Origin of the sequence: Caballeronia sp. LZ065 (assembly GCF_031450975.1) — a bacterium.
Classification (GTDB): Bacteria; Pseudomonadota; Gammaproteobacteria; order Burkholderiales; family Burkholderiaceae; genus Caballeronia.
In genome coordinates this window covers 2800204-2856875 of sequence record NZ_JARUXV010000001.1, presented here as the reverse complement: position 1 = coordinate 2856875, position 56672 = coordinate 2800204, and the positions used below count along the sequence as shown (strand labels likewise).

Sequence of the window (56672 nt, the reverse complement as noted above, 5' to 3'; positions counted from 1 at the left end):
CGAAGTGCTCAACGCGAAGCAGCACGCGCGGGAAGCGGCCATCGTCGCGGAAGCGGGACGTCCGGGCGTCGTCACCATCGCGACGAACATGGCCGGCCGCGGTACCGACATCGTGCTCGGCGGCAATGTCGAGAAGCAGGCGTCGTTCATCGAGGCGGATCTTTCGATTCCCGAAGACGAGAAAGCCGCGCGCATCCAGAAGCTGCACGACGAATGGCAGACGCTGCACGACAACGTGAAGGCCGCGGGCGGCCTGCATATCATCGGCACCGAGCGTCACGAGTCGCGCCGTATCGACAACCAGCTGCGCGGCCGCGCGGGCCGTCAGGGCGATCCGGGTTCGTCGCGCTTCTATCTGTCGCTGGACGATCCGCTGCTGCGCATTTTCGCGGGCGACCGCGTGCGCGCCATCATGGATCGCCTGAAAATGCCGGAAGGCGAGCCGATCGAAGCGGGCATGGTCACGCGGTCCATCGAGGGCGCGCAGCGCAAGGTCGAAGCGCGCAACTTCGACATCCGCAAGCAGCTGCTCGAATACGACGATGTCTCCAACGACCAGCGCAAGGTGATCTACCAGCAGCGCAACGAACTGCTCGAAGCGAACGACGTGCAGGAAACCATCGCGGCAATGCGCCAGAGCGTGATCGGCGACGTGGTGCGCACGTTCGTGCCGGCAGGCAGCATCGAGGAACAGTGGGAAGCGCCCGAGCTGGAAGAGGTGCTGCGCAACGAATGGTCGCTGGATCTCGCGGTGCAGGAGATGATCAACGAGTCGAATTCGATCGACGCCGAGGAAATCTCCGAAGCCGTGCTCGCCGCCGCCGACGAAGCGTACGAAGCGAAGGTGACGCTGGTGGGCCGCGAGTCGTTCAGTGCGTTCGAGCGTTCGATCATGCTGCAGACGCTCGACAGCCGCTGGCGCGAGCATCTGGCCGCGCTCGATCACCTGCGTCAGGGTATCCATCTGCGCGGCTATGCGCAGAAGAATCCGAAGCAGGAATACAAGCGCGAGGCGTTCGAACTCTTCGCCGCGATGCTCGATTCCGTGAAGCAGGAAGTCACGCGGGTCGTGATGAACGTGCAGATCCAGTCGCCGGAACAGCTGGAAGAAGCGGCCGAGCAGTACGAGGAGAAGGGCAGCCATCTGGAGAACGTGTCGTTCCAGCACGCTGACTTCAATGCGCCGGCGGCCGAACCCACGCCGGCCGCCAGCGCCGCGAACGCCGCTGCGCAGATGGTCAGTCAGGCCATGGCCGGCGCGGGCGGCGAGGACGTCAGCGTCGTGACGCGCGGTGTCGACGACGTGCCGAAGGTCGGCCGCAACGATCCCTGCCCATGCGGCAGCGGGAAGAAGTACAAAAACTGTCACGGCAAGCTGGCTTAATCACTGCTGACACAGAACAGGCGACGCAGCGATGCGTCGTTTGTTTTTGCAGATTCGCTTATTCACGGCGCCGGTCCGGCTCAGCCGGTCCGCGTCAGTCTTTCATCCCGTGCCGGTGCACCTTCCGGCACGCGCCACCCTCAGTGAGACGCGAACATGGCCGTCAACTTTCCCTCGATCGATCCCGCAGCGCTTCATCCCGTCGCCGGCGTCACGCTAGGCTGGGCCGAGGCGAATATCCGCAAGCCCAATCGCAAGGATGTGCTCGTCATTCGCGTCGATGAAGGCGCGAGCGTCGCCGGCGTGTTCACCACGAATCGCTTCTGTGCCGCGCCGGTCATCGTGTGCCGCGAGCATCTCACGGCGGCGGGTCAGGGCGGCAAGGGCATTCGCGCGCTCGTCGTGAATACCGGCAATGCGAACGCGGGCACGGGCGAGCCGGGCATGGTGATCGCGCGCGAAACCTGCGCGGAACTGGCGCGCCTGGCCGGCCTCGACGCGCAACAGATCCTGCCGTTCTCGACCGGCGTGATTCTCGAGCCGCTGCCGCTCGACCGCCTGAAGGCCGGGCTGCCCGCCGCGCTTGAGAACCAGCAGGCGGCGCACTGGTTCGACGCGGCGCAAGCCATCATGACGACCGACACGCTGCCGAAGGCCGCGTCGCGTCAGGTCACCATCGACGGGCACGTGGTCACGTTGTCGGGCATCAGCAAGGGCGCGGGCATGATCAAGCCGAACATGGCGACGATGCTCGGCTTCCTCGCCTTCGACGCCAACGTCGCGCAGCCGGTGCTCGACGCGCTCGTCAAGCACGTGGCGGATCGCTCGTTCAACTGCATCACGATCGACGGCGATACCTCGACGAACGATTCGTTCATCCTGATCGCGTCGGGCAAGTCGAGCTTGCCCGCCATCACCTCCACCGATTCCCCGGCCTACGCCGCCCTGCGCGATGTCGTGACCGAAGTGGCGCAGGAACTGGCGCAGCTGATCGTGCGCGACGGCGAAGGCGCGACCAAGTTCATGACCGTGACCGTCGAAGGCGGGCGCGACGCGGCGGAATGTCGTCAGATTGGCTACGCAATCGGTCATTCGCCGCTCGTGAAGACGGCGTTTTACGCGTCGGATCCGAACCTCGGCCGCATTCTCGCGGCGATCGGCTATGCCGGCGTGACCGACCTCGATGTCGGCAAGGTCGATCTCTATCTCGACGACGTGCTCGTCGCGAAGGCCGGCGGGCGCAATCCGGATTACAAGGAAGAAGACGGCCAGCGCGTGATGAAGAAGAGCGAGATCGCGATTCGCGTACTGCTGGGTCGCGGCGACGCGCAGGCCACCATCTGGACGTGCGATCTCTCGCACGATTACGTGAGCATCAACGCCGACTATCGCTCCTGATCGGACGGCGCGCAACGATACCGACAATGGACAAGCTCGAACAATTTCTCACGCGCGCCGAGGCGGTGCTCGCGCGCATCGAAGGCATGTTGCCGCCCGCGGCGCCGGACATCGACTGGGAATCCGCGATCGCGTTCCGCTGGCGCAAGCGTCAAGGCCGCGGCTTCCTGCAGCCGGTGCCGGCCATTTCGCTCATCTCGCTCGACGACCTGCAGAACATCGATCGCCAGAAAGGGCTGATCCAGCAGAACACGTTGCAATTCGTGAAGAAGCTGCCCGCGAACAATGTGTTGCTGACGGGCGCGCGGGGCACGGGCAAGTCGTCGCTGATCAAGGCGTGTCTCAATGCCTACGCGAAGGACGGGCTGCGACTGATCGAAGTGGACAAGGACGATCTGCACGATCTCGGCGATATCGTCGATCTGATTGCGGCGCGGCCCGAGCGCTTCATCGTGTTCTGCGACGACCTCTCGTTCGAGGAAGGCGAGTCGGGCTACAAGGCGCTGAAGGTGGCGCTCGACGGTTCGGTCGCCGCGCAGTCCGACAACGTGCTGATCTACGCAACGTCGAACCGCCGCCATCTGCTGCCCGAGTACATGAGCGACAACGAGACGTACAAGCACACGTCCGATGGCGAAATTCATCCGGGCGAAGTGGTCGAAGAAAAGATCTCGCTGTCCGAGCGCTTCGGCCTGTGGGTCAGCTTCTACCCGTTCAAGCAGGATGATTACCTGGCGATCGTCGGCCACTGGCTGAAGCACTTCGGCTGCGCCGACACGGAGATCGAAGGCGCGCGCGGCGATGCGCTGGTGTGGGCGCTCGAACGCGGCTCGCGCTCGGGACGCGTGGCGTGGCAGTTCGCGCGCGACTGGTCGGGACGCAAGCAGTGAGCGGCGCACAGAGCGATCTCGCGCCCGACGGCCGCAAGGTGACGGAAGTGGCCGTCGGCGTGATGGTGGAGCACGACGGCCGCTATCTGCTCGCGCAACGGCCCGCCGGCAAGCCGTATGAGGGTTACTGGGAGTTTCCGGGCGGCAAGCTGGAGGCGGGCGAGAGCATCGAGGCGGCGCTCGGGCGCGAACTGCACGAGGAACTGGGCATCGACGTCACTGCATGTCAGCTGTGGCGCACGCTCGAGCACGATTATCCGCATGCCTACGTGCGCTTGTTCTTCTGCAAGGTGACGGAGTGGAAGGGCGAGCCGCTTGGCCGCGAGGGACAGGCGATTGCGTGGCAGACGCTGCCTGTCGAGGTCGCGCCACTACTTCCGGCGGCCATCCCCATTCTGGAATGGCTCGAAGAGGAAGAGCGGGAATAGGCTGCGGAGCTTCGTCTAGTTAAGACCGCCGTGCTGGTCGTCGTCCGGCGGTGTTTCCTGCGCATTACCCGCGATCTTGTACTTCTCGGCCGCCCACGCGCCGAGATCAATCTGCCTGCAGCGCTCCGAGCAGAACGGGCGAAAGCGGTTTTCAGGGACCCAGCGGACTTCCTTGCTGCAGGTCGGGCATTTGACGACAGTGGTCATGACGTGTGCGATTCGAGCCGGTTACAGACGGTATTTGACCATATGAGGCCAGACCGCTCCGGATTCAAAGGCTGCAAAGCGTCAGATGAAACGGCACGTCGACGTCGACTGCGCGCGGCTTGAGGTCGCCGTCCTGCACCGTGAAGCGCACCCACAGCATGTACTTGTTCGCGCTCGCTTCAGGAATGACGCGCGTATCAGGCGAAACGCGCACCTGCATCAGCTGATAGGTGCGCCCGGACAACATCTGCTGATAGCTACCCTGCATGGCCATCACTTTCGACGCCTGACCGGACTCGCGCGCGAGGCGCAGGACGATGGCGGCCGCGTCGCGCAGCGCGAGCATCGGCATGACCCATTTGGCGATGTCCTGGCGACGTTCCTCCACGGGCAACTGCTGCCACGCGTAATACGACGGAAGATCGAACTTGCAGGTGCCGCCGGGAATGATGGTGCGGCTGCGGATGCTCGCGAGCCATTCGTTGTCCGCGAGGTGCTGGCCCGTCTTGCCGTGCATGTCGGTGAGGCCGGCGAGCGTCTGCTCGATTTCACCGAGCACCGCTTCCAGGGCTTCCTGTTCGATGCCCGGGTTGCCGCGGAACGGCGCGAGCGTTTGCCGCTGCCGCTCGAGTTCCTTCATGAGGTCGGCTTTCAGATCCGTACGGCCCGCCACTTCGGCGATTTCGAAGAGCGTCGTGAGCGCGACGTGATGTTCGCGCGCGTCTTCCTGAGTCAGAAAGAACGTGAAGCGCTCGAACAGGTCTTCGAGCCGCAACAGCGTCCGGATGCGCTCGTTGAAGGGGTACTCGTAAAGGATCAAGCGCGCTCGCCTCGGCGTGGGTCGGTTGCTTCCATGAGCGGAAGTGAGCACATTCTAATGCCGCATCCTCACCCTAGCAAATCAGGGCAAAATCGGGCTTCTCGTTGCGTCTTTCGACACAAAAGCGGGAACTTTTGGGACGTTCGGGCAACTCAGGCGCTGCCGTTTGCGAGTGCCAGATAGCGCGCGTGAAGCGTGTTCACCTGGTCGGCAAGTTGATCGAGGGTGGCGGCATCGTCGTTAAGGACGATGTCGTCGGCGGCGGCGAGCCGGGTTTCGCGCGACGCCTGCTTCGCCATGATCGCGAGTACCTGTTCGCGCGCGAAGCCGTTGCGGCGCATGACGCGCGCGATCTGCGTCTCGACCGGACAGTCGACCACGAGGACGCGCGACACGCGCTCCGACCACGAGCCGGATTCCACCAGCAAGGGCACGACCACGATGTGATACGGACCCGTTGCCGTGTGACGCTGCCGTTCGGTCTCGGCGCGGATGAGCGGATGCACGATGGCTTCGAGACGTGCTTTCGCGGTGTCGTCGGAGAAGACGAGCGTGCGCATTTTCGCGCGGTCCAGCGCGCCGTCCGCCGCCACGAAGTCCTGGCCGAACTCGGCGGCGATCAGCGGCATGGCGACGCCGCCCGGCGCCGTGATCCGGTGTGCGATGAGGTCGGTGTCGATCAGCGGTAAGCCGCGCGCCGCGAACAGATCCGCGACCGTGCTTTTGCCGCTGCCGATTCCTCCGGTGAGTCCGATACTGAACATGCGTGCGGGTTCTCCTTTGATGCCGAAGCGTTCATCCGAACATGGCGTACAGCGGGGTACCGACGAACAGCGTGATCGCTCCGCCGGCCGCAAGAAACGGTCCGAACGGCAAGGGCTCTTCGAAGCGCATGCGCTTGCGCATCGTCGCGACGATGCCGAATGCCGCGCCCGCGATGGCCGCGATCAGAACGACTTGCGCGAGCGGCGCCCAGCCGAGCCACGCCCCTATTGCGGCGAACAGCTTGAAGTCGCCGTAGCCCATGCCTTCCACGCCGCGCGCGAGCTTGAAGAGCCAGTACACGGACCACAGGAACAGATAGCCGACGATCGCGCCGGTCACCGCGTCCTGCAAGCTGGCGAAGCCGGTGTCGCCCAGGTTGACGATGAGGCCCGCCCACAGCAGCGGCAGCGTCAGCACGTCGGGGAGATAGCGCGTGTCGTAGTCGATGAGGGCCGCGACGAGCAGCGTCGCGCAGAGGCCAAACGCAGCGACCGAGTTCCATCCCGGACCGTACGCGTACAGCGCAAGCGCGGCGAGCGCGCCGGTTGCGAGTTCGGTCAGCGGATAGCGCGGGCTCACGCGGGCGCCGCATGCCGAGCAACGCCCGCGCTGCGCGAGATAGCTGACGACGGGAATGTTCTCCCAGGCGCGCAACACATGCTTGCAATGCGGACACGCGCTGCGCGGCACGGCGAGGTTGTAACGCGCGGGGTAGGGGTCGGTTTCGGCAGGGCTTGAGGCTTTCGACGCATCCGCAGCAGCGGCTTCGACTTCCGCCCGCCAGGCGCGCTCCAGCATGACCGGGAGGCGATGCACGACCACCGTCAGGAAGCTGCCGATCACGAGACCGAACACGATGGCGAATCCGTACTGCGCGGCGACGGGCAGCATCGCGAAGGCTTCCGCATAGCGGCCGGCGACATGCGCGGCGGACGGATCGAACGAGGGTTGCATGATGAACGATGGATGGCTTTGGCCCGCGATGCTACACCACGTTGCCGAGCTGAATGATGGGAAGATACATCGCGATGACGAGACCGCCCACGAGCGCGCCCAGCACCGCAATGACGATGGGTTCGCACAGGCTGGCAAAGCCGCCGATGCGCTCGTCGACCTGACGATCGGCCAACGTGGCGAGATCGAGCAACATGGCGTCGAGCGAACCGGATTCCTCGGCGACGGCGATGGGCTGCACCACGTCCGGCGGGAAGCAGCCCGGTGCACGCATGGCGACAGCGAGCCGCTCGCCGTTGCGCAGGCGCGCTGCGATCTCGACGGTTGCACGGTCGAAGACGCGGTTTCCGGTGGCGTGCGTGAGCGAGTCGAAGGCATCGGACAGCGGCGTGCCGGCGGACAGCAAGGTGCCGAGCGCACGGCTCCAGCGCGCCACCGCCAGCGCGCGCAACAGCGAGCCGACCAGCGGCAAGCGCAAGCTCAGACGATCCGCCGCTTCGCGCGCATCGGGCGAACGCTTCAGCCAGCGCCACGCGGCCAGCGCGAGACAGCCCGACGCCGCGACGAAGGGCACGCCGAAGCGGGCGACGCCGTCGGAAAGCGCGAGCACGAAGCGCGTGGGCGCGGGAAGCGCGGCGCCGAAGCCGTCGAAGATCGTCTTGAAGGTGGGCACCACGCCGATCAGCAATCCCGCCGTGATGGCCAGTGACAGCAGCAGCACCATCACCGGATAGGCCAGCGCGGCACGCAGCCGGGCGCGTTGCGACGCGGCGCGTTCGCGATCGTCCGCGAGACGCCCGAGCACCGCGGGCAGCGCGCCAGCCACTTCGCCGACCGAGATCAATTGGCAATAGAGCGTGCCGAACGCGTCTGGATGATGCGCGAGCGCAGCCGAGAACGGCAGGCCGCGCGTGATGCCGCGAGATAGCGCGCGCACGATGCGCGGCAGTCCGCTGCGCGTCGTGCTGTTTCCGATCAGGTCGAGCGCGCCGGCGAGCGGCAGGCCCGCGCGCAGGAGGCTGGCCAGCTGGCGCGTGAAAAGGGTGATTTCGGCAGCGGTGGCTTTCGGCGGCGGAGCGACCCCCGTCATGTCGAGCGTGGTGACGATGACGCCGTCGCGCCGGAGCGACGCGCGAGCGGACGGTGCATCGACGGCGATGATCCGCCCGCGCTGTTCGCGGCCGTCCGCATCCAGCCCGCGCCAGGCGTAGCGCAGCTCGGTTTCTTCCTGGATGGCGGCGCGCATCATTCGAGCTCCGTGGCTTCGGCGGCCTCGGCGACGCTCGTCACGCCTTCGCGCACCCGGGCGAAGGCCGCGTCGCGCAGGGCGGGCATGCCCTGCGACTGGGCGGCGCGCGCAATGGCATGCGTGGCGGCACGCGCCACGATCAGTTCGCGAAGTTGATCCGATACGGGCATCAGTTGATGCACGCCGATCCGCCCGCGATAGCCGATGCCGTGACACGTCGGGCACCCGCGCGGCTCGAAGGGATGAAACCCGCTGTCCAGCGCCAGCGCCGAAGCTGCGCGGCACGCCGTGCAGAGCTTGCGCACGAGTCGCTGGGCGGTGACGAGCCGCAACGCCGACGCGAGGTTATAAGGCGCGATGCCGATGTCGATGAGCCGGGCGATGGCGGCGGGCGCGTCGTTGGTATGCAGCGTCGAGAGCACGAGATGGCCGGTCTGCGCGGCCTTCACGGCGACATCGGCGGTTTCGGCGTCGCGAATCTCGCCCACCATGATGACGTCCGGATCCTGCCGCATGAACGCCCGCAGCGCGACGGCGAAGGTCAGCCCCGCCTTCTCGCGCACGCTCACCTGATTGATGCCGGCCAGCTGGATCTCGACCGGATCTTCCACCGAACATAGGTTGCGCGCTTCGGCGTTCAGCAATTGCAGGAAGCAATAGAGCGAAAGCGTCTTGCCGCTGCCGGTGGGCCCCGTCACGAGCACGAGCCCGTGCGGCGCGCGGATCGCCCCTTCGACGACGCGGCTCTGCGAACCATCCAGTCCGAGCGCGCCGAGCGACAGATCGGGCGGCAGCGCGTCGAGTCGCCGCAGCACGAGTTTTTCGCCGAACAGCGTGGGCAGCGAGTTCACGCGATAGTCGCCGACCTGCCCGCCCGTCAGATGCAGACGCAGCCGGCCGTCCTGCGGCACGCGCCGCTCGGCGATGTCCATGCGCGCCAGCACCTTGATGCGCGTGACGAACGCGTCGCGCAGATGCGGCGGCGGACGCCTCAGCACATGCAGCACGCCGTCGACGCGCATACGGATGCGCCAGTCATGCTCGGCAGGTTCGACGTGAATGTCGGATGCGCCGCGCGCAGCTGCTTCGCGCAGCGTTTCGGCAAGCAGTGAGACGGCCGGCGCCTCGTTGTCCGGGGCGGGGTCGGCGATGCGGGGCGGGCGCGTGAAGGCTTCGCGCGAAGGTTGTGTCATGGCGTGAGGTCGTCGCAGTCGGAATGAATTGATCATCCCGCTTGCGCGCCAGCACGCCCAGTCGTCCGAACGGCTAGCGCGCGCTGCGCCGGGCCGGCGGCGTCGGCTGGAAAATCTTCACCGTGCGGATGGCCTGATCGTCGCTGCGCATCACTTCGAAGGTCACGCCGGCGATGCGCACCGAGACGTCGCCGTCCGGAATGTCTTCGAGGGTTTCGAGGATGAGTCCGTTGAGCGTCTTCGGGCCGTCGGTCGGCAGGGTCAGGTGCAGCCAGCGGTTCAGTTCGCGCAGCGGCATGCTGCCCGCCACGATGCATTCACCGTTGGCGTCCCAGCCGCCGCGCGAGCCGGCGCCGCGTGGAATCGTCGTGGTGAATTCGCCGATCAGTTCCTCGATGATGTCCTCGGGCGTCACGAGTCCCTGCAATTCGCCGTACTCGTCGACCACGATGGCAATCCGCTGGCCGCTTTCCTGGAAGTACTGCAATTGCTGGAAAACGGGCGTTCCAATGGGGACGAAGTAAGGTTCGGAAAGCAGTTCGCGCAGCGTCTCGCGTTCCAGCTCCTGGTTATGCAGCGCCGACAGCGTCTTGCGCACGTGCAGGATGCCCATCACGCGGTCGATGTCGCCCTGATAGACCAGCAGCTTGTTGTGATAGCAGGTTTCGAGCTGATGCAGGATCTGGTCGAACGGCGCGTCGAAGTCCAGCGCCTCGATGCGACGGCGCGGAATCATCACGTCATCGACGGAGATGTTCTCGAGATCGAACAGATTCAACAGGATGCTGCGGTGCTTGGTCGGCATGAAGCTGCCGGTTTCGAGCACGATGGTGCGCAGTTCCTCGGGCGAGATGCGCTGGTCGCGCTTGTTCTTCGTGTTGATGTGCAGCGCTGCGAGGATCGCGTTGGCGAACAGGTTCACGAACCAGATGAGCGGCCGCCCGATGCGCATCAGCGGCGCGAGGATCAGGCTCGCGGGCAGCGCGACCTTTTCGGGATACGTCGCGCCGACGATCTTCGGCGCAATTTCCGCGAACACGATGATGAGGAACGCGATCACGCCGGTCGTGATCGACAGCACCATGTTGTTGTGGCCGAAGGTGCGCAGCGCGATCGAGGTGGTGAGCACCGGGATGATCGTGTTGATCAGATTGTTGCCGATCAGGATCACGGACAGCAGCTGGTCGGTCTTGGCGAGCAGGCCTTGGGTGGTGCGGGCCCGCAGCGAACCCTGGCTCGCGAGGTATTTCAACCGATGACGGTTGAGCGCCATCATCGATGTTTCGGAAATGGAGAAGAAACCGGACAGGAAGAGCAGCAGAAAGATGGCGCAAATTTGCGCCCATAAGGGGAGGCTGTCCACGCGATTGGTCGGTAGGGGCGGAGATGGAAGGAAATATAGCAGACGGATTTCCGACCTTGCCGCAGGCCCCGTTGACTGAGACTGAAGGAGCAGGCAGAAACACGGCCGCCGGAAACAAAAAACCCGCATGGCGGACCATGCGGGTTTCGGAAATTCTGGTCGGGGTGAGAGGATTCGAACCTCCGGCCTCTACGTCCCGAACGTAGCGCTCTACCAGGCTAAGCTACACCCCGAATTTTACTGCACCTTACTCGAAACAGACTCTTTCGTTGCTTTAGTCTCTTTCAAGACTGCCGCGATGTCGAGTAAGAACATAATTCTAGCAGGCTCTCTTTGTAGATGGAAGAGGGGAACGAAGAAATCGCATCCGCCGCCGCTTCGGCTTCCTTGCGCGCGCACTCCAGCGTGTGATCGAGCGCGCCGGACGTGGTGATCGCGTGGAAGATCGTGTCGAAGCGGTCGGTGCCGCCTTGTTCGATCGCCTCGCGTGCAAGCGCCGCCTGTTCCGGCGTGCCGTGCTCCATCAGGTAGATGAGCGGCAGCGTGGGCTTGCCTTCGCGCAAGTCGTCGCCGGCGTTCTTGCCCATCGACTCGGGCGTGCCCGTGTAGTCCAGCCAGTCGTCCATGATCTGGAACGCCGTGCCGATGCGCCGGCCGAATTCCGCCGCCGCCGCTTCGGTGCACGCATCCGCGCCCGACAGCACCGCGCCCAGCTGCGCCGCCGCTTCGAACAGCTTGGCCGTCTTGTAACGGATCACCTGCATGTAGCGCGCTTCGTCGACGTCCGGATCGTGCATGTTGAGCAACTGCAGCACTTCGCCTTCGGAAATGATGTTGGTCGCGACCGACAGGATCTCCATCACGCGCATCTTGCCGACGCTCACCATCATCTCGAACGAGCGCGAATACAGGAAGTCGCCCACCAGCACGCTCGCTGCGTTGCCGAACAGCGCATTGGCCGTCTGGCGGCCGCGCCGCAGGTCGGATTCGTCGACGACGTCGTCGTGCAGGAGCGTTGCCGTGTGGATGAACTCGACCACGGCGGCGAGTTCATGGCGATGTCCGGTGGTGTCCCCCAGCGCGCCCGAAACCAGCAGCAACAGCGCCGGACGCAGCCGCTTGCCGCCCGCGCCGATGATGTACTCCGAAATCTGGTTGATGAGCATCACTTCTGATGCCAGGCGCTGCCGGATGACGCGATTGACCTGCTGCATGTCCTCGGCGATCGGGGCGAGCAGTGCGGCGGCGTTGGGGGAGGAAGTGGCGGTGGACGACATGATCGGCGGTTAAGGTAATCCGGCGGATTATAAGGCGAATCGGCCGGACGACGGGGGCACGCCGTGACGCGTCCGCGGGTATGAGGAAATTTCGGACCGTTCGACGGCATTTCACCGAGGTTCGCATGGGGTCTGGGTCAGCGCGGCGACAGGCAAAGCGCGCTTTGACCTCGGGCGTAACCCCATGTATAATCGCGTGTTTTCCGCGCGTGGTGCGTGGAAAGTCTTCGTGATCTCCAGGAAGGTACAGGAAATCCGGAGAAACAAGTTTGAATTCAGAGTGAGGTTCTCAATGTACGCGGTCATAAAAACCGGCGGCAAGCAGTATAAGGTTGCTGTCGGCGAAAAATTGAAAGTAGAACAGATACCGGCAGACATTGACGCTGAAATCACGCTCGACCAGGTTCTCGCAGTAGGCGAAGGTGAATCGATTCAGTTCGGTACGCCGCTGGTCAGTGGGGCTTCCGTCAAGGCTACCGTCGTGTCCCAAGGTCGTCACAAGAAAGTGACCATCTTCAAGATGCGTCGCCGGAAGCACTACCAAAAGCACGCTGGCCATCGCCAGAACTACACCGAACTGCGCATCGACGCGATCAACGCGTAAGCGCACCGGTTAAGGAGCTAAGCAAATGGCACACAAAAAAGCAGGCGGGTCTTCCCGCAACGGCCGCGACTCCGAGTCGAAGCGCCTCGGCGTGAAGGTGTACGGCGGCCAGGCAATCAACGCAGGCGGCATCATCGTTCGCCAGCGCGGCACGCGCATGCACCCGGGTGAGAATGTCGGCATCGGCAAGGATCACACCCTGTTCGCACTGGCCGACGGTCACGTCAAGTTCGTGACCAAGGGCGCTGCCCGCAAGCATACGGTCGTCGTCGTCCCGGCAGCGTAAATTTTACGCACGGGCTTCAGGACCGAAAAAAGGATCAAGGCCGCAAGGCCGGACATCCAGGGCCCCGCGAAGTTCGCGGGGCCTTTTTCATTTGATGTGCAGCAATTGTGCATCGGCAGGATTCATCCAAGCCAGTGACCGGCAGCGCCTGGTCGCGGCACAATAGCTCGAATTACACGGGACGGAGCAACGCATGAAGTTCATTGACGAAGCGAGGATCGAAGTCATCGCCGGCGACGGAGGAGATGGCAGCGCGTCGATGCGCCGCGAGAAGTTCGTTCCGTTCGGCGGGCCGGACGGCGGCGACGGCGGCCGCGGCGGCAGCGTCTACGCGGTCGCGGACCGCAACATCAACACGCTGATCGACTACCGGTTCGCGAAGAAACACCAGGCGCGCAACGGCGAGAACGGCCGCGGCGCCGACTGCTACGGCAAGGGCGGCGACGACATCACGTTGCGCATGCCGGTCGGCACCATCATCACGGATCAGGAAACGGGCGAACTGATCGCCGACCTGACCGAACACAATCAGCAAGTGCTCGTCGGCCAAGGCGGCGCGGGCGGCCTCGGCAACCTGCATTTCAAGTCGAGCACGAACCGCGCGCCGCGGCAGAAGACCGAAGGCAAGCCGGGCGAACGCCGCATGCTCAAGCTCGAACTGAAAGTGCTCGCCGACGTCGGCCTGCTCGGCATGCCGAACGCGGGCAAGTCCACGTTCATTTCGTCGGTGTCGAACGCGCGGCCGAAGATCGCCGACTATCCGTTCACGACGCTCGCGCCGAACCTCGGCGTGGTGCGCGTCGGGCCGAGCAAGAGCTTCGTGATCGCCGACATCCCCGGCCTGATCGAAGGCGCGGCGGAAGGCGCGGGCTTGGGCCATCGCTTCCTGCGGCACTTGCAGCGCACCGGCGTGCTGTTGCATCTGGTCGACATGGCGCCGTTCGACGAAAACGTCGATCCGGTGGCCGAAGCGAAGGCGATCGTCAACGAGCTGCGCAAGTACGACGAGCAGCTCTTTGAAAAGACGCGCTGGCTCGTGCTGAACAAGCTCGACATGGTGCCGGAAGACGAGCGCGAAGCGCGCGTGAAAGACTTCGTCGAACGCTTCGAGTGGGACGGTCCCGTGTTCGAGATCTCGGCGCTGACAGGCCAGGGCTGTGAAGCGCTGACCTACGCGGTCTTCGACTACATCTCGCAGCACTCGGATGCGTCGCGCGCGGCGGAAGAGGAAGATCTCGCCGCCGACGTCCGTTTCCGCGACGATCAGGCCAGCAAAGAGTAACGAACGAGCTTCAAAGAACGAGCGTCAAGAACACGTCTTCCGAGGGAGAAAGCGCACGATGCGTTCAGTCATCGCCGCAGCGAAGCGAATCGTAGTGAAAGTCGGGTCCAGCCTCGTCACCAACGACGGGCGCGGGCTCGATCATGCGGCCATCGGCCGCTGGGCGGCGCAGATCGCGGCGCTGCGCGAACAGGGCAAGGAAGTCGTGCTCGTGAGTTCGGGCGCGATCGCGGAAGGCATTCACCGGCTCGGCTGGAGCAAGCGGCCGCGCGAGATCGACGAATTGCAGGCGGCGGCGGCCGTCGGACAGATGGGGCTGGCGCAGGTGTACGAGAGCAGCTTCGGCGCGCACGGCATTCGCACCGCGCAGATCCTGCTCACGCATGCCGACCTGGCCGACCGCGAACGCTATCTCAACGCCCGTTCGACGCTGCTCACGCTGCTGCGGCTGGGCGCGATGCCGATCATCAACGAGAACGACACCGTCATCACCGATGAAATCAAGTTCGGCGACAACGACACGCTCGGCGCGCTGGTGGCGAATCTGATCGAAGGCGATGCGCTCGTGATTCTCACGGATCAACGCGGCCTGTTCACGGCGGATCCGCGCAAGGATGCCAGCGCGACGCTCGTCGAGCAGGCCGATGCCGGCACGCCCGAGCTCGAGCAAATGGCGGGCGGCGCCGGTTCGAGCCTCGGTCGCGGCGGCATGCTGACCAAGATCCTGGCGGCGAAGCGCGCGGCGCACAGCGGCGCGAACACGGTGATCGCGAGCGGCCGTGAGGCCGACGTGCTGACGCGGCTTGCGTCGGGCGAGCTGATCGGCACGCAGTTGATCGCGCGTACGGCGCGCATGGCGGCGCGCAAGCAGTGGATGGCGGATCACCTTCAGGTGCGCGGCCACGTCGTGATCGATGCGGGCGCCGTGAACAAGCTCACGGCCGACGGCAAGAGCCTGTTGCCGATTGGCGTGATCGACGTGAAGGGCGCTTTCGCCCGTGGCGAGGTGATTGCGTGCGTCGACGATCAGGGCCGCGAAGTGGCGCGTGGCATCACAAACTACAGCAGTTCCGAAGCGCGGCTGATTCATCGGCGGCCGAGCGGAGAGATCGAGAGCGTGCTGGGATACATGCTGGAGCCCGAGCTGATCCATCGCGACAACCTGGTGCTCGTCTGACGCCAATTCATCAAGATCGCAGCCGTAAAAAGCCCGCCAGACCGCAAGGTCCGCGGGCTTTTTCATGCGTGGCCGCAGTAATCAGCGCGTGTTGATCGAACGCTGCGTGCGCTTGTACTGGATGTTTTCCACGATCTGGTTGGCCGTGCCGACCACCAGCTTGCTCGTGCAGAAATAGTCTTGATAGAGCGCGGCCTGATAGGCGTTCAGTTCGCCATTCTCGATGCGTTTGAAGTCGAACGCGGCGCCTTGGTCCCAGCCGTTCTGATCGTCATTGATGCTGGCATAACGGCGCCATTCGTAGGTGTCGCAGCGGATGCCTTCATAGTTGACGTTGCGCGCCCCCGCGGGACTCGTCACCACGACCACATAGCGCACGACGCCATCATTGCCGACCGTCAGCGTGGATTTGTCGACGGCAAAGTTGAGCGGCGTGTTCTGCGAGACGTTGAAGGGCAGCAGATTCGCTTCCTTCGGCAGCGGCGGCATCGTGTCGATCTTGTCTTCGGCCCAGGTGGTCTTGCGGTCGAGCAGATAGGTGAAGACGCCGTCATCCTGATTCGTCGGCGTCTTGGAGCTTGAGCAGCCGGCGAGCACGGCGAGTGCGGCCGTGGATGCCGCGAGCAACGCGAGTGAAGCAGAGACTTTCAATTGGATTTCCCGGAAACATGCGCGCGGGCTTCGGGCATCCGCCCGGCGCTAGAGGCCGCTAAAGGCGAAATGGAAACAACAGCCCGGCGAGTGTATCGCCGGGCTGCCGCTTCACGTCATGCCGAGTGTCAAAGTATGCGAAGAACCGAGAACCTGAAACAACGGAACTCAGTCGCACGGTGAGCGCTGCTGCACGATCACCGAGACTTCTTCACTGACCGTGCATTCTGCCTGAACTGCCGCGCCGGAGGCAGTTACCGCAGGTGCTTCGATCGTTATCGTCTGGAGCACGCGCGGGTAGCGCGCCCCATGATGCGCGGCTCGCTCGCCGCGTTCGCCGCGGGAGTTGGTACGCCGCAGGAAGCGGGACAGCTCGTTGAGAGCCAGTTGATAAACGTCGCGCTTGAACTCGATGACCGCATCCAGCGGTACCCAATACTCGTTCCAGCGCCAGGCATCGAATTCCGGATGGTCCGTCGCACGCAGGCAGATGTCGCAATCGCGGCCCACCATGCGCAGCAGAAACCAGATCTGTTTCTGACCGCGATAATGTCCGCGCACCTCGCGCTTGATGAACTTGTCCGGCACCTCATAACGCAGCCAGTCACGGGTGCGACCCATGACCTTCACGTGTTCAGGAAGCAAACCGGTTTCTTCGTGTAACTCCCGATACATCGCTTGCACGGGGGTCTCGCCGTATTTGATACCCCCTTGCGGAAACTGCCAGGAATGTTCACGCAGTCGCTTACCCCAAAACACTTCGTTGTGCGCGTTCAAGAGGATGATGCCGACGTTCGGGCGAAAGCCTTCACGATCCAGCATACAACCACCTTCGAATCCTTTAAAATTGCTTTGATTATAAACAGTTAACGGGCCTGGCGCACCGGCAGGAACCCCAATTCAGGGCACGAATCCGGCGCCGCGCCTGCCATGCTTCGCCTGACGCTTTACCAGACAACCCGGATGGCGGCAAAATCTTCACTTCTGTGACAGGCGAGTGGCCGGCGCAAGACTCACACTCCGGCCCCATGCAACGCCGTCCAGCGTTTTCGTTGTTCACCCTCGTTTCGCCTGCTCCGGCGCTCACCAGCAGCGCAGCACGCGCCGCTTTTGGAAAAATTGAATGAAAGCATCCCGTTTCTTCATCGGCACTCTCAAGGAAGCTCCCGCCGACGCCGAGATCGTCAGCCACAAGCTGATGATGCGCGCCGGCATGATCCGCCGCGTCGCGGGCGGTATCTACGACTACATGCCGATCGGCCTGCGTTCGGTGCGCAAGGTCGAGGCCATCGTGCGTGAAGAGATGAACCGCGCGGGCGCGCTCGAGCTGCTGATGCCCGCCGTGCAGCCCGCCGAACTCTGGCAGGAATCGAAGCGCTGGGAACAGTACGGTCCGGAACTGCTCCGTTTCAAGGATCGCCACGAACGCGACTTCGTGATGGGCCCGACGCACGAGGAAGTCGTGACGGACATCGCGCGCCGCGATATCAAGAGCTATCGCCAGTTGCCGGTGAACTTCTACCAGATCCAGACCAAGTTTCGCGACGAGATCCGTCCGCGCTTCGGCGTGATGCGCGGCCGCGAGTTCATCATGAAGGACGCGTATTCCTTCGATAAGGACCTTGCCGGCCTCGCCGAGTCGTATCGCAAGATGTACGACGCCTACGTGCGCATCTTCACGCGCATCGGCCTGGAGTTCCGCGCGGTGGCGGCGGACAACGGTTCGATCGGCGGCAGCGGTTCGCACGAGTTCCACGTGATCGCCGAAACGGGCGAGGACGACATCGCCTATAACCCGGCTTCCGAGTTCGCGGCGAATGTCGAGGCAGCGGAAGGGCTGCCGCTGATCGCGCAGCGCGCCGCGCCGACGGAAGAACTGAAGAAGACGCCGACGCCGGGCGCCGCCAAGTGCGAGGCCGTCGCGCAGCTGCTGAACATTCCGCTCGAGAAGACCATCAAGTCGATCATTCTCGCGACGGAAAACGAAGGCGCTGAACCCACCATCTGGCTGCTGATGCTGCGTGGCGATCACTCGCTCAACGACATCAAGACCAACAAGCTGCCGGGCCTCAAGGAATACCGCTTCGCGACCGAAGCCGAGATCGTCGAATGGTTCGGCACGCCGCCGGGCTACCTCGGTCCGCTCAACCCGAAGAAGCCCGTGCGCGTGATCGCCGACCGCACGGTCGCGAACATGAGCGACTTTGTCGTCGGCACGAACGAAGTGGATTTCCACACGACCGGCGTGAACTGGGGCCGCGATCTGCCCGAACCCGAAGTGGCGGATATCCGCAATGTCGTCGCAGGCGATCCGTCGCCGGATGGCAAGGGCACGCTCGACATCTGCCGCGGCATCGAAGTGGGCCACGTGTTCCAGCTCGGCACGAAGTATTCGGAAGCAATGGGCGCCACCTTCCTCGACGAAAACGGCAAGCCCGCGCCGATGCAGATGGGCTGCTATGGCATCGGCGTGACGCGCGTGCTGGGCGCGGCGATCGAACAGAACTTCGACGAGCGCGGCATCATCTGGCCGGAAGCCATCGCGCCGTTCGAAGTGGTGATCTGCCCAATGGGCTATGACCGCAGCGACGCTGTCCGCGAGCAGGCCGACGCACTGTATGCGAACCTGCAAGAAGCCGGCATCGACGTGATTCTCGACGATCGCGGCGAGCGTCCGGGCGTGATGTTCGCCGACTGGGAACTGATCGGCGTGCCGCATCGCATCGTGATCGGCGACCGCGGGCTCAAGGAAGGCAAGCTCGAGTACCAGGGCCGTCGCGATACCGAAGCCACGCTGCTGCCGGTCGAGGAAGCGGCGGCCGTCGTGACGGGCAAGGTCCGGGCCGCGCTCGGGAAGTAATGCAATACAACTTCCTGTCGGCGACGATCTTGTTGCTGCTGATCACCGATCCGCTCGGCAACATTCCGATCTTCATCAACGCGCTGCGCGGCGTCGCGAAGGAGCGGCGCCGCGTGGTCGTGCTGCGGGAAGTGGCGATTGCGTTCGTGATCCTGCTGGTGTTCATGCTGGCCGGCGACCGCTTTTTGCGCGCGATGAACCTCACGGACGTTTCGTTGCGCATCGCCGGCGGCATCGTGCTGTTCCTGATCGCGCTGCGGATGATCTTTCCGCATCCGGACGGCGCGATGGGCGGCGATTCGCGCGGCGGCGAGCCGCTCATCGTGCCGCTGGCCATTCCGGCGCTGGCGGGGCCTTCAGCGCTCGCAACGGTGATGCTGCTGACCTCGCAGGCGCCCGGCAAGATGTTCGAGTGGATTGGCGCGCTGACGGTGACGATGCTCGTCTGCGCAGTCGTGCTGATCCTCGCGGAGAAAATCCAGCAATGGCTCGGCGAGCGCGTGGTGACGGCGTTCGAGCGATTGATGGGGCTCGTGCTGGTGGCGATTTCCGTCGAAATGATGCTCACTGGCATACGCACTTTCGTACATCAGCTGTAAAAAATCAGCTGTAAAAAAAGCGGCCGAGGCCGCTTTTTTTTTAATTGGCAACGAAGACGCCTCACGCGCCCTCGGTCAGCGCGCGGATGGTCGGCAGGTTGCGCCAGTAGCCCTTGGCATCCATGCCGCAGCCGAACACATAGCGGTCCGGCACTTCGAAGCCGCAGAAATCCGGACGCAGCGGCTTGGCCTTCGGAATGATCTTCTCGCACAGCACCGCTGAAAGAAACGTCTTCGCGCCCATCGCCATGATGCGGTCGCGGATGGCGGCCATGGTCTCGCCTTCGTCGAGGATGTCGTCGAGCACGAGCACCGTGCGATCCTTCACCGATTCCGCCGGCGCCACGCGCCATTGCATCTCGCTGCCGCCCTTGATGGCATTGCGATAACGCGTCAGGTGGATGTAATCGAACTCGAGCGGGAAATCCAGATGCGGCAGCAGCATGCCGGTGAACACGGCCGCGCCGCCCATGACCGACAGCACCAGCGGGAAGTCGTCTTGCGTCGCCGCCTTGATGGCCGTGGCCATCTTGCCGATCGAGGCGTTGACTTCAGCGGCCGTCACGATCTCTTCGGAATGGCTGAAAATATGCAGGGCTTCTTCGCGATTCATAGGGCAAGCGGGGGAAAGGCAGACTTCTTAGTGTGGAAAAAAACGGCGGCGTTCGCCACATGATAAACCCGCGCCTTGTGCCGCGTCGGACGAGCGCAGCGCGGGTTCAAGGAAGCGAAGATCAGCGCATGCCCGGCATCATGCCCTTCATGCCGCGCATCATCTTCTGCAGGTTGCCGCCCTTCAGCTTCTTCATCATCCCGCGCATCTGCTCATACTGATTGAGCATGCGGTTGACTTCCTGCACGTGCACACCCGCGCCCGCCGCGATCCGGCGCTTGCGCGCGGCCTTGATGAGTTCGGGCTTGGCGCGTTCCTGGCGCGTCATCGAATTGATGATGCCTTCCATGCGGCGCATCTGCTTCTCGGCGTTGTTCATGTCCGCGCCTTGGGCGGCCTGCTGGAACTGCGCGGGCAGCTTGTCCATCAGCGACGACAGTCCGCCCATCTTTTTCATCTGCGAGAGCTGGGCCTTGAAGTCGTTCAGGTCGAAGTCGCCGCCTTTCTTGACCTTGTCGGCGAGCTTCTGCGCGGCGGCGGTATCCACGCCGCGCTGCGCCTCCTCGACCAGCGCGAGAATGTCGCCCATGCCGAGGATCCGGTTCGCCATGCGGTCCGGATGGAAGACTTCGAGGCCGTCGAGCTTTTCAGCGACGCCGACGAACTTGATCGGCTTGCCGGTGACGTTGCGCACGGAGAGCGCCGCGCCGCCGCGCGAATCGCCGTCGAGCTTGGTGAGCACGACGCCGGTGAGCGGCAGCGCGTCATTGAAGGCCTTCGCGGTGTTGACGGCATCCTGACCCAGCATGGCGTCGACGACGAACAGCGTCTCGGCGGGCTTGAGCAGCTCGTGTAGTTCGCTGATCTCCTTCATCATGGCTTCGTCGATGCCGAGGCGGCCGGCCGTATCGACGATCACGACATCATGAAAGTGACGCTTCGCCCAATCGATGGCCGCGCGCGCGATATCCGCGGGCTTCTGGTCGGGTTCGGACGGGAAGAAATCCGCGCCGACCTGCTCGGTCACCGTCTGCAACTGACGGATGGCGGCGGGACGATAGACGTCGACGGAAACGGTGAGGACTTTCTTCTTCTGCTTCTCGCGCAGCAGCTTGGCGAGCTTGCCGGTGGTGGTGGTCTTGCCGGCGCCCTGGAGACCGGCCATCAGGATGACGGCGGGCGGCGTGACAGCGAGATTCAGTTCGGCGGCCTTGCCTTCATAATCGCCGCCGATCACGGCCGTCAGTTCCTTCTGGACGACGCCGACGAGCGCCTGTCCCGGCGACAGGCTCGACAGCACTTCCTCGCCGAGCGCCTTCTCCTTCACCTTCGCGATGAATTCGCGCACCACCGGCAACGCCACGTCCGCTTCGAGCAGGGCGAGGCGCACCTCGCGCAGCATCTCCTGGGTGTTGGCTTCGGTGAGGCGGGCCTCGCCGCGCAGCGTCTTGACGACGCGCGCCATCCGTTGAGTGAGGTTATCGAGCATGGGGGAACGGTAGGAAAGGGGCCTTTTTCGGCGCGGTGTCGTACGCCGGTTCAGGTTCCGCCCCGCGCTGGCGCAAGGGGCAAAACGTCGTGACTCGGGGCCCTAGTGTAAACTTCGAACATGGATATTGTACTGTATGCCCTCACTGCGCTTCTCTACGGCGGCCTTGCCGTGGCGGGCTGGCGCGCGCATCGCCACCCGGCCGTGGAGCCGGCGCTGGCAGGCATGCCGCCGGCGGGATTCGGGGCGGCGGTGCGGTCCCCGTTGCCGTCTTCTGTCCCGGCTGCGACACAGTCGAAAGCGTCCGGTATGAGCGGCGTCGGACGCTCACTATTATTAGTGGCGTTGCTGGTGCATGGCGTGCTGCTGCATACCACCATCTTTCCCCAGAACGCGATGATCTTCGGCTTCGCGTTCGCGCTCTCCGCGATGTTCTGGCTCGGCGCGGGCATTTACTGGATCGAAAGCTTCTTCTTCCCGCTCGACGGCCTGCGCCTGCTCGTGCTGCCGCTCGCGTGTGTCGCGTCGCTGATGCCGCTGCTGTTCGGCGGCGTGCGCGTGCTGTCGTATTCCGCCGCGCCGATGTTCAAGGTGCATTTCCTGATCGCCAACATTGCCTACGGGCTGTTCGCCATCGCCGCGCTGCACGCTGTGTTGATGCTGATGCTCGAACGCCGCCTGCAGCGCATGCGCGGGATGGCCTCGCGTCACACCGGCAACGGCTGGCTCGCGAGCTGGCTCGATACGCTGCCACCGCTCCTGACGCTCGAGAAGCTGTTGTTCCGGCTGATCGCGGCAGGCTTCGTGCTGCTCACGCTCACCCTCGTGTCGGGCATCGCGTTCAATGAACAACTGGTCGATCGCGCGCTGCGCCTCGATCACAAGACCGTGTTCGCGTTTCTCTCGTGGCTGATGTTCGGCGCGCTGCTGACCGCGCGCCGCATCTCCGGCTGGCGCGGACGCGCCGCGTTGCGCTGGGTGCTGGCGTCGTTCGCCGCGCTGCTGCTCGCTTATGTCGGCAGCCGCTTCGTGTTCGAAGTGCTGCTGCATCGCGCAGTGGTCTGAGCGGCGCGCTCTTCTTCCTGATCGTACTCATGCGAAATTTCCTGCTTCTCATCGTCCTCTTCTTCGCGAGCCAGTGGCTCCTGAAGAAGCTGCGCCGCGCGAACGAGCGCGCGCAGCAGGGCGAGTCCCAAGCCGGCGGCGCTACCGCAGGCGGGTTCAACGGCGCGGGCCGCGCACGTCATGGCAACGGCAACGGCAACGGCAATGGGACGGCCGGCGCGACCAGCCAGCCGCCGCAACTCGCCGATCCCTTGATTCGCTGCGCGCAATGCGGCGTCCACACGCCGCGCAGCGAAGCGATTGTCGTCGCGGGCGAGCGCTTCTGTTGCCCGGATCACGCGCGCGCCCACGCCAACCGTCCGACCGGCCGCGACGCCCGATGAGCACAGGCAGCAGCAGCACGGACCCGGCGCACATCGACGGGCAGGGCTGGCTCACGCGCGCGCGACGCCTGCCGTCGCCCAACTTCGAGGCGCGTCCGGGCAACGCGGCGCCGACGCTCATCGTCGTGCACAACATCAGCCTGCCGCCCGATGATTTCACGACGAACGCCATCGCCGACTTCTTCCTCAACCAGCTCGATCACGACGCGCATCCGTACTTCGATCAGCTGCGCGGCATGCGCGTGTCGGCGCACTTCGTCATTCGCCGCAACGGTGACATCGAACAGTTCGTTTCCTGCGACGAACGCGCGTGGCATGCGGGCGTTTCATCGTTTCGCGGACGCGAGCGCTGCAATGATTTTTCCATCGGCATCGAGCTGGAGGGCAGCGACCGACTGCCCTTCGAGAGCCCGCAGTACGACGCGCTCGGCCCGCTCGTGCGCCTGCTCGTGAAGCGCTATCCGATCGACGCGCTCGCCGGGCACTCCGACATCGCGCCGGGACGCAAGACCGATCCCGGCCCGCACTTCGACTGGCCGCGCCTGCGTCACGACAGCGCGTTGCCGGCGTCCTTCTTCCCGTTCCTGCCGCGCGACTGAGCCGGGTTGCTGACATCGAGCAAGATTTTTCTCGTTGCGACGCAGCAAGGAGGCGCGCGATACCTTTGCCGCGCTTGAGGCGGAAAAAGTCAATCCCAAACAAGCAGAAAAAAGTTTTTGAGACTGCGCGGATGCCCACTATACTTGGTGCCGACAGACGTAATTTGCACTAGATCTTGTGTTGTTGAAGCGGCGCCCGCTCCTTGAGCCGGCGCCGTTGGCTTTCCGGCGTAGAAGAAGTTTGGCTGGCCCGGGGCGGTGCGCGAGGCGGTTTCTTTGCAGGCAGGAAGAGGCTGCGCGAGCATCGAGCGCCAGCAAGCAGCACCGTGAAGAAGCATGCAAGGGAGGGCGGGTTGCGTCGACCAACACCGCGCGCCAACGCGGGCACCGCATGGACGCCAAGAACAATGCGGGCCGGCATCGCCGCGAATCGCGTTCCAGAGCCTGCTGCATTCACAGCCCGGCTTGACCGACAAAACACCGCGCGCCGCATGACCACCCATGACGCACGCGCGGCATAAGTGATAAATCCGCGGACCATCCGCACCATTCGAACACCAGGAGTTTTGCACATGCAAACCACCGACACCGCCACGACTTCCTTCGAAGGCGCCTCCACCCAGCCGATGGGCGGCGCGCAGCCCGTGAGCGCCCAGGCGCTCGCGCCGAACACGACGTTCGCCGACTACAAGGTCATCCGTCGCAACGGAAGCGTGGTGTCGTTCGAGCCGTCGAAGATCGCGATCGCGGTGACGAAGGCGTTCATCGCCGTGAACGGCGGCCAGGGCGCCGCCTCCGCGCGCGTGCGCGAGCTCGTCGAGCAACTGACCCAGGCGGTCGTGCGCGCGCTCGTGCGCAGCCGTCCGCATGGCGGCACGTTCCATATCGAAGACATTCAGGATCAGGTCGAACTCGCGCTGATGCGCGGCGGCGAGCACAACGTTGCGCGTGCTTACGTGCTGTATCGCGAGAAGCGCACGCAGCAGCGTTCGCAGGAACGCTCGGCGAACCCGGACGCGCAGGCGCATGAGGGCGGCGTCATCAACGTGACCGACAACGGCGTGTCGCATCCGCTGGATCTCGACGCGCTGAAGGCGCTGATCGCCTCCGCCTGCGCGAATCTGGGCGACGCCGTGTCGGCCGACCCGATCCTCGCGGAAACGGTGAAGAACCTGTACGACGGCGTGCCGATGGCGCAGGTCTACGACTCGGCGATCCTCGCCGCGCGCACGATGATCGAAAAGGACCCGGCCTACAGCCAGGTCACCGCCCGCATCCTGCTGCACACGATCCGCCGCGAAATCCTCGAAGAGGAAGTGACGCAAGCCGACATGGGCGAGCGTTACGCCGAATACTTCCCGCTGTTCATCAAGCGCGGCATCGAAGCCGGCCTGCTGGACGACAAGCTGCAACAGTTCGACCTGAAGCGCCTCGGCGCCGCGCTCGACCAGAACCGCGACCTGCAATTCGGCTACCTCGGCCTGCAGACGCTGTACGACCGCTACTTCCTGCACGTCGAAGGCACGCGTATCGAACTGCCGCAGGCATTCTTCATGCGCGTCGCGATGGGCCTGTCGCTCAACGAAATCGACCGCGAAGCGCGCGCCATCGAGTTCTACAACGTGCTCTCGTCGTTCGACTTCATGTCGTCCACGCCGACGCTGTTCAACTCGGGTACGCACCGCTCGCAGCTGTCGTCCTGCTACCTGACGACCGTCGCCGACGACCTCGACGGCATCTACGAGGCGCTCAAGGAAAACGCGCTGCTCTCGAAGTTCGCGGGCGGCTTGGGCAACGACTGGACGCGCGTGCGCGCGCTCGGTTCGCACATCAAGGGCACGAACGGCAAGTCGCAGGGCGTGGTGCCGTTCCTGAAGGTGGTGAACGACACGGCCGTGGCCGTGAACCAGGGCGGCAAGCGCAAGGGCGCGGTGTGCGCGTACCTGGAGACGTGGCACCTCGACATCGAGGAATTCCTCGAACTGCGCAAGAACACTGGCGACGACCGCCGCCGCACCCACGACATGAACACGGCGAACTGGATTCCCGACCTGTTCATGAAGCGCGTGATGGAAGGCGGCGACTGGACGCTGTTCTCGCCGTCCACCTGCCCGGACCTGCACGACCTGTTCGGCGCGGACTTTGAAAAGGCGTACACGGCTTACGAAGAGAAAGCCGCGCGCGGCGAGATCAAGCTGTTCAAGAAGCTTCCGGCGGCGCAGCTCTGGCGCAAGATGCTGGGCATGCTGTTCGAGACCGGCCATCCGTGGATCACGTTCAAGGATCCGTGCAATGTGCGCTCGCCGCAACAGCACGTCGGCGTCGTGCATTCGTCGAACCTGTGCACGGAAATCACGCTGAACACGAGCGACACGGAAATCGCCGTCTGCAACCTGGGCTCGGTGAACCTCGTCGCGCACATGGTCAAGCAGGCCGACGGCAGCTACGCGCTCGACCAGGCGAAGCTCAAGCGCACCATCAGCGTCGCGATGCGCATGCTCGACAACGTGATCGACATCAACTATTACGCGGTGCCGAAGGCGCGTAACTCGAACCTGAAGCATCGTCCGGTCGGCATGGGCATCATGGGCTTCCAGGACTGCCTGCACCTGCTGCGCACGCCGTACGCGTCGGCTGAAGCCGTGCAGTTCGCGGATCGCTCGATGGAAGCCGTCTGCTACTACGCCTACTACGCGTCGACGGAACTGGCGGAAGAGCGCGGCCGTTACGCGACCTATCGCGGCTCGCTGTGGGATCGCGGCATTCTCCCGCAGGACTCGCTGAAGCTTCTGGCCGACGCGCGTGGCGGCTACGTGGAAGTGGATGCGTCGGAATCGATGGACTGGGTGGAACTGCGTTCGCGCATCTCGACCCACGGCATGCGCAACTCGAACTGCGTGGCGATTGCGCCGACGGCGACCATCTCGAACATCATCGGCGTGTCGGCGTGCATCGAGCCGACCTTCCAGAACCTGTACGTGAAGTCGAACCTGTCGGGCGAATTCACGGTGGTGAACGACTACCTCGTCCGCGACCTGAAGACGCGCGGCCTGTGGGACGAAGTGATGGTGTCGGATCTGAAGTACTTCGACGGCAAGCTGTCACGCATCGACCGCGTTCCGGCGGACCTGCGCGCGATCTACGCAACGGCCTTCGAAGTCGATCCGAAGTGGCTGGTCGAGGCGGCGTCGCGTCGTCAGAAGTGGATCGACCAGGCGCAGTCGCTCAACATCTACATGGCAGGCGCGTCAGGCAAGAAGCTCGACGAGGTCTACAAGCTCGCTTGGGTTCGCGGCCTCAAGACCACGTACTACCTCCGCACGATGGCGGCCACGCACGTCGAGAAGTCGACGGTCGCGCACGGCGCGCTGAACGCGGTGCCGTCGGGCGACGGCGGTAACGGCCCCTCGGGTGCGAATGGCGGCTTCGGCGGCGGCGTGAAGGGCGGTGCATCGGCGGCGGGCAACGGCGGCTTCAACGCGGCGGCAGCGAGCGCGCAGGCCGTCGAGACGGCCCCGGAAGCGGACGGTCCCGTGTGCATGATGCGTCCGGGCGACCCGGGCTTCGACGAGTGCGAAGCCTGCCAGTAAGCGCAGGTTGAGCCGGTCGGGCGGGCCGGCATCGGAGCAGCGTTTCGCTCCGGTGCCGGCCCGTTTGTTTTGCGGCGCTGTACGGCGCGGGTCAGGGTGATTGCGGGCGCGGTGAGACGGCGGGGAAGCGTGCGAGGGCGTGGGGCGCGACGGCAGAGGGCGCTGCGGCCAAGGTCGAGCAGGTGAAGGGCGCGAAGGCGAAGGGCGCGAAGGCGGAGGGCGCGAAGGCGAAGGAAACGACGACGAAAGACGCGAAGGCGAAGGCGAAGGCGAAGGCGAAGGCGAAGGCGAAGGCTATGGCGGCGGCGGGCACGAAGGCGAAGGGCACGAAGGCGAGGACCACGGCGGCGAAGAACGCGAAGCCCACGACGCCGACTGCCACGAGAGCGAACGACACGAGAGCGAAGGTACAAACATCAGCGCCACGCTGACTGACGACGCAGGACCCCGCCCTCCGCAGCCCACCCGCGCTCAGCGGTGATCCCAACGCTCAGCCGCGCGTACCCCGCGAAATCTCAGTACCCGCGTCGTGCGCGAGGCGCGCGGTGATCGGCATCGAGAAGAAAGAGAACAGGCCGACGACGAGAAACGCCGGCCAGAAATCCGACCATTGCACGGTGGCATGGCCGTTCAGGTATTGCGACAACTCCAGCGTGATGCCCGCGACCGTCACGCCGAGCCCCAGCGACACCTGCTGCACAAAGCTCGCGAGGCTGGTCGCACGGCCGACGTCGCGCGTCTCGATCTCCGCGTAGGCGAGCGAGTTGAGGCTCGTGAACTGCAACGCGGGGAAGAAGCCGCCGAGCAGCACGACCGCCCAGATCACCCAGGCAGGCGTGCCGGGGAAGAACGCACCGCATGCCGCGATCGCGATGCCCGACAGCGCCGCGTTATAGAACAGCGTCTGCCGGAAGCCGAAGCGATGCAGCACGCGCGAGGCGAGCGAGCGCATGAACATGCCGCCGAACGCCGATGCACAGGTGATCGCGCCGGACTTGAAGGCGGTCATGCCGAGGCCTTCCTGCAACGCAAGCGGCAGCAGGAACGGCACGGCGCCCAGGCCGATGCGGAACATCGAGCCGCCGAGCACGCTGGCCTGGAAGGTCGGCACGCGGAAGAAGCGCAGGTCGAGCAGCGGTTTGTCGGCGCGGCGCGCGTGGATGCAGTACAGCACCACCAGCAGCGCGCCGGCGGCGCACATCGCCCAGGCGGTGCCTTGCGGAATCAGTTCGCCGCCGAGGAGCGAGAGTCCGAGCAGCAGCAGCACGCCGGCGCTTCCCGAAAGGAAGAAGCCGAACCAGTCGAGCCGGCCTGGATGTTCCTCGCGTGAGTTGGCGATATGACGATTCGTGAGCCAGATGCCGAGGATGCCGATCGGGATGTTGATGAAGAAGATGAGACGCCAGTGCAGGTAGGTCGTGATGAAGCCGCCGAGCAGCGGTCCGATGGCAGGCCCGAGCATGGCGGGCAGCGAGAGGTAGTTCATCGCGCGGATGAACTCGGAGCGGCGCACCGAACGGAAGATGATGATGCGGCCGACCGGGACCATCATCGCGCCGCCGACGCCCTGGATGAAGCGCGCCACCGTGAACGGTCCGAGCGACGTGGACGCCGCGCACAGCAGCGAGCCCACGACGAAGATGCCGATGGCGGTGCGGAACACGACCCGCGCGCCGAAGCGGTCAGCAACCCAGCCGCAGATCGGGATGAAGACACCGAGACCGAGCACGTAGCTCGTGACGGCAACTTTGAGCGTGACGGGATCGCGGCCGAAGGCGCGGGCCATCTCGGGGATCGCGGTGACGATGACATTGGCGTCGACGCTTTCCATGAACATCGCACACGCGACGATGAGAGGGGCAACGAAAGCTTTGACGGCAAGCGGCATGGCGAATCGCGATCAACTCTTGGCGGCAAGAGCGGCGATTATGGCACCGATATGGAGCAGTCGCTGAAGGATTGCGGTGCGCAACGTGGCGCGAAGAACATTGCTCAGGACGTGAGGACGAGATGGAACCGGAAGATCTGCAACGACTCGTGTCAATGAAGATGCCCTATGGCAAGTACAAGGATCGCGTCATCGCCGACCTGCCCGCGCACTATCTCGCATGGTTCGCGCGTGAGGGTTTTCCAGAGGGCAAGCTCGGCAGGCTGCTCGCGTTGATGCATGAGATCGACCATAACAACCTGCGTTCGCTGCTCGATCCCTTGCGTGGCGGGAAGGGCTGAGAGCGGGGAATCGACGTGTTTCGGGTCGCTGTGTTAACGCGCTATAGGTTGTGTCGGTCTATTTTACAGCCACAATATATGGTGGAAATGCGGGGCGTCGGATGCTAGACTTTGGCAACGAATTCGAAGCGCGCAAGCGGTCGTGCAGCACACATCAGCAGGCTGCCACGAGCATGGTTCGAGCGAAGCGAAGGCGTGGCGCGAAGGGTGTGCGATGACACGCAACGGAGGTCATCGAAGCGCGCGAGTGAGAGGCAAGAACACGTGGTGCGAGTCATCGTTCGAGCACATCGCGAAGCAGTCGCTCTTCACGCATCTTTCGCTTCGCATCGAGTGTCGTCGAGAGACATCGTCGATGCATGAAGCGAGCGACGCTTCGCTGCATCGATCATCGGACGCGCTGCATGTCGCGATGCTCGCGTCACAGCGAGTGACACAGCAGCCAGCATGACTCGGCTGCGTTGGGTACCCAAGCCGCAAAGCCTTATACATCAAGGTTCTCAAGGCAGCGAGACAAGCTGCATGAAGCACGCTGCAGTAACCTCGCGAGGTCTTCGACGTCACTCGATCAGGATCGCTTCACACACGTTTGAACGGATATCGCATCGGGCTTCAAACACATCACGCTCTGTCGAGTGTTGTTTGCAAGTAGCAACGTGGAATCCAAATCGCAAGAAAACGAGATTTTTCATGAGCAAACTCTTTTAACGCTCAGAAAAAGATGGTACAAACCGATCTAAATTGATGGTGAGAATTTATGCTCAACTGGGATGACGAGACCACTGCCGTAGCTCCCTCGAGCGCTCCGCAACCGAACGCGTTGCGTAACGCTCAAGGCACGACTTTCGGTACGCAAGCTGCAACGCATGTTGCGCATGCTCATCAAGCCACTCATCAAGCTGCGCAAGCGAGCACGACCAACATCTTCTCCGACGGCTTCGTTCCGCCCGCAGCCGCCACGCCTTCGGCCGGCGCCATCGCCGCGCAGAGCGAGGCCCGCGTCAACGTCGCCGACAAGCGCATCATCAACGGCCAGACCGACGTCAATCAGCTCGTGCCGTTCAAGTACAAGTGGGCCTGGGAAAAGTATCTCGCTGGCTGCGCGAACCACTGGATGCCGCAGGAAGTGAACATGTCGCGCGACATCGCCCTGTGGAAAGACCCGAACGGTCTGTCAGACGACGAGCGCCGCGTCGTCAAGCGCAATCTCGGATTCTTCGTAACCGCGGATTCGCTGGCAGCGAACAACATCGTGCTGGGCACGTACCGTCACATCACCGCTCCGGAGTGCCGCCAGTTCCTGCTGCGCCAGGCATTCGAAGAGGCGATCCACACGCACGCATACCAGTACATCGTCGAATCGCTGGGCCTCGACGAGAGCGAGATCTTCAACGCGTATCACGAAGTGAAGTCGATCCGCGACAAGGACGAGTTCCTCATTCCGTTCATCCAGACGCTGACCGATCCGGCCTTCACGACCGGCACGCTGGAAGCGGACCAGAAATTGCTGAAGTCGTTGATCGTGTTTGCCTGCATCATGGAAGGGCTGTTCTTCTATGTGGGCTTCACGCAGATTCTGGCGCTGGGTCGCCAGAACAAGATGACGGGCGCGGCGGAGCAGTATCAGTACATCCTTCGCGACGAGTCGATGCACTGCAACTTCGGCATCGACCTCATCAACCAGATCAAGCTGGAAGAGCCGCAACTGTGGACCGCCGAATTCAAGGCCGAGATCCGCGAGCTCTTCAAGCAGGCGGTGGAACTTGAATATCGCTACGCAGAAGACACCATGCCGCGCGGGGTGCTCGGCCTGAATGCGGCGATGTTCAAGAGCTACCTGCGGTTCATCTGCAACCGGCGTTGCCAGCAGATCGGACTGGACCCGCTCTTCCCGAACGAGGAAAACCCGTTCCCGTGGATGAGCGAAATGATCGACTTGAAGAAGGAACGCAACTTCTTCGAGACACGCGTGATTGAGTATCAAACCGGCGGCGCGCTGACCTGGGAATAATAAAAATCCAGGACGTGTTGCAGACGAAATCGATGGGATGGCCGGGCAGCAGCGTGTCGCTCACGCGCGCCCGGACCAACAAGGTTTAGGAGAACGGTCGCCTGATGCAATGTGCGCCTAGCAATTCAACGCGCCGATTATCGGCCCGAACAGAAGACAGGCGTTGTGCATTCCCTGCAAAGGGATGGGCAAACTTCCCCCCGGAATATGCCAGCGGCAGGCCCGCTGGCTCGATCAAGCGATGGCCGGCGCCACGAAGACGTGGTGCCGACTCAATTTGGCGCGCGGTGCCTTGGGGCACGGCGCGCCTTGCCGTATTCATTAGCGTAAGCAGGTGGGATCAGCGTACGCCGATGAATAATCCGCTTCGTAGCGTGCGCTGTCGAGAAAGGCGACACGTGGGAAGCGGGTTTTGACGAAGGGTGTTGTTTGAACTGACTCTCATCTGAAAACCTGAAGGAGTAAACCATGGCACTTGCCAAGAAAAAGCCCGCCGCTAAAAAGGCTGCAGCAAAGAAGGTCACCGCCAAGAAGGCCGCTCCGGCTAAGAAGGTCGCAGCTAAGAAGGTCGCAGCCAAGAAGGTCGCTGTGAAGAAGGTCGCTGTGAAGAAGGTCGCGGCCAAGAAAGTCGCAACCAAGAAAGTCGCAGCCAAGAAAGTAGCGGCGAAGAAGGTCGCAACGAAGAAGGTCGCGGCCAAGAAGGTTGCAGCGAAGAAGGTTGCAGCCAAGAAGGTTGCAGCCAAGAAGGCGCCCGCGAAGAAGGCCGCAGCGAAGAAGGTTGCAGCCAAGAAAGTAGCAGCCAAGAAGGCGCCCGCGAAAAAGGCCGCAGCGAAGAAGGTCGCAGCCAAGAAGGTAGCGGCCAAGAAGGCGCCCGCGAAGAAGGCTGCCGCGAAGAAGGCGCCTGCGAAGAAGGCCGCAGCGAAGAAGGCCGCTGCGAAAAAGGCTCCCGCGAAAAAGGCTGCTGCGAAGACCGCAGCCCCTGCGCCTGCTGCTGCGCCCGCTGCGAAAAAGGCCCCCGCGAAAAAAGCTCCGGCCAAGAAAGCCGCTGCTGCGAAGAAGACCACGGCTGCCGCTCCTGCCACGACGGCAACGACCGTTTCGGCGCCTGCTCCGGCTCCGGCCGCAGCGGTCAAGACGGCGTTGAACCCGGCAGCAGCATGGCCGTTCCCGACGGGCAGCCGTCCGTAAGTTCGCGTAGCAGGCCGCAATCCGGCACATTGCGATGTGCCTTGAGTCCGGGTAATGCTACCCGGACTGAACCCGCCGTCCGGAGCAACCCGGCGGCGGGTTTTTCATTCTTTTATTCGTATGGCGGGAACGCGCAGTGATGATTGCGCCAAGTCAGTCGAATCGAAAAACTCACTGCGCGCGGGCAAAGAAAAAAGCGCATGCATCGTTCGATGCATGCGCTCAATCAGTCCTGTCGCGCCGGGATGTGCCTCAGCGGCTCAGCGTCGTAGTGTCTTAGTGTGTGACGCGCGTCACGCCGCCGCTCGACAACAGACGCACCCGCTCGCCTGCCTGGAAGACTTCGCCGCTGGCGGTCTGCGTGATGGCGCGGAGGTCGCCGTTGTCGAGACGCACGGTGATCTCAAGGCCGTTCTTGGTGGCTACGTTGTTCTCCACCGCGTTGCCCGCGACCGCGCCCGCCAGGCCGCCGATGATGCCCGCGATGATCGAGCCGTTGCCGCCGCCGATCGCACTGGCCGCCGCGACGCCGCCCAGCGCGCCGCCGCCAATGGCGCCCAGGCCGCTCGGCTGGCCGTTGTTCGAGCTGATCTTCACGCCCCGCACGCTTTCGACGGTGGCCATGCGGACCGTCTCCTCGCGCTGCGCCTGCGACGACGTGTAGACGTCCGGCGAACTGCTGTTAGAGGCGCAGCCGGTCATCGCCACTGAGCCGATGAGCGCCGCCGCCAGCACGACACGACTTACCGTTTTCATACCCTTGCTCCAAATCAGTTACAACAGGCTGTTTCCAAATGCCTGCTGGTAGCGTGCTTCAATCTCGGCGCGCGTGGGCGCGTAAGTCTGCGGCCCCTGATGCTCGATTTTCAGCGCGCCCATCAGGCTCGCGAGACGCCCGGTCTTTTCCCATCCAAGCTCATTCTCAATGCCGTAGAGCAGGCCGCCGCGGAACGCGTCACCGCAACCGGTGGGATCGACCACTTGCTGCGCCTGCACCACAGGTACTTCAAGCACGCCGTCCGCGTGATAGATCTGCGCGCCGTGTTCGCCCCGCGTAATCACGAGCGCCTTCACGCGGCTCATGATGTCTTCAATCGACCATCCGGTCTTGTTACTCAACAGCTTGGCTTCGTAATCGTTGACCGCCACGTAGGTGGCAAGTTCAATCATGCGACAAAGCTCCACACCTTCAAGGATAGGCAATCCCTGACCCGGATCGAAGACGAACGGGACGTTCGCTTTGGCGAAACCTTCGGCGTGCTCGCGCATACCTTGTGCCCCGTCCGGCGCGACGATGCCGAGCGAGACGCCGCGCGCTTCTTCGGTGCGGTTGAGGTGTGATTCCATCATCGCGCCCGGATGGAATGCGGTGATCTGGTTGTTCGCGAGGTCGGTGGTGATGAAGCACTGCGCCGAGTGCTGGTCGGGCAGCACGCGCACGTATTCCTTCGACAAACCGAGCGCGTCGAGCCGATCGATGTACAACTGCGCATCCGCTTCGCCCAGCGTGGCCATGATCTTCGCGTCGCCGCCCAGCAGCTTCAACGCGTAGGCGATGTTGCCCGCGCAGCCGCCGAAGTTGCGGCGCATCGTCGGCACCAGGAAGCTGATGTTCAGCATGTGTACCTGGTCCGGCAGGATGTGGTCGCCGAAGCGGCCCTGGAAGGTCATGATGTTGTCGTAGGCGAGCGAGCCGCAGATGAGCGTAGCCAAGGCGAACGTCCTTATTGTTGGAAGCCGGAAGAGGGAAAAGCGCAAGCGCATGCGGGGCGCGACGGCGCTTTGCATCGCGCCTCGCATGCGCGCGGGCCGCGCAGTGCGGCCCGCGTTTCGGAATTACTTCAGTGCAGCAAGCGCGGCGTCGTAATTCGGCTCTTCCTTGATTTCAGGGACGAGTTGCGAATGCAGCACCGCGTTGTTTTCGTCGAGCACGACGACCGCGCGCGCCGTCAGGCCGCGCAGCGGGCCGCTCGTGATATCGACGCCGTAGGACTGCGCAAATTCATGGCCGCGGAACGTCGATGCCGACACGACGTTCTCGAGCCCTTCGGTCGTGCAGAAGCGCTTCATGGCGAAGGGCAGGTCGCCCGACACCACCACGACCACCGTGTTGTCCAGCTTGCTGGCGGCTTCGTTGAACTTGCGCGTGGAGGTGGCGCAGGTCGGCGTGTCGAGGCTCGGCACGATGTTCAGCACTTTGCGCTTGCCGGCGAAGCTGGCGAGCTTGACGTCGCCGAGATCCGTGCCGACCAGCGTGAACTCGCTGGCCTGCTGGCCTTTGCCCGGGAACGTGCCGCCTACGTCGATGGGATTGCCGCCGAGGGTAACTTGACTCATGTTGCGCTCCAGAGAATTGTCAGATGCTGACGGGAAAACCGCGCGTGCGCGAACCGCGAAGGCCGTGACGCGCGTCGTGTGGAACAGGGGGCCGGGCGCTCGTGCGCCGGCCCGCCACTACGGATAAAAGACCTGAACCCGGTAGTTCGCGGCGACGGCGTCGCCGGTATCGAGCCGGATGACGACCGGCTGCGCGCTCTGCGGCGGAAGGCCGATGGCGAATATCGTACCCGGTCGCGCGTAATCCTGCGGCCAGAGCACGCGGCGGATGGCGACATTGTTCTTGTCGTCGAGCAGCGTGAGTTCGAGCGCGGGGTAGGCGAGCGCGACATCCATCCGGTTGCGCAACGAGAGCTTCAGTTCGAGCTTGTGCGGGCCGTCCACCTGGCGCAGTCCCGAGCTTTCGATCTGGAGGCCGTCGATATCGCGCGGCGGCGACACCTTGCAGCCGAGCTGATCGCAGACATCGGCGTAGAGGGCATGTGCGCCGGGCACGCTCACCATGACGGTCTCGCGCTGCCACCAGGCGAGCTGCGCGGCGAGCAGCAGCACCAGCAGCACAGCCAGCACGATCCCGGCGATACGGCCGCCCTTGCCCTTGCGCGTGCTGCCCGCCGGCTCGGTCGCGGGCGGGCGGGGCGCGTCGTGCAGAGTGTCATGCATCGTTTCGCGCATCGCGGGAAAGGCTTCATTGGCACTCGCCGCGTGCGTGGCGCCGGCGCGTCTTTCGCCGAAACCGGGTTCTGGATCGTCGGCCCATGCGCGCGTGGCGGTGGCCTCCGGCGCGGGACGCGGGGGCGGCGGCTCGGACGGCTTGCCCACCGGGCCGATGAACGGCTCGGCGCGATCGTCGACCGGACTGAACGACGAAGAGGCCGGCCTGAACGGCGGCGGAGGCGGTTCTACCGGCGACGCAAACGGCGCATCGGGCCGCGTCTGCGGCGCGCCTGCGCGAACGAACTGTTTCACGCGCGGCGGCGCTTGCGGTTCGGCGGACGGTTCGTTGGCTGCGTCGCTCGATGCGGTCTGCGTGGCGTCGTCTTGCGGCGCCGGCGCGGACGTCGGTGGCGACGCCGGACCATGCGCGTAGACCGTGCGGTCTTCGTCGTCTTCGGGCGTTGAAAGGGGAGCAGCAGGTGCAGCGGGCGACGGCGCAAACGGCCGACGCTTCGGCGGCGTGTCCGCTACGGGCGGCGTATCGGCGGGAGCCGTGCGCGTAGCAGGGCCGATGGCGGCCTCATCGTCGATGATCGCGGCATGCTGCGGCATGGCCGGCGCAGCGGTTTCGTCGGGCAGTTCGAAGCGATGATGCGCGGCGTCGAAAATTTCCTGGCAGTGGCCGCAGCGCACGCGACCGTCATGCGGCGCGAGCAGGTGAGGGTCGAGCTTGAAGACGGTTTCGCAGTGGGGGCAGCGGGTTGCCAGCGCCATATAAGAAGTGCCGTGGGCCTTGCGGCCGGTTCGTGGACGATGGCGCTATTTTAATGACTTTCGCGCCGCGTTCCGGCCAGACATACCCAGCCTTCGTGCTCACGCCAGACGCCGATGTCGATCCACTTCGCATAGGCCGCCGCGACCTCGTCGGCCTGGCGCGCGAGCACGCCCGACAACGCGATCCGGCCGCCCGGCTTGACCTTCGACGAAAGCATTGACGCCATCAGCTTGAGCGGGTTCGAGAGAATGTTCGCGACGACGATATCGAACTCGCCGGACGGACATTCATCGGGCAGGCCGTAGGTCACGGCCGCGTGATTACGCTCGCTGTTGTGCCGCGCGGACTCGACCGCCTGCGGATCGATATCGATACCGATGACCGGATCCGCGCCGCATTTCTTCGCAAGAATGGCGAGGATGCCGGAGCCGCAGCCGTAGTCGAGCAGCGACTGTCCGGGCCGGACCGATTGCTCGAGCCATTCCATGCACAGACGCGTGGTCGGATGGCTGCCGGTGCCGAACGCGAGACCCGGATCGAGTTCGAGCACGAGTGCGTCCGGGTCCGGTGCGTCATGCCACGAAGGCACGACCCAGATGCGCTCGCCGATGGAGATCGGATCGAACTGCGCCTGCGTCAGCCGCACCCAGTCCTGCTCGGCCACGTCGCGGACGCTGAACGAAGGCGTCGCACTCAGTCCAATTTCATTCGCGGCCGCCGCCAGCAACACGGCCGGCTCGGCGTCCTCGGCGAGCAGCGCCACGACGCGCGACCGCTTCCATGCGCTCTTTTCCGGCACGAGGCCGGGCTCGCCGAAGAGCGGCTGTTCGTCGGGCGTGTCGGCGTCGGCGTCCTCGACGGAAACCGACAGCGCGCCCACGTCGAGCAGCGCATCCGACAGCGCTTCCGCGTGCTCGCGGTCCAGTTCGGCGATCAGTTCCCGGTAACTCATGCTGACTCTCTTGCGGGTTGCTTGCTTGCGGGCTTCAGGACTCTTCGGCCACGGCCGCCTGACGCGCGGCGAGCTTGTTTTCCAAGTAATGGATACTCGTGCCGCCTTCGACGAACTTCGCGTCGATCATCATCTCGCGATGCAGCGGGATGTTGGTCTGGATGCCTTCCACGACCATCTCCGACAGCGCGATGCGCATGCGGTTGATCGCCTGCTCGCGGGTCGCGCCGTAAGCGATCAGCTTGCCGATCATCGAATCGTAGTTCGGCGGCACGAAGTAGTTGGCATAGGCGTGCGAGTCGACACGGATGCCGGGGCCGCCCGCCGTATGCCACGACGTGATGCGTCCCGGCGACGGCGTGAACTTGAAGGGATCTTCCGCGTTGATCCGGCATTCGATGGCATGACCACGGAACTGGATGTCCTTCTGGCGGATCGAGAGCTTCTCGCCGGCCGCGATGCGGATCTGCTCCTGCACGATATCCACGCCGGTGATGAGCTCCGTCACCGGATGCTCGACCTGCACGCGCGTGTTCATCTCGATGAAGTAGAACTCGTTGTTCTCGTACAGGAACTCGAACGTGCCCGCGCCGAGATAGCCCATTTTCTTGCAGGCGTCGGCGCAGCGGTCGCCGATGCGTTCGATCAGACGTCGCGCGATACCCGGCGCCGGCGCTTCCTCGATCACCTTCTGGTGACGGCGCTGCATCGAACAGTCGCGCTCGCCCAGCCAGACCGCGTTGCGGAACGAATCCGACAGGATCTGGATCTCGATGTGGCGCGGATTCTCGAGGAACTTCTCCATGTAGACCTGCGGGTTGCCGAAGGCCCGGCCGGCTTCCTCGCGCGTCATGTTGACCGCGTTGACCAGCGCCGCTTCGGTATGCACCACGCGCATGCCGCGTCCGCCGCCGCCGCCCGCCGCCTTGATGATGACCGGATAGCCGACTGCGCGGGCAATCTTCACGATCTCGCGCGGATCGTCCGGCAACGCGCCTTCCGAACCCGGCACGCACGGCACGCCGGTCTTGATCATGGTCTGCTTCGCGGTGACCTTGTCGCCCATCAGGCGAATCGTCTCCGGACGCGGGCCGATGAACGTGAAACCCGATTGCTCGACGCGCTCGGCGAAATCCGCGTTCTCCGACAGAAAGCCATAGCCGGGGTGGATCGCTTCGGCGTCAGTGACTTCCGCCGCGCTGATGAGCGCGGGCATGTTCAGGTAGGAGAGGTTGGACGGTGCCGGTCCGATGCACACGGCTTCGTCGGCGAGCTTGACGTACTTGGCTTCCTTGTCGGCTTCGGAGTAGACGACAACGGTTTTGACGCCCAGCTCGCGGCACGCGCGCTGGATGCGAAGCGCGATTTCGCCGCGGTTCGCAATAAGAATTTTTTCAAACATGGTGGGTCGGCTCATCAACGGGCACGCACGAGCGGCCCTCGGGGATCCAATCGGCGGCGCGCGCGGCTCGGGCGAACGAAGGCTGCAGGCGGGTTCGCGAGCGAGTCTGCGCGCTGGACGCCATGCCGGACAGCAACGGCGACGGCATGGGCAAATAGCGCGCGTTCAGGCTGCGTTCGACGAAGAAGCGGCGCATCCGGCGCGGCGGCGCGTCAGTCGCCGATGACGTAGAGCGGCTGGCCGTATTCGACCGCCTGACCGTTCTCGACGAGGATTTCCTTTACGACGCCGGCCTTGTCGGACTCGATTTCGTTCAGGAGTTTCATGGCTTCGATGATGCACAGCGTCTGGCCTTCCTTCACCGTATCGCCGACCTGCACGAACGGGTCCGCGCCCGGCGACGGTGCGCGGTAGAACGAACCGACCATCGGCGAGGTCACGACGTGTCCCTGCACGGCTGCGGCCGGAGCGCCGGCGGCGACCGGGGCGCTGGCTTCGCCCACCTGGCCCATGTGCGGGGCCGACGGCATCGGCGCTTGCGGCGCGTACTGTTGCGGCGCTTGCATGTACACCGGCGCGGCGTTCTTGACGATGCGAACCTTGCCTTCGCCTTCCGTCACTTCCAGCTCCGAGATGCCGGATTCCGAGACGAGGTCGATCAGCGTTTTGAGTTTACGAAGGTCCATCGAAAAATCCCCTTTCAATACTTGGAGACCGGGCTGTCCGGTGCTTGACTTGATGTGTGAGTGCTCTGACCGCTCAGCCGCGAGCCGGTGCGGCAATCGTCCGACTGCGGCGGGCCGCCTGTGCGAACGGCGCGGGTATGACCGCTGCCGATGCCGCACGGCGACCGTCACCCGCTTCACGGGTGGCGGACCCAACGTCGAGGCAAGCTCGCGGCACCGGCAGGGTAGTCATGGTCGCTTCGGGTTGTGCGTAATTGGGCGCACTTTAGCGCCGTTTAGAGAATTTTGTCTAGTTTTACTGTTTGGGCCGGGAGGCGAGCGCGAGACAAATTACCACGCGCGCCGCCTGCGCATCTCGAATTTGGCTCAAGATCGCCGTAATGTACCCTAACTCGCGGCTTACTTAATGCAACCTGTGGACAGAGTTAAGTCAAATTTTACAAGCTGTCGAGGGTGCGTTTGAGTTCCGCGCTGTCCACTTCGCCCAATTTCGTCGACCGAACGGCGCCTTTTGCATCGATCACGACGGTAAAAGGCAGGGCGCCGGCACTGTTGCCAAAGCTGCGTGCAAGGTCCGCACCGCCAAATCCGGTGACATAGACGGGATAGGCCACCGGCACTTTCTTGAGAAAGTCGTTGACGTTCTTTTCACTGTCGACGCCCAGACCGATGAAGGTAATGCCCTTCTTCTGGTACTCGCGCTGCAGCGCGGACAGTTCCGGCATTTCCTTGACGCACGGCCCACACCACGAGGCCCAGAAGTTGACGACCACCGGCTTGCCCTTGAATGCCGCCAAGGGTTGCGACGTGCCCGCCGCGCCCGGCGGCGTTGTCTTCCAGAGTTGGTCGACGGGGTTGCCGGCCGGTGCGCCGCTATTGGCCTGCGTCGCGGCATCGCTGTCATTGCCGGTGAAGACGTGGCCCGCGTAGAGGCCGCCGGCCGTTGCGGCGACCGCGACCACGAGGGCCGCGAGAATGCGTGTGGTGTTCATGAGCGTCCGGAAAAGTGTCAGCCGCCGATTTCGAGCGGCGGCGCATCGGATTGATCGAGCAGCGAGCGAACCGTTGCGGCATTGGCGCGAGCGAGCCGCCCGCGGCCGTCCGCGCGCACGGCGCCGCGCAGATCGTCCGGGCCGTACAGCGCGATATGCACGCCGACCGGCTCCTCGCCCGGCGTGCGCTGCAGGAAGCTGAGCGTCTCGACATAGCCGCGCCCGGCGAAATGCCGCGTCTCCGAGACGTCGTACTGCACGTTGTTGTTCAGCAGGTAGATGGCGACTTCCTTCGGGTTGTCGCAGAAGCATTGCAGATGGACATCTGAATGTTCGCCTGCCGTGCCGTTCAACACCGCGCCGGTCAGATAGGGATCGAAGGGCTTGAGCCGTTCCATCCAGTCGAGCGCGGCTTCACGCATGCGGCGGAGCAGCGCGGGCTGACTGTCGCTCTGGAAAATCGCCTGGTACTCGCGGATTTCCTCTTCGATCTGGTCGTTATCAGGCAGGAATTCGCCGCCGATCTTCGTCTCGCCAACCACTTGCTTCGCGGCCTTGCGCTTGGCGGTGGCGTAGTCGAGACCGTCTTCGGCGATCATTCTCGCGGCGGCGATCGCGATTTCCTCGCGCACCCGCTGCGGATCGAAATGTGATTTGCGAACCATGCCGAAATGATACTAGATAACGGCAGGCAGCCATTTTGGCCGGCTTCAGGCTCCGCCACCGGGGACGTCGGACGGCGGGATGCGCTCGGTTACAATAGCCGCTCTCAGGCGCGCTTCCGCAAGGATCTCGAATCACGCGCCAATCCCTGTTTTCTGCACTGAATCGCCCGCGCGGCGCGACACGCTTTATGCACATCCACATCCTCGGCATCTGCGGCACCTTCATGGGCGGACTCGCCGTCCTGGCGCGCGAAGCGGGCCACAAGGTCACCGGCTGCGACGCGGGCGTCTATCCGCCCATGAGCACGCAACTCGAAGCGCAGGGCATCGAATTGATCGAAGGATATGGTGTCGAGCAACTGGCGCTGGAGCCGGACCTGTTCGTGATCGGCAACGTGGTGACGCGTGGCAATCCGTTGATGGAGGCCATCCTCGATCGCGGACTGCCGTACACGTCCGGCCCGCAATGGCTCGGCGAGCATGTGCTGAACGGCAAGTGGGTGCTGGCGGTGGCCGGCACGCACGGCAAGACCACCACGAGTTCGATGCTCGCCTGGCTGCTGGAAGACTCGGGCATGAACCCGGGCTTTTTGATCGGTGGCGTGCCGCTCAACTTCGGCATCTCCGCACGGCTGACTAATTCGAATTTCTTCGTCATCGAAGCGGACGAATACGATACGGCGTTCTTCGACAAGCGCTCGAAGTTCGTCCATTACCGTCCGCGCACCGCCGTACTCAACAACCTGGAATTCGATCACGCCGATATCTTCCCGGATCTCGCCGCCATCGAAACGCAATTCCATCATCTCGTGCGCACGGTGCCCGCTGTCGGACGCATCGTGACGAACGGACGCGAAGCAGCGCTCGAACGCGTGCTGACGCGCGGCTGCTGGTCGGGCGTCGAACGCTTTGGCGTGCAAGGTGGCTGGGAGGCATTGCCGGCTGCTGATGGCGCGGCCGTCGACGAGCAATTCGCCGTGTACTGGGAAGGCGAGCGGCAGGGCGTGGTCGACTGGCAGGTGCAGGGCGAGCACAACCGCATGAACGCGCTCGCGGCGATTGCAGCGGCGCGCTCGGTCGGCGTGCCGGCGGCGCAGTCGGTGAAGTCGCTCGGCAGCTTTCGCAACGTCAAGCGGCGCATGGAGATCAAAGGCAGTGTGGACGGCGTCACCGTATACGACGACTTCGCGCATCATCCCACCGCCATCGACACGACCGTCGCCGGACTGCGCACGCGCATCGGCGAGTCGCGCATCCTCGCCGTGCTCGAACCGCGTTCCAACACGATGAAGCTCGGCACGATGAAGGCGCAGCTTCCCGCCAGCCTCGCCGGCGCGGACCTCGTGTTCGGCTACGGCGCACGCGAAGGCCGCGACAAGCTCGGCTGGGATCTGGCCGACGCGCTCGCGCCGCTTGGCGACAAGGCGCGGGCCTTCAACGAAATCGAACCGCTGGTGAAGGCGGTCGCGGCTGCCGCGCGTCCCGGCGACCACGTGCTCGTCATGAGCAACGGCGGCTTCGGCGGCGTCCATCAGAAATTGCTCGACGCGCTTTCGGCGCGCCGCGCCGGAGGACGCGCGTGATTCTCTACCTGCACGGCTTTCGTTCGTCCCCCGAGTCTTTCAAGGCGCGCGTGATGCATGCACGCCTCGCTGAACTCGGGCGGCTCGGCGAATGGCGGTGCCCGACGCTGCCGGTTTCGCCGGCCGATGCCGTCGCGCTGGCTGAATCGCTCGTGGCGGGCGAAGCGGCGCGTGACGTGACGGTGGTCGGCAGTTCGCTCGGCGGCTACTACGCGACGTATCTCGCCGAGAAACACGGCTGGCGCGCCGTGCTGCTGAATCCGGCCGTGGTGCCGCAGCGCGACCTGAGTCATTTCCTCGGCGAACAGCCGCTGTGGCACGGCGGTGGCACCATCACCGTGTTGCCGCGTCATCTCGACGAACTGCGTGCGCTCGCGGTCGAACGGATCACGCGGCCCGAACGCTACTTCCTGATCGCGGCGACCGGCGACGAAGTCCTCGATTACCGTACGATGCTCGACCACTATCCCGGCGTGCGCACCACGCTGATCCAGGGCGGCGATCATGCGATCGGCGACTTTCCGGCGCATCTCGCCGACGTGCTCGCGTTCTGCGATCAGGCGCCGCCGCCACGGGTCACGCCTGCCGCGGCGTGAATCCGGGCGTCGAACCCATTCATCCACTGGCGCGCGGCCCAATCACCATCGGCCTGCGTTCCGGTCCACTGTCTGACGAGAGTATTGAGTGAACGTTTTCTTCGAGGAATCGGGTAGTTTCAAGGCCGGATCGGTGCTGTCCAAGCAGGGCGACGCGTTCCAGGTCGAGTTGCCGGGCGGACGCCGCGCCAAGGTGCGAGCGAAGGACGTGCTGATCGAGTTCGAGAAGCCCGCCGCCGGCGACCTGATGCAGGAGGCCGATGCGATCGCGCAGGAGATCGATCTCGATTTCCTGTGGGAGTGCGCGCCCGACGAGGAGTTTCCGTTCGCCACGCTCGGCGCGGATTATTTCGGCGACAAGTTCGGCCCCACGGAACGCGCCGCGCTCGTGTTGCGGATGCACGGCTCGCCGGTCTACTTCCGCCGCAAGGGACGCGGCCAGTACCAGCGCGCGCCGCAGGAGCAGTTGCAGATGGCGCTCGCCTCGCTCGAGCGCAAGCGGCAGCAAGCGCTCGTGCAGCAGGGCTGGGAAGAGGAACTCAAGGCCGGCAAGCTGCCCGAGGCGCTGAAGGGCAAGGCCATCGGGCTTCTGACGAAGCCGGACAAGAACTCCAGCGAATACAAGGCGCTCGAGGCGGCCGCCGCCGCGCGCGGCATTTCGCAGGCGCGGCTGATGCTCGAATGCGGCGGCATCGCGTCGCCGCGCGCGCTGCACGAAGCGCGTTTCCTGTCGGAGCACTTTCCGCACGGCATCGGCTTTCCCGCGGTGCAACCGGCGCCGCTGCCCGACGAGCTGCCGGAAGCGAACGTCCAGGCGTTCTCCATCGACGACGTCACCACGACCGAAATCGACGATGCCTTCTCCGTCGAACATCTCGCCGATGGCCGTGTGCGCGTGGGCATCCACATCGCGGCGCCGGCGCTCGGCATTGCGCGCGACGACGCCATCGACGCGATCGCGCGCGGGCGGTTGTCCACCGTCTACATGCCCGGCGACAAGATCACGATGCTGCCCGACAACGTCGTCGAGGTCTTCACGCTCGGCGAGGGCGGGCTGCGTCCGGCGCTGTCGCTGTACATCATCGTGAATCGCGAGACGCAGGAGATCGTCGCCACTGAAACGCGCGCCGAGCGCGTGTTCGTGAAGAGCAACCTGCGTCACAACCATCTCGACGAACACGTCACCGAGGAAAGTCTCGCCGCCGGCACGGGCGAGTATCCGCACAAGGACGATATTGCGGTGCTGTGGCCGCTCGCGCAGGCGCTGTTCGAGAAGCGCCAGGAAGCGCGCGCCGGCTATGGCCTGCGGCGCGAAGTGCAGCGCAACAACGACTTCAACTTCTATGTCGATGGCGAGCACATCACGATCACGCCGCGCCGTCGGGGCTCGCCGCTCGACCTGATCGTCGCGGAGCTGGCGATTCTCGCGAATTCGTCGTGGGGCGCGTTCCTCAATGATCACGGCGTGCCGGGCATCTATCGTTCGCAGCGCGGTTTCGGCGGTCCTGGTCCGAAGCGCACGCGCATGCAGACGACGCCCGCGCCGCACGAAGGGCTCGGCGTCGCGCAATATGCGTGGAGCACGTCGCCGCTGCGCCGCTATGTCGATCTCGTCAATCAATGGCAGCTGCTCGCCTGCGTGCAGCATGGCGTGATGGCCAAACTCGCTGCGCCATTCAAGCCGAAGGACGCGGATCTGTTCGCCGTCGTGCAGGGTTTCGACGACACCTACAGCGCCTACGCGGATCATCAGCGCCGCATGGAGTATTTCTGGTGCCTGCGCTGGCTCCGGCAGGAGAATCGCAAGCAGGTGCCGGCGTCGGTGATCAAGGACGATCTGGTGCGTCTCGAAGAGATTCCGCTGGTGCTGCACGTGCCGGGCCTCGGCGTGCATGCGCGCGGCACGCGCGTGATGCTGGAGGTCGTTTCGACCGACGAACTGACGGTCGAGGCGTCTTGCCGTCTGCTGCACGTGATCGATGCGCCGTCCGTCAGCGCGCCGGCCGAGGAAGACGAGGCCGAGGAGGAGATTATCGAGGCCGACGATCTCTCGGCGCAAAGCGAGGCGGAGGCGCAGGCGGAGGCGTCGGCGGAGACACCGGCGGATGCGCCTGTTTTGCCTGACGATGCGCCGCAACCCTCGGAGCCGAGCGGATCATGAAAGATCGTTACGCGGTGATCGGCAATCCGGTCGAGCACAGCAAGTCGCCGTGGATCCATGCAAGGTTCGCCGCGCAGACGGGCGAGCCGGTCGAATACGGCCGCATGCTCGGGCCGCTCGGCGGCTTTGAGCCGGAAGTGCGGCGCTTCATCGCGTCGGGCGGGCGTGGCCTGAACGTCACGGTGCCGTTCAAGCTCGAAGCGCACGCGCTGGCCGATTCGCTGTCGCCGCGCGCCGCGGCGGCCGGCGCGGTGAACACACTCGCATTCGGCCCCGATGGCGTGCGCGGCGACAACACCGACGGCGTCGGGCTGGTGCGCGACATCGAAGTGAATCTCGGCGTGAGCCTGAAGGGCGCGCGCATTCTGCTGCTCGGCGCGGGCGGCGCGGCGCGCGGCGTCGTGCTGCCCATCTTTGAACGCGCGCCGGCTGCGCTCACCATCGTCAATCGCACGGCGGCGAAGGCGCATCAACTCGTCGACCAGTTCGCGCCGAACGCGGTCGACTCCGGCGTGCGCTTCTCGGGCGGCGGCGCGGCGAGCGTCGAGGGCGGCGCGTATGACGTGATCGTCAACGCGACGGCGGGCAGCCTGGATGCCGCGCTGCCCGAGTGCGACGACAGCGCCTTCGGCCTGAGCACACTCGCCTACGACATGATGTACGGCGCGCAGGCCACGGTTTTCATGCAGCACGCGTCGCGGCTCGGCGCGCGTGCAGCGGATGGGCTCGGCATGCTGGTCGAGCAGGCCGCCGAGTCGTTCTTCGTCTGGCGCGGCGTGCGTCCCGACGGCGGCGCGGTGCTGCGCGAACTGCGCCAGACGCTGGCCGCGAAAGCCTGATGACCACCGCGCCGGTCGGCGGCCGTACGCCATCGGGCAGCGCGCGAAGCCGCCGCGGGGTGCGGCTCGGGCCGGCGCGCTGGATTCTCTACGGCGTCTCGGTGCTGGGCATCGCATTCTTCGCCACGCAGGTCTGGTTCTTCGCGCAGGTCGGCATCTGGACGGTCGTGAATCCCGGACCGACGGCCTTCATGCGCAGCGACGCCTGGACGCTCGCCCGGACGCATCCGGGTGTCACATTGCAGCGCACCTGGGTTCCCTACGACCAGATTTCGCGCAATCTGAAGCGCGCGATCATCGCGTCCGAGGACGCCAACTTCGTCAACAACAACGGCTACGAAACCGACGCCATCCTGCAGGCTTGGGAGAAGAACAAGACGCGCGGAAAGATCGTCGCGGGTGGATCGACCCTCTCGCAGCAACTGGCCCGCAACCTGTTGCTGTCGCGTGAGAAGAGCTATGTGCGCAAGGCGCAGGAGCTCGTCATCACCTGGATGCTCGAATTCTGGATGGACAAGGAACGCATCTTTGAGATCTATCTGAATTCGGTCGAGTGGGGCAACGGCGTGTACGGCGCGGAGGCGGCGGCGCAGCACTATTACAAGACCTCAGCGGCGAAGCTTACGGCCTGGCAGAGCGCCCGGCTCGCCGTGATGCTGCCGCGTCCGAAGTACTTCGACGATCATCGCAACGCGCCGTATCTGGCGCAGCGGGCAGGCGTGATTGCACGCCGGATGGGCGCCGCCGAGTTGCCGCAATGAGTTTTAGTCGAAACACAATAAACAAGATCAAGCCCTGATTTCTCAGGGCTTTTTTTGTTTTCGAAGAATGGCGCGCCACGGGCGCCGCGCGGCACGCGCCCGATCCGTACGCACTCGCGCTGCCGAGCGCGCGGGTCGACATCACGCCGTAACAGGCCGGCACGCAAACTCTAATGCGCGGCCTCGCAATCCTCGAAGCCGCCACCAACTGCGCGCGCGATTAGTAACTTCGATTCAATGCACGCGCGTCACGTATTGAAAATAACCGATATGGCTGAGTATTTCCGCCGTTGGTTGCCAAAGGCGTGGGTTGTAGATGATGTAAATGCTGATTTGCACAATCTTGATGTTGGGCGCCCGCACACGTCGAAGGAATAGGACATACATGATGAATGAAGCGCAAGGATTTGACCTTTTTTTTCAATCGCCGCTGTTCTCTGAGACCAAGGCAAACAAAGAGCAATTGGCAATTTATGGGCGCATGTTCTGGCCGATTCAGGTGAGCTTTATCGTTGGTCTGCCTAAACTCACGGGGACCATTTGCCAAGAGATTGGCCAGCTTGCTCTGTCGGGCGGAAATCGTACGGAAGAACAGAGGCTTAAAGGGGCGCTTCGTTTTATGTTTCCCCCGACTATCGACGAACTCGGCCATGGAAGGGACAAATATCAATGTGTGCATCACGATCTCTTTGCGGCTCAAATAAATGCTTGCACAGGGCTTGGTCAGGACGAACTTCGGGCCACTTGGATCCGCGGTCGCGCAAATAGAATGTTGGCAAGCGCAATAACGGAATCCGTTTGTGACGTAACAAAGGGTCTGCATATGATGTATGTCGTCGAGATGTTGGCGCCTCGCTTTTTCATACACCAAGAGCAGATTTTCCTTAGCTCCAGTGACAGCGCCAAGGTAGTGCATTCCACAATGCATAAGAATGCGGAAATCGAACACGCTGAAGAGGCTGGAAAGTTCATGGGATACCTCACGCGAGACGAATCCCTTATCGATTTCTATATACAATTATGGCGTGAAACGGCAGACGAGATGCACCAAACAATGTATGGCGCAGGTGCGCGAAAGTAGTGCTGCGATATCAAACGTGTGCTATTTGCGCTTGCTTCGTGCAAACAAAGAGTCTCCCCGAATAAAAAGCTTCGGATCACATAGGTGTTGCAATGTGTGTTGCCCTGTCTGCTTGCATGCGACAGGGATTTTTTTGCTCGCTTCGATCGTCGATCAATTGCCACGTATTCTCAAAAGCACTTTGCCCATCCAGACTTCTAGTCGAGTTTTGGCAGAAAGGCAAAACAAGCGAGATTAAGCGGGCCACGTGGCGTCGGTGCCGACTTGGAATTTGATATGAAAAAAACAATAAAATGGTTGACTCGCAGAAATATATTTTCACCTCTGTCAACGACGCGCCAGCAGTGAGGAGATTCTCAATAAAATCGTTCTCACTGCAAAAAATTCGGGGGTTGACTACGCAGCCACGGAGTCAGAACCAACCTTACCAAAAGCGCCCACGAGTTCGTTTCGTTCACAAATATCCTGACGAAAGGATTTCCGTCAAAAATACGGATTTTTGAAAGACGACACTACGAATCCTTTCGAGTTGCAAAACTATCTGGAAGATAAGTTCCCACCCGTTTTCTGACGATGTTTTTCCCGACGGCCCGAAGTACTTCGACGATCATCGCAACGCGCCGTATCTGGCGCGGCGCGCAGGCGTGATTGCACGCCGGATGGGCGCCGCCGAGTTGCCGCAGTGAGGTTTAGCTGAGACTCAATAAACAAGATAAAGCCCTGATTCTTCAGGATTTTTTTGTTTTCGAGGAGCGGCGTCCCGCGCACTAGGTTCCCATTATGTGAGTCGCTCGATCACATATTGAATAAATCAACCAGCCAGAACTACAATCCGACCAAAGCTGGAAAACGGCACTGCGCGTGTCACCGGATCAGCCTCCCAGGCGGAGCACGGCACGCGACAAGAACAACGGAGACACGTCATGCATTCGATCGCCTGCCCGCGCTCGTGGGCTGTTTCGTACGCAACATACGCTTCCTCGCAGGGTCATACGGCCTCGGCGTTCCGCGCGATGACGGCGTCATCCGCCCCACGCTGCGCTTCGTGATCCGCCAGGAGACCCGCGCCATGACTCAGTTCCAGAATCCCGAAACCGACGCCGCCGAAGCCGACGTTCAGGCCGCTCCCACCAGCGGTCCGGACCTGAAACGCAACGGCACCGGCGCTGCGCGGCATGCGCCCGATCCGGACGCAATCGCACTGCCGAGCGCGCTGGTCGACATCACGCCGCAACAGGCCGGCACACAAACCCTCTTGCGCGGCCTCGCGATCCTCGAAGCCGCCGCCAACGGCGCGCGCGATCTGCGCTCGTTCGGCGCCGCGCTCGGCACCACGCGCAGCACGACGCACCGGCTGGTCAGTTCGCTGGTGCAGGCGCGCTATCTGCGCCAGGTGCAGGGGGGCTATCTGCTCGGGCCGAAGCTGATCGAACTGGGCACGATCGCGCTGGAGCAGATGCCGCTGACGGCGGTCGCGCGTCCGCATCTTCAAGCGCTCGCCGACCATACGCACGACACCATTCACCTCGGCGTGCGCGACGGCGACGACGTCCTCTACATCGACAAGATTCCGGGCACGCGCGGGCTGGAGATGCGTTCGCGCGTCGGACACCGCATGCCGCTGGCATCGACGGGCATCGGCAAGGCGATGATGCTCGACCTCGAAGCGAACGCATGGAAGCGGCTGCTCGACGCGTCGCATCGCGTGCTGGCGAAGACCAGCTTCAAGCCCGACAACCGCCCCGACTTCGACACTTTCCTGCAGCGCATGACGCGTTATGCGCAAGGCGGCTTCACTTTCGATCTCGAAGAGAACGAAGCGTCGATCCGTTGCGTCGCCGCGCCGGTGCGGGACGCGTCCGGGTCGATCGTCGCGGCCCTGTCGGTGGCGAGCACGATCCCATACATGCCGCACGAACGCATGGAAGAACTGATTCCGGTCGTGCAGCGCGAGGCGCGCGCGATCTCCGAGGAACTCGGCTGGCGCGCGCCGCAGCCGTCGCGCAGGATCAAGCGATGAGCGCAACCGCGTCCGGACCCGCACTCATCGCGCTCGACTGGGGCACGACCTCGCTGCGCGCCTATCTGCTCGGCGACGATGCCGGCGCGCTCGACACGCGCGCATCGTCGGCGGGCATCATGAAACTGCCCGAAGGCGGCTTTGACCAGGCGTTCGAGGACACCTGCGGCGCGTGGCTCGACACGCATCCACACTTGCCCGTGATCGCGGCAGGGATGGTCGGCAGCGCGCAAGGCTGGGTCGAGGCGCCTTATGTCGAGACGCCGGCCGGCGCGGATGCGCTGGTCGGCGGCATCGTGACGGTGCAGACGGCGCGCGGCGTCGCGCTGCATGTCGTACCCGGCGTGCTCGAACGCGGCACGTTGCCCAACGTGATGCGCGGCGAGGAAACCCAGATCTTCGGCGCGCTGGCGAGCGAACCGTCGCTGGGCGCCTCGGGCGGCGCGCTGATCGGCTTGCCAGGCACGCACGCCAAGTGGGCGTTCGTCGGGCAGGACCGCATCGAACGCTTCTATACCTTCATGACCGGCGAGACCTTCGGCGCACTGCGCGACCACACGATCCTCGGCCGCACCATGCATCCGAGCGCGACCCACGATGAAGCGGCGTTCCTGCGCGGCGTCGATACGGCCCGCGACGCCGGTCATCCCGGCGTGCTCGCGACGATCTTCAGCACGCGCACGCTGGGCCTCACCGGCCAGTTGACGGCGGAACAGCAGTCGGACTATCTGTCGGGCTTGCTGATCGGACACGAGCTGCGCGGCCTCAACGAAGTGCTGTTGCGCGAACAGGGCGCGCTGGCGGGCAAGACATTGCGCCTGATCGGCAACGACGCGCTGTGCGACCGCTACCGCGCGGCACTGGCGCGCTACGGTTGCCATGAGGCACGAACGGTCGCGCACGCCACCGAGCGCGGCCTCTACCGAATTGCCGCGCAGGCCGGGCTGGTGTCCGCGCCGTCGCGCGCGGCCTGAGATGGAGTCACGAGACATGCAGCCTCCCATCAACCTGCCCGCTCCCTACGGCATGCACGGCGGCCTGGCGAAAGCGTTCGCCGCCTGTCCGCTGATCGCGATCCTGCGCGGCGTCACGCCGGCCGACGCCGCCGATCACGGCCGCGCGCTCTATGCGGCGGGCTTTCGCATCATCGAAGTGCCGCTCAATTCGCCGCAGCCGTTCGACAGCATCGCGGCCATCCGTCAGGCGCTGCCCGACGACGCAATCGTCGGCGCGGGCACCGTGCTGCATCCGAGCTACGTCGACAACGTGAAGGCGGCGGGCGGCGAGCTGATCGTGATGCCGCACAGCGACGCCGACGTGATCCGCGCCGCGAAGGCACAGGGCATGGCGTGCGCGCCGGGCGTCGCGACGCCGAACGAAGCATTTCTCGCGCTGAAGGCAGGCGCGGACGTGCTGAAGATGTTCCCCGCCGAGCAGCTCGATCCGACCTTGACAAAGGCCTGGCGGGCGGTGATTGCGAAAGAGGTGCCGCTGGTGCCGGTCGGCGGCATTGCGCCCGACAACATGGGGCCGTTCCTGACGGCGGGCGCGAATGGTTTCGGTCTCGGCTCGGCGCTGTACAAGCCGGGACAGAGCGCCGAGGTGACCGCGCATCACGCGAAGGCCTTCATCGACGGACTGGCGCTGGCGCGAGGTGAACACGGAGGCGAGAAGAAATGAGCCGCCTCGCCGGCAAGGTGGCGATGGTCACCGGCGCGGGACGCGGCATCGGCGCGGCGATCGCGCTGGCCTTCGCGCGCGAGGGCGCCGCGGTGGTCCTGGCGGAACTCGACATCGACACCGCGCAGGCCACGGCCAAACGCATCGCGGCGGAAACGAACAACGCGCGCGTGATCGCGCTGCGCACGGACGTGACGCAGAGCGCGTCGGTGAAGGACGCGGTGGAGCAGGCGCAAGCACGGCTCGGTCCGCTCGATGTGCTGGTCAACAACGCCGGCATCAACGTGTTCTGCGATCCGCTCACCATGACCGACGACGACTGGCGCCGCTGCTTCGCCGTCGATCTCGACGGCGTCTGGAACGGCTGCCGCGCGGTGCTGCCGGGCATGGTCGAACGCGGGCGCGGAAGCATCGTGAACATTGCGTCGACGCACAGTTTCAAGATCATCCCGGGATGCTTTCCGTATCCGGTGGCGAAGCACGGCGTGATCGGCCTGACGCGTGCGCTCGGCATCGAGTACGCGCCGAACAACGTGCGCGTGAATGCGATCGCGCCGGGTTACATCGAGACGCAGCTGACGCTGGACTGGTGGGATGCACAGGACGATCCGCGGGCCGCGCGCCAGGCGACGCTCGACCTGCAGCCGATGAAGCGCATCGGCCAGCCGCACGAAGTGGCGATGACGGCGGTGTTCCTGGCTTCGGACGAGGCGCCGTTCATCAACGCGAGTTGCATCACGGTGGATGGCGGGCGCAGCGCGCTGTATCACGACTGATCGAGATGAGAAGAATGACGCACTGGCCGCTGTGCGACATCACACATGAAAAAAAGCGGCCACACACCTTCGTAGCTTTGTAGCGCCCGCACGCGGGCATCTTTGCAATAACGGAAAAAGTCAGGAGACACAAGATGAAACGCAGACTGTTCCTCACGCTGATCGCTGCCGCCACGGCCACGAGCGCCTCCATGATCGCGGCGCCGGTCGCGCAGGCCGCCGACGACGTCAAGATCGGCTTCCTCGTGAAGCAGCCGGAAGAGCCGTGGTTCCAGGACGAGTGGAAGTTCGCGGAAATGGCCGCGAAGGAGAAGGGCTTCACGCTCGTGAAGATCGGCGCGCCGTCCGGCGAGAAGGTGATGAGCGCCATCGACAACCTGGCCGCTCAAAAGGCGCAGGGCTTCATCATCTGCACGCCCGATGTGAAGCTCGGACCGGGCATCGTCGCGAAGGCGAAGGCCGACAAGCTCAAGATGATGACGGTCGATGACCGTCTCGTCGACGGCTCGGGCAAGCCGATCGAATCCGTGCCGCACATGGGCATCTCGGCGTACAACATCGGCAAGCAGGTGGGTGACGGCATTGCCGCCGAGATCAAGAAGCGCGGCTGGGACATGAAGGATGTCGGCGCGATCGACGTGACCTACGAACAGCTGCCGACCGCACACGACCGCACCTCGGGCGCCACTGACGCGCTGGTCGCCGCCGGCTTCCCGAAGGCCAACATCGTGATGGCGCCGCAGGCGAAGACCGACACCGAGAACGCGTTCAACGCGGCCAACATCGCGCTGACGAAGAACCCGCAGTTCAAGCACTGGGTGGCCTACGCGCTGAACGACGAAGGCGTCCTGGGCGCGGTGCGCGCGGCGGAAGGCCGGGGCTTCAAGGCGGACAACATGATCGGCATCGGCATTGGCGGATCGGACTCGGCGTTGAACGAGTTCAAGAAGCCGAATCCGACGGGCTTCTTCGGCACCGTCATCATCAGCCCGAAGCGTCACGGCGAAGAGACCTCCGAACTGATGTACGCGTGGATCAAGGACGGCAAGGCGCCGCCGCCGCTGACGCTCACGACCGGCATGCTGGCGACGCGTGACAACGTGGCCTCGGTGCGTCAGCAAATGGGTCTGGCGTCGAACTAAGTCTTTCGTGCAGCAAGCGGGCCGCGCGTGCGTGGCCCGCCGATGAAATCAGGAGGCGATGTGTCAGCGACGCTGCGGTTTGACAATATCGGCAAGGTGTTTCCAGGCGTGCGCGCGCTCGACGGCGTGTCGTTCGACGTCAACGCCGGCGAAGTTCACGGTTTGATGGGCGAGAACGGCGCGGGCAAATCGACCTTGCTGAAGATTCTCGGCGGCGAGTACCAGCCCGATTCGGGGCGCGTGCTCATCGACGAAAAAGAAGTGCATTTCCCGAGCGCGGCGGCGTCGATCGCCTCGGGCATCGCGGTGATTCATCAGGAATTGCAGTACGTGCCGGACCTGACGGTGTCCGAGAACCTGCTGCTTGGCGCGCTGCCGAACCGGCTCGGCTGGGTCAACAAGCGCGCGGCCAGGAAGCACGTGGCCGAACGGCTTGCGGCGATGGGCGTCGATCTCGATCCGGACGCGAAGTTGCGCAAGCTTTCCATCGCGCAGCGGCAGATGGTGGAGATCTGCAAGGCGCTGCTGCGCAATGCGCGCGTGATTGCGCTGGACGAGCCGACCAGTTCGCTTTCGCATCGCGAGACCGAAGTGCTGTTCAAGCTGGTGCGCGATCTCCAGGCCGACAACCGTGCGTTGATCTACATCTCGCACCGCATGGACGAGATCTACGAGTTGTGCGACGCGTGCACCATTTTTCGCGACGGGCGCAAGATTGCTTCGCATCTGTCGCTTGCTGAAGTGCCGCGCGACACGCTGGTGCAGGAGATGGTCGGCCGCGAAATCAGCGATATCTACAACTACCGCGCGCGCCCGCTCGGCGACGTGCGTTTTTCCGTGACGAACGTGCAGGGCCCTGCATTGAGCGCGCCCGCGAGTTTCGAGGTGAAGCGGGGCGAGATTGTCGGGTTCTTCGGGCTCGTGGGTGCGGGCCGCAGCGAACTGATGCATCTCGTCTACGGCGCGGACAAGAAGAAGGACGGCGCGATTGCGCTCGATGGCCAGCCGATCAAGGTGCGCAGCACGGGCGAGGCGATTCGTCACGGCATCGTGCTGTGTCCGGAAGACCGCAAGGAAGAGGGCATTGTCGCGATGGCGACGGTCGCCGAGAACATCAACATCTCGTGCCGGCGGCACTATTTGCGCGGCGGCTTGTTTCTCGACCGGAAGAAGGAAGCGCAGACGGCGGATCGTTTCATCGACTTGCTGAAGATCAAGACGCCGAGCCGCAGGCAGCGCATCCGGTTTTTGTCGGGCGGCAATCAGCAGAAGGCGATTCTGTCGCGCTGGCTCGCGGAGCCGGACTTGAAGGTGGTGATTCTCGATGAGCCGACGCGGGGCATCGATGTTGGCGCGAAGCACGAGATCTACAACGTCATCTATCAGCTTGCGGAACGGGGCTGCGCGATCGTGATGATTTCGTCGGAGTTGCCGGAGGTGCTGGGTGTGTCGGATCGCATCGTGGTGATGCGGCAGGGACGCATTGCGGGCGAACTGCCGCGTGAGAAGGCGAATGAACAGGCGGTGCTGAGTCTTGCGCTGCCGCAGTCGGACAGCGTCGCGCAGGCGGCGTGAGCCGGGCGGACGGCGACGGACAAGGACAAGAGAGGAGTCAATTATGGAAGCTAGAGAAAACATTGTGGGGCAGGCGGCCGAGACGGTGGCGAACACGCTGATCCCGCAGAAGAGTGACAAACAGAAGTGGTGGCAGCAGATCACCGAATACAGTCTGATCGTGATCTTCGTCGTGATGTTCGTGACGATGTCGGCGACTGTCGATCACTTCTTCTCGATCGAGAACATGCTGGGTCTGGCGTTGTCGATTTCGCAGATCGGCATGGTTGCGTGCACGATGATGTTCTGTCTCGCGTCGCGCGACTTCGACCTTTCGGTGGGTTCGACGATCGCGTTTGCTGGCGTGTTGTGCGCGATGGTTCTCAACGCGACGGATAACACGGCCATTGCGATTGTCGCGGCGGTGGCGGCGGGCGCGGTGATTGGCTTCGTCAACGGCGCGGTGATTGCGTACTTGCGGATCAACGCGCTGATTACGACGCTGGCCACGATGGAGATTGTGCGTGGACTGGGTTTTATCGTGTCGCACGGGCAGGCGGTGGGCGTGTCGTCGGATACGTTCATTGCGCTTGGCGGGCTCGCGATGTTCGGGATTTCCCTGCCGATCTGGGTCACGCTTGCGTGTTTCATCGTTTTTGGCGTATTGCTCAACCAGACTGTGTATGGGCGCAATACGTTGGCGATTGGCGGCAATCCGGAGGCGTCGCGGCTGGCGGGGATTAATGTTGAGCGGACGCGGGTGTGGATCTTTTTGATTCAGGGCGCGGTGACGGCTCTGGCGGGGGTGATTCTCGCATCGCGGATTACTTCGGGGCAGCCGAATGCTGCTCAGGGATTCGAGCTCAACGTGATCTCGGCTTGTGTGTTGGGGGGCGTGTCGCTGCTCGGCGGACGGGCGACGATCTCCGGCGTCGTGATTGGCGTGCTCATTATGGGCACGGTTGAGAATGTGATGAATCTTCTCAATATCGATGCGTTTTATCAGTACCTCGTGAGAGGGGCGATTTTGCTGGCTGCCGTTTTGCTCGATCAGTTGAAGAATCGCGGTTCGCGGGATTGAATGTTTTTGCGTGAGCTTGCGGTTGTTTCTTTGCTCGCGCTTCCATGGACTTCCTGTTTTCGCGTCGGTCTGGTCTATTGGCACTGCCCCTCCCCGAAGCGGGGTTCTGCGCTCTAAGCCTTCGCGTGGTTTTTTTAACTTTCGCCTGCGCTTCCATGGACTTCCCGTATTCGCGTCGGTCTGTTAGCACTGCCCCTCCCCGGGGCGGGGGTAACTTTCTTTGCCGCTGCAAAGAAAGTCACCAAAGAAAGCAGCTTTTCTTCCCGCCCAAGGTCCGCTTAGCAGCGCAGCACAGAACCAAGTTTCTGGCACTGCACTAGCGAGTGCCCTCATAGGCCACACCGGGCTTGGATCGCGGACCCACTGGGACAAACTGCC

General features: G+C 64.0%; 54 protein-coding genes, 1 tRNA gene and 2 pseudogenes (1 of these 57 running past the window's edge). 32 read left to right on the top strand and 25 right to left on the bottom strand.

Annotation, left to right across the window (positions count from 1 at the left end; all coding sequences use genetic code 11):
- The 4 genes from secA to mutT form a co-directional block, all read left to right on the top strand.
- Positions 1–1384, top strand: partial view of a preprotein translocase subunit SecA gene (secA, locus tag QCE63_RS13210; protein WP_309833419.1) — the 3' portion only. Its footprint begins 1436 nt before the window's first position; 1384 of the gene's 2820 nt are visible here — the last part of the coding sequence; its start codon lies beyond the left edge, outside the window; the stop codon is at positions 1382–1384.
- 156 nt (positions 1385–1540) lie between these two features.
- Positions 1541–2782 carry a bifunctional glutamate N-acetyltransferase/amino-acid acetyltransferase ArgJ gene (gene argJ, locus QCE63_RS13205; protein ID WP_309833418.1) on the top strand — a complete coding sequence of 414 codons (1242 nt, stop codon included), beginning with the start codon at positions 1541–1543 and terminating at the stop codon, positions 2780–2782.
- A gap of 26 nt (positions 2783–2808) precedes the next feature.
- Entirely contained in the window at positions 2809–3672 is an 864-nt protein-coding gene (locus QCE63_RS13200) for an ATP-binding protein (RefSeq protein WP_309833417.1), read from the top strand.
- Positions 3669–4100, top strand: a complete 432-nt coding sequence (mutT, locus tag QCE63_RS13195; RefSeq protein ID WP_309833416.1) for an 8-oxo-dGTP diphosphatase MutT — start codon at positions 3669–3671, stop codon at positions 4098–4100. Before QCE63_RS13200 ends, mutT begins: the two co-directional genes overlap by 4 nt.
- Positions 4101–4115: 15 nt before the next feature.
- Here mutT and yacG read toward each other — a convergent pair whose 3' ends face one another.
- The 9 genes from yacG to QCE63_RS13150 all read right to left on the bottom strand — a co-directional run bounded on the left by yacG (position 4116) and on the right by QCE63_RS13150 (position 11928).
- Positions 4116–4307 carry a DNA gyrase inhibitor YacG gene (gene yacG, locus QCE63_RS13190; RefSeq protein WP_309833414.1) on the bottom strand — a complete coding sequence of 64 codons (192 nt, stop codon included), beginning with the start codon at positions 4305–4307 and terminating at the stop codon, positions 4116–4118.
- 64 nt (positions 4308–4371) lie between these two features.
- Entirely contained in the window at positions 4372–5127 is a 756-nt protein-coding gene (zapD, locus tag QCE63_RS13185) for a cell division protein ZapD (RefSeq protein ID WP_309809957.1), read from the bottom strand.
- Positions 5128–5279: 152 nt separating this feature from the next.
- Positions 5280–5891, bottom strand: a complete 612-nt coding sequence (coaE, locus tag QCE63_RS13180; RefSeq protein WP_309833413.1) for a dephospho-CoA kinase — start codon at positions 5889–5891, stop codon at positions 5280–5282.
- Positions 5892–5922: 31 nt separating this feature from the next.
- Positions 5923–6846, bottom strand: a complete 924-nt coding sequence (locus tag QCE63_RS13175; RefSeq protein ID WP_309833412.1) for an A24 family peptidase — start codon at positions 6844–6846, stop codon at positions 5923–5925.
- Positions 6847–6877: 31 nt separating this feature from the next.
- Positions 6878–8095, bottom strand: a complete 1218-nt coding sequence (locus QCE63_RS13170) for a type II secretion system F family protein (protein WP_309833411.1) — start codon at positions 8093–8095, stop codon at positions 6878–6880.
- Complete coding sequence (locus tag QCE63_RS13165; RefSeq protein ID WP_309833409.1) at positions 8092–9288, bottom strand: GspE/PulE family protein; 1197 nt, start codon at positions 9286–9288, stop codon at positions 8092–8094. The genes QCE63_RS13170 and QCE63_RS13165 overlap by 4 nt, the downstream gene beginning before the upstream one ends.
- Before the next feature lie 73 nt (positions 9289–9361).
- The gene (locus QCE63_RS13160; protein WP_309833407.1) at positions 9362–10651 is read right to left on the bottom strand and encodes an HlyC/CorC family transporter; all 1290 of its coding nucleotides are present in this window, start codon (positions 10649–10651) and stop codon (positions 9362–9364) included.
- A gap of 156 nt (positions 10652–10807) precedes the next feature.
- Positions 10808–10884: transfer RNA gene (locus tag QCE63_RS13155), tRNA-Pro, on the bottom strand.
- A 51-nt stretch (positions 10885–10935) separates the two neighbouring features.
- Positions 10936–11928 carry a polyprenyl synthetase family protein gene (locus QCE63_RS13150; protein ID WP_309833405.1) on the bottom strand — a complete coding sequence of 331 codons (993 nt, stop codon included), beginning with the start codon at positions 11926–11928 and terminating at the stop codon, positions 10936–10938.
- 292 nt (positions 11929–12220) lie between these two features.
- On the opposite strand from QCE63_RS13150, the gene rplU reads away from it, so the two are divergent.
- The 4 genes from rplU to proB all read left to right on the top strand — a co-directional run bounded on the left by rplU (position 12221) and on the right by proB (position 15277).
- Positions 12221–12532, top strand: a complete 312-nt coding sequence (rplU, locus tag QCE63_RS13145) for a 50S ribosomal protein L21 (RefSeq protein ID WP_008342953.1) — start codon at positions 12221–12223, stop codon at positions 12530–12532.
- 25 nt (positions 12533–12557) lie between these two features.
- Complete coding sequence (gene rpmA, locus QCE63_RS13140; protein WP_014192314.1) at positions 12558–12818, top strand: 50S ribosomal protein L27; 261 nt, start codon at positions 12558–12560, stop codon at positions 12816–12818.
- A 193-nt stretch (positions 12819–13011) separates the two neighbouring features.
- Positions 13012–14100, top strand: a complete 1089-nt coding sequence (gene cgtA / locus QCE63_RS13135) for an Obg family GTPase CgtA (RefSeq protein ID WP_309833403.1) — start codon at positions 13012–13014, stop codon at positions 14098–14100.
- A gap of 58 nt (positions 14101–14158) precedes the next feature.
- The gene (gene proB, locus QCE63_RS13130; RefSeq protein ID WP_309833402.1) at positions 14159–15277 is read left to right on the top strand and encodes a glutamate 5-kinase; all 1119 of its coding nucleotides are present in this window, start codon (positions 14159–14161) and stop codon (positions 15275–15277) included.
- Positions 15278–15358: 81 nt separating this feature from the next.
- Here the strand turns inward: proB and QCE63_RS13125 are convergent, their stop codons facing one another.
- Positions 15359–15928, bottom strand: a complete 570-nt coding sequence (locus QCE63_RS13125; protein ID WP_309833400.1) for a CNP1-like family protein — start codon at positions 15926–15928, stop codon at positions 15359–15361.
- Between the two features lie 168 nt (positions 15929–16096).
- Positions 16097–16750 (bottom strand): RNA pyrophosphohydrolase, encoded by a 654-nt coding sequence (locus QCE63_RS13120; RefSeq protein ID WP_309833399.1) that lies wholly within the window; start codon positions 16748–16750, stop codon positions 16097–16099.
- Positions 16751–17051: 301 nt separating this feature from the next.
- On the opposite strand from QCE63_RS13120, the gene QCE63_RS13115 reads away from it, so the two are divergent.
- Together QCE63_RS13115 and QCE63_RS13110 are read left to right on the top strand one after the other, a co-directional pair.
- The gene (locus QCE63_RS13115) at positions 17052–18788 is read left to right on the top strand and encodes a proline--tRNA ligase (protein WP_309833397.1); all 1737 of its coding nucleotides are present in this window, start codon (positions 17052–17054) and stop codon (positions 18786–18788) included.
- Entirely contained in the window at positions 18788–19387 is a 600-nt protein-coding gene (locus QCE63_RS13110; protein WP_309833395.1) for a MarC family protein, read from the top strand. The genes QCE63_RS13115 and QCE63_RS13110 overlap by 1 nt, the downstream gene beginning before the upstream one ends.
- Positions 19388–19448: 61 nt before the next feature.
- Here the strand turns inward: QCE63_RS13110 and QCE63_RS13105 are convergent, their stop codons facing one another.
- Positions 19449–20000, bottom strand: a complete 552-nt coding sequence (locus QCE63_RS13105; RefSeq protein WP_309809915.1) for a hypoxanthine-guanine phosphoribosyltransferase — start codon at positions 19998–20000, stop codon at positions 19449–19451.
- Between the two features lie 121 nt (positions 20001–20121).
- A complete protein-coding gene (gene ffh, locus QCE63_RS13100; protein WP_309833393.1) occupies positions 20122–21489 on the bottom strand; it encodes a signal recognition particle protein in 1368 nt (455 codons plus the stop codon).
- 120 nt (positions 21490–21609) lie between these two features.
- Between ffh and QCE63_RS13095 the strand changes: the two genes are divergently transcribed.
- From QCE63_RS13095 to QCE63_RS13080, 4 genes are all read left to right on the top strand, one after another.
- Positions 21610–22554 (top strand): cytochrome c biogenesis protein CcsA, encoded by a 945-nt coding sequence (locus QCE63_RS13095; protein WP_309833391.1) that lies wholly within the window; start codon positions 21610–21612, stop codon positions 22552–22554.
- Between the two features lie 29 nt (positions 22555–22583).
- A complete protein-coding gene (locus QCE63_RS13090) occupies positions 22584–22937 on the top strand; it encodes a PP0621 family protein (protein WP_309833389.1) in 354 nt (117 codons plus the stop codon).
- Positions 22934–23536 carry a 1,6-anhydro-N-acetylmuramyl-L-alanine amidase AmpD gene (gene ampD, locus QCE63_RS13085; RefSeq protein ID WP_309833387.1) on the top strand — a complete coding sequence of 201 codons (603 nt, stop codon included), beginning with the start codon at positions 22934–22936 and terminating at the stop codon, positions 23534–23536. The genes QCE63_RS13090 and ampD overlap by 4 nt, the downstream gene beginning before the upstream one ends.
- Before the next feature lie 572 nt (positions 23537–24108).
- Positions 24109–27126, top strand: a complete 3018-nt coding sequence (locus QCE63_RS13080; RefSeq protein ID WP_309833386.1) for a ribonucleoside-diphosphate reductase subunit alpha — start codon at positions 24109–24111, stop codon at positions 27124–27126.
- Between the two features lie 91 nt (positions 27127–27217).
- On the opposite strand, the gene QCE63_RS13075 is transcribed toward QCE63_RS13080, so the two are convergent.
- Together QCE63_RS13075 and QCE63_RS13070 are read right to left on the bottom strand one after the other, a co-directional pair.
- The gene (locus tag QCE63_RS13075) at positions 27218–27508 is read right to left on the bottom strand and encodes a hypothetical protein (RefSeq protein ID WP_309833384.1); all 291 of its coding nucleotides are present in this window, start codon (positions 27506–27508) and stop codon (positions 27218–27220) included.
- Positions 27509–27616: 108 nt separating this feature from the next.
- A complete protein-coding gene (locus tag QCE63_RS13070) occupies positions 27617–29014 on the bottom strand; it encodes an MFS transporter (protein ID WP_309833382.1) in 1398 nt (465 codons plus the stop codon).
- A 122-nt stretch (positions 29015–29136) separates the two neighbouring features.
- Here QCE63_RS13070 and QCE63_RS13065 point away from each other — a divergent pair, with 122 nt between their 5' ends.
- The 4 genes and pseudogenes from QCE63_RS13065 to QCE63_RS13050 all read left to right on the top strand — a co-directional run bounded on the left by QCE63_RS13065 (position 29137) and on the right by QCE63_RS13050 (position 32554).
- Entirely contained in the window at positions 29137–29355 is a 219-nt protein-coding gene (locus QCE63_RS13065) for a DUF3820 family protein (RefSeq protein ID WP_309833381.1), read from the top strand.
- Positions 29356–30112: 757 nt separating this feature from the next.
- Positions 30113–31366, top strand: a complete 1254-nt coding sequence (locus tag QCE63_RS13060; RefSeq protein ID WP_309833380.1) for a ribonucleotide-diphosphate reductase subunit beta — start codon at positions 30113–30115, stop codon at positions 31364–31366.
- A 104-nt stretch (positions 31367–31470) separates the two neighbouring features.
- Positions 31471–31804, top strand: a pseudogene (locus QCE63_RS13055) (hypothetical protein).
- A 30-nt stretch (positions 31805–31834) separates the two neighbouring features.
- Positions 31835–32554, top strand: coding sequence for a histone H1-like DNA-binding protein (locus tag QCE63_RS13050; RefSeq protein WP_309833379.1), 720 nt, complete (start codon positions 31835–31837; stop codon positions 32552–32554).
- Positions 32555–32830: 276 nt separating this feature from the next.
- Here the strand turns inward: QCE63_RS13050 and QCE63_RS13045 are convergent, their stop codons facing one another.
- The 10 genes from QCE63_RS13045 to QCE63_RS13000 all read right to left on the bottom strand — a co-directional run bounded on the left by QCE63_RS13045 (position 32831) and on the right by QCE63_RS13000 (position 41020).
- Entirely contained in the window at positions 32831–33310 is a 480-nt protein-coding gene (locus tag QCE63_RS13045; RefSeq protein ID WP_309833377.1) for a hypothetical protein, read from the bottom strand.
- Between the two features lie 18 nt (positions 33311–33328).
- Entirely contained in the window at positions 33329–34267 is a 939-nt protein-coding gene (locus QCE63_RS13040) for a carbohydrate kinase family protein (RefSeq protein WP_309833376.1), read from the bottom strand.
- A 123-nt stretch (positions 34268–34390) separates the two neighbouring features.
- Positions 34391–34891: a thiol peroxidase gene (gene tpx / locus QCE63_RS13035; RefSeq protein WP_309833375.1), complete on the bottom strand. Its 501-nt coding sequence runs from the start codon at positions 34889–34891 to the stop codon at positions 34391–34393.
- A gap of 117 nt (positions 34892–35008) precedes the next feature.
- The gene (locus tag QCE63_RS13030; RefSeq protein ID WP_309833373.1) at positions 35009–36322 is read right to left on the bottom strand and encodes a DUF3426 domain-containing protein; all 1314 of its coding nucleotides are present in this window, start codon (positions 36320–36322) and stop codon (positions 35009–35011) included.
- A gap of 50 nt (positions 36323–36372) precedes the next feature.
- On the bottom strand, positions 36373–37275 hold the full coding sequence (gene prmA / locus QCE63_RS13025; RefSeq protein ID WP_309833372.1) for a 50S ribosomal protein L11 methyltransferase: 903 nt from the start codon (positions 37273–37275) through the stop codon (positions 36373–36375).
- Between the two features lie 34 nt (positions 37276–37309).
- Complete coding sequence (gene accC / locus QCE63_RS13020; protein ID WP_309833371.1) at positions 37310–38677, bottom strand: acetyl-CoA carboxylase biotin carboxylase subunit; 1368 nt, start codon at positions 38675–38677, stop codon at positions 37310–37312.
- Positions 38670–38873: a hypothetical protein gene (locus QCE63_RS13015; protein WP_309833370.1), complete on the bottom strand. Its 204-nt coding sequence runs from the start codon at positions 38871–38873 to the stop codon at positions 38670–38672. The genes accC and QCE63_RS13015 overlap by 8 nt, the downstream gene beginning before the upstream one ends.
- Positions 38874–38889: 16 nt before the next feature.
- A complete protein-coding gene (gene accB, locus QCE63_RS13010) occupies positions 38890–39363 on the bottom strand; it encodes an acetyl-CoA carboxylase biotin carboxyl carrier protein (RefSeq protein ID WP_309833369.1) in 474 nt (157 codons plus the stop codon).
- 437 nt (positions 39364–39800) lie between these two features.
- Complete coding sequence (locus tag QCE63_RS13005; protein ID WP_309833368.1) at positions 39801–40355, bottom strand: TlpA disulfide reductase family protein; 555 nt, start codon at positions 40353–40355, stop codon at positions 39801–39803.
- 17 nt (positions 40356–40372) lie between these two features.
- Entirely contained in the window at positions 40373–41020 is a 648-nt protein-coding gene (locus tag QCE63_RS13000) for a UDP-N-acetylmuramate--alanine ligase (protein ID WP_309833367.1), read from the bottom strand.
- Between the two features lie 188 nt (positions 41021–41208).
- On the opposite strand from QCE63_RS13000, the gene mpl reads away from it, so the two are divergent.
- The 14 genes and pseudogenes from mpl to araH all read left to right on the top strand — a co-directional run bounded on the left by mpl (position 41209) and on the right by araH (position 56294).
- Complete coding sequence (gene mpl / locus QCE63_RS12995) at positions 41209–42603, top strand: UDP-N-acetylmuramate:L-alanyl-gamma-D-glutamyl-meso-diaminopimelate ligase (RefSeq protein WP_309833366.1); 1395 nt, start codon at positions 41209–41211, stop codon at positions 42601–42603.
- Positions 42600–43199 carry a YqiA/YcfP family alpha/beta fold hydrolase gene (locus QCE63_RS12990; protein ID WP_309833365.1) on the top strand — a complete coding sequence of 200 codons (600 nt, stop codon included), beginning with the start codon at positions 42600–42602 and terminating at the stop codon, positions 43197–43199. The genes mpl and QCE63_RS12990 overlap by 4 nt, the downstream gene beginning before the upstream one ends.
- An 88-nt stretch (positions 43200–43287) precedes the next feature.
- Positions 43288–45360: an RNB domain-containing ribonuclease gene (locus QCE63_RS12985; protein ID WP_309833364.1), complete on the top strand. Its 2073-nt coding sequence runs from the start codon at positions 43288–43290 to the stop codon at positions 45358–45360.
- On the top strand, positions 45357–46199 hold the full coding sequence (aroE, locus tag QCE63_RS12980) for a shikimate dehydrogenase (RefSeq protein WP_309833361.1): 843 nt from the start codon (positions 45357–45359) through the stop codon (positions 46197–46199). The genes QCE63_RS12985 and aroE overlap by 4 nt, the downstream gene beginning before the upstream one ends.
- A complete protein-coding gene (gene mtgA / locus QCE63_RS12975; RefSeq protein WP_309833360.1) occupies positions 46199–46960 on the top strand; it encodes a monofunctional biosynthetic peptidoglycan transglycosylase in 762 nt (253 codons plus the stop codon). Before aroE ends, mtgA begins: the two co-directional genes overlap by 1 nt.
- A gap of 388 nt (positions 46961–47348) precedes the next feature.
- Positions 47349–48041 carry a hypothetical protein gene (locus tag QCE63_RS12965; protein ID WP_309833359.1) on the top strand — a complete coding sequence of 231 codons (693 nt, stop codon included), beginning with the start codon at positions 47349–47351 and terminating at the stop codon, positions 48039–48041.
- Positions 48042–48631: 590 nt separating this feature from the next.
- A pseudogene (locus QCE63_RS12960) lies at positions 48632–48727 on the top strand (monofunctional biosynthetic peptidoglycan transglycosylase); the annotation flags it as partial.
- Between the two features lie 383 nt (positions 48728–49110).
- Positions 49111–50061, top strand: a complete 951-nt coding sequence (locus QCE63_RS12955; RefSeq protein ID WP_309833358.1) for an IclR family transcriptional regulator — start codon at positions 49111–49113, stop codon at positions 50059–50061.
- Complete coding sequence (locus QCE63_RS12950) at positions 50058–51035, top strand: 2-dehydro-3-deoxygalactonokinase (protein ID WP_309833356.1); 978 nt, start codon at positions 50058–50060, stop codon at positions 51033–51035. The genes QCE63_RS12955 and QCE63_RS12950 overlap by 4 nt, the downstream gene beginning before the upstream one ends.
- Before the next feature lie 16 nt (positions 51036–51051).
- The gene (locus QCE63_RS12945) at positions 51052–51741 is read left to right on the top strand and encodes a 2-dehydro-3-deoxy-6-phosphogalactonate aldolase (protein ID WP_309833355.1); all 690 of its coding nucleotides are present in this window, start codon (positions 51052–51054) and stop codon (positions 51739–51741) included.
- Positions 51738–52517, top strand: coding sequence for an SDR family oxidoreductase (locus QCE63_RS12940; protein WP_309833354.1), 780 nt, complete (start codon positions 51738–51740; stop codon positions 52515–52517). Before QCE63_RS12945 ends, QCE63_RS12940 begins: the two co-directional genes overlap by 4 nt.
- A gap of 134 nt (positions 52518–52651) precedes the next feature.
- On the top strand, positions 52652–53659 hold the full coding sequence (locus QCE63_RS12935) for an arabinose ABC transporter substrate-binding protein (protein ID WP_309809827.1): 1008 nt from the start codon (positions 52652–52654) through the stop codon (positions 53657–53659).
- 60 nt (positions 53660–53719) lie between these two features.
- Entirely contained in the window at positions 53720–55234 is a 1515-nt protein-coding gene (gene araG / locus QCE63_RS12930; RefSeq protein ID WP_309833353.1) for an L-arabinose ABC transporter ATP-binding protein AraG, read from the top strand.
- A 43-nt stretch (positions 55235–55277) separates the two neighbouring features.
- A complete protein-coding gene (gene araH / locus QCE63_RS12925) occupies positions 55278–56294 on the top strand; it encodes an L-arabinose ABC transporter permease AraH (RefSeq protein WP_309809822.1) in 1017 nt (338 codons plus the stop codon).
- The last annotated feature ends 378 nt before the right edge of the window (positions 56295–56672 follow it).

Bases quoted from the DNA above. Each gene is read 5' to 3' on its own strand.
- argJ (WP_309833418.1), top strand. From the start codon at position 1,541: ATGGCCGTCAACTTTCCCTCGATCGATCCCGCAGCGCTTCATCCCGTC.
- QCE63_RS13200 (WP_309833417.1), top strand. From the start codon at position 2,809: ATGGACAAGCTCGAACAATTTCTCACGCGCGCCGAGGCGGTGCTCGCG.
- yacG (WP_309833414.1), bottom strand. From the start codon at position 4,307: ATGACCACTGTCGTCAAATGCCCGACCTGCAGCAAGGAAGTCCGCTGG.
- coaE (WP_309833413.1), bottom strand. From the start codon at position 5,891: ATGTTCAGTATCGGACTCACCGGAGGAATCGGCAGCGGCAAAAGCACG.
- QCE63_RS13175 (WP_309833412.1), bottom strand. From the start codon at position 6,846: ATGCAACCCTCGTTCGATCCGTCCGCCGCGCATGTCGCCGGCCGCTAT.
- QCE63_RS13170 (WP_309833411.1), bottom strand. From the start codon at position 8,095: ATGATGCGCGCCGCCATCCAGGAAGAAACCGAGCTGCGCTACGCCTGG.
- QCE63_RS13165 (WP_309833409.1), bottom strand. From the start codon at position 9,288: ATGACACAACCTTCGCGCGAAGCCTTCACGCGCCCGCCCCGCATCGCC.
- QCE63_RS13150 (WP_309833405.1), bottom strand. From the start codon at position 11,928: ATGTCGTCCACCGCCACTTCCTCCCCCAACGCCGCCGCACTGCTCGCC.
- rplU (WP_008342953.1), top strand. From the start codon at position 12,221: ATGTACGCGGTCATAAAAACCGGCGGCAAGCAGTATAAGGTTGCTGTC.
- rpmA (WP_014192314.1), top strand. From the start codon at position 12,558: ATGGCACACAAAAAAGCAGGCGGGTCTTCCCGCAACGGCCGCGACTCC.
- cgtA (WP_309833403.1), top strand. From the start codon at position 13,012: ATGAAGTTCATTGACGAAGCGAGGATCGAAGTCATCGCCGGCGACGGA.
- proB (WP_309833402.1), top strand. From the start codon at position 14,159: ATGCGTTCAGTCATCGCCGCAGCGAAGCGAATCGTAGTGAAAGTCGGG.
- QCE63_RS13120 (WP_309833399.1), bottom strand. From the start codon at position 16,750: ATGCTGGATCGTGAAGGCTTTCGCCCGAACGTCGGCATCATCCTCTTG.
- QCE63_RS13115 (WP_309833397.1), top strand. From the start codon at position 17,052: ATGAAAGCATCCCGTTTCTTCATCGGCACTCTCAAGGAAGCTCCCGCC.
- QCE63_RS13110 (WP_309833395.1), top strand. From the start codon at position 18,788: ATGCAATACAACTTCCTGTCGGCGACGATCTTGTTGCTGCTGATCACC.
- QCE63_RS13105 (WP_309809915.1), bottom strand. From the start codon at position 20,000: ATGAATCGCGAAGAAGCCCTGCATATTTTCAGCCATTCCGAAGAGATC.
- ffh (WP_309833393.1), bottom strand. From the start codon at position 21,489: ATGCTCGATAACCTCACTCAACGGATGGCGCGCGTCGTCAAGACGCTG.
- QCE63_RS13095 (WP_309833391.1), top strand. From the start codon at position 21,610: ATGGATATTGTACTGTATGCCCTCACTGCGCTTCTCTACGGCGGCCTT.
- QCE63_RS13090 (WP_309833389.1), top strand. From the start codon at position 22,584: ATGCGAAATTTCCTGCTTCTCATCGTCCTCTTCTTCGCGAGCCAGTGG.
- ampD (WP_309833387.1), top strand. From the start codon at position 22,934: ATGAGCACAGGCAGCAGCAGCACGGACCCGGCGCACATCGACGGGCAG.
- QCE63_RS13080 (WP_309833386.1), top strand. From the start codon at position 24,109: ATGCAAACCACCGACACCGCCACGACTTCCTTCGAAGGCGCCTCCACC.
- QCE63_RS13070 (WP_309833382.1), bottom strand. From the start codon at position 29,014: ATGCCGCTTGCCGTCAAAGCTTTCGTTGCCCCTCTCATCGTCGCGTGT.
- QCE63_RS13065 (WP_309833381.1), top strand. From the start codon at position 29,137: ATGGAACCGGAAGATCTGCAACGACTCGTGTCAATGAAGATGCCCTAT.
- QCE63_RS13060 (WP_309833380.1), top strand. From the start codon at position 30,113: ATGCTCAACTGGGATGACGAGACCACTGCCGTAGCTCCCTCGAGCGCT.
- QCE63_RS13050 (WP_309833379.1), top strand. From the start codon at position 31,835: ATGGCACTTGCCAAGAAAAAGCCCGCCGCTAAAAAGGCTGCAGCAAAG.
- QCE63_RS13045 (WP_309833377.1), bottom strand. From the start codon at position 33,310: ATGAAAACGGTAAGTCGTGTCGTGCTGGCGGCGGCGCTCATCGGCTCA.
- tpx (WP_309833375.1), bottom strand. From the start codon at position 34,891: ATGAGTCAAGTTACCCTCGGCGGCAATCCCATCGACGTAGGCGGCACG.
- QCE63_RS13030 (WP_309833373.1), bottom strand. From the start codon at position 36,322: ATGGCGCTGGCAACCCGCTGCCCCCACTGCGAAACCGTCTTCAAGCTC.
- prmA (WP_309833372.1), bottom strand. From the start codon at position 37,275: ATGAGTTACCGGGAACTGATCGCCGAACTGGACCGCGAGCACGCGGAA.
- accC (WP_309833371.1), bottom strand. From the start codon at position 38,677: ATGTTTGAAAAAATTCTTATTGCGAACCGCGGCGAAATCGCGCTTCGC.
- QCE63_RS13015 (WP_309833370.1), bottom strand. From the start codon at position 38,873: ATGCGCCGCTTCTTCGTCGAACGCAGCCTGAACGCGCGCTATTTGCCC.
- accB (WP_309833369.1), bottom strand. From the start codon at position 39,363: ATGGACCTTCGTAAACTCAAAACGCTGATCGACCTCGTCTCGGAATCC.
- QCE63_RS13005 (WP_309833368.1), bottom strand. From the start codon at position 40,355: ATGAACACCACACGCATTCTCGCGGCCCTCGTGGTCGCGGTCGCCGCA.
- QCE63_RS13000 (WP_309833367.1), bottom strand. From the start codon at position 41,020: ATGGTTCGCAAATCACATTTCGATCCGCAGCGGGTGCGCGAGGAAATC.
- mpl (WP_309833366.1), top strand. From the start codon at position 41,209: ATGCACATCCACATCCTCGGCATCTGCGGCACCTTCATGGGCGGACTC.
- aroE (WP_309833361.1), top strand. From the start codon at position 45,357: ATGAAAGATCGTTACGCGGTGATCGGCAATCCGGTCGAGCACAGCAAG.
- mtgA (WP_309833360.1), top strand. From the start codon at position 46,199: ATGACCACCGCGCCGGTCGGCGGCCGTACGCCATCGGGCAGCGCGCGA.
- QCE63_RS12965 (WP_309833359.1), top strand. From the start codon at position 47,349: ATGAATGAAGCGCAAGGATTTGACCTTTTTTTTCAATCGCCGCTGTTC.
- QCE63_RS12955 (WP_309833358.1), top strand. From the start codon at position 49,111: ATGACTCAGTTCCAGAATCCCGAAACCGACGCCGCCGAAGCCGACGTT.
- QCE63_RS12950 (WP_309833356.1), top strand. From the start codon at position 50,058: ATGAGCGCAACCGCGTCCGGACCCGCACTCATCGCGCTCGACTGGGGC.
- QCE63_RS12945 (WP_309833355.1), top strand. From the start codon at position 51,052: ATGCAGCCTCCCATCAACCTGCCCGCTCCCTACGGCATGCACGGCGGC.
- QCE63_RS12940 (WP_309833354.1), top strand. From the start codon at position 51,738: ATGAGCCGCCTCGCCGGCAAGGTGGCGATGGTCACCGGCGCGGGACGC.
- QCE63_RS12935 (WP_309809827.1), top strand. From the start codon at position 52,652: ATGAAACGCAGACTGTTCCTCACGCTGATCGCTGCCGCCACGGCCACG.
- araH (WP_309809822.1), top strand. From the start codon at position 55,278: ATGGAAGCTAGAGAAAACATTGTGGGGCAGGCGGCCGAGACGGTGGCG.